Source organism: Vibrio kagoshimensis (assembly GCF_050337535.1).
Classification (GTDB): domain Bacteria; phylum Pseudomonadota; class Gammaproteobacteria; order Enterobacterales; family Vibrionaceae; genus Vibrio; species Vibrio gallaecicus.
Genome location: NZ_JAKJSZ010000020.1, coordinates 57,672 through 103,250, shown reverse-complemented (window position 1 = coordinate 103,250; position 45,579 = coordinate 57,672). Strand labels below are relative to the sequence as shown.

Below are 45,579 nucleotides of genomic sequence, written 5' to 3'. Positions count from 1 at the left end.
AGTAAGACACACCCTGGAGGGGTTCCCGAGTGGCCAAAGGGAGCAGACTGTAAATCTGCCGGCACTGCCTTCGATGGTTCGAATCCGTCTCCCTCCACCATATTCTTCTTACCTCTATTTGAGTTAAGAGAACAACCTAGTTGATGGGCTTATGGGAAAACATCAATTTAGGCTTACTTTGTGAAAAGTAAGACACACCCTGGAGGGGTTCCCGAGTGGCCAAAGGGAGCAGACTGTAAATCTGCCGGCACTGCCTTCGATGGTTCGAATCCGTCTCCCTCCACCATATTATCCTTAATTGGAAAATCGAAAAGCCAACTCATTGAGTTGGCTTTTTTCGTTTCTAGCAGTAAACATTATTTCTATATCATACTTATCTAAGCAATATTCAACTACTAAACCCTACTCTATTCGCGATTACCCAGTTTTAAGCGCTACTTGTTCCAGCTTTGTTTTATTTAAGCTCTATCTTGTTCAGTCTCTACTTCAGAGGATCGTTATCAGGCAATACCTTATGTATCCAAAGTGCTAACCTCTTCTTAATATTCGCTCCATCTAATTTTTCATCAGGAAGAGGAGTGATCTGATTCACCTCAACTAAAAACAAATAAACAGCTTTCGTTTTCAAAGGCTGCGGAGTGGTAGGCAAGTTCAACCCTTGCATTTTTGCCATTTTTAAACCGACTTCCAGAGCTTTTTTTACTAGCTTGTCTTCATTATGTAACTTTGTTGTTTTTGACATACCGTCACCACTCTCTGTATCGATTGAAGAGTAAGTATATCAAACTCAAGTTGTTACACGATTACATTGCTCCCAAACCTTAACTAACTATCGAGAGTCAGGTCTAAAAATAGAATATAGAGACAAATAAAAACGCCTGCCGAATACTCGACAGGCGTTTAATTCAATGACTAAATTGAATGAATTAGTGATTAACCTTGGATACCAACAATCAACCATGGTGCATTTGGAACCGTTAAATCACGCTCTAGGTGCCAAACATCAGTGATGTCTTCTTCTACACCTTCAGCTGTATCACGGTAACGACCACTAAATTGTAAGCTAAGCTGTGCTTTGCTCGCATCATGATCTGCTCGAACGATCTCAGCATCAACATACATTACGTCTGTATTCTGCTCACCTTCTAGCTTATTACGTTCTGCTTTCAAGTCTTCAAATAGACTTGCTGAAACGTATTCTTCAATCGTATTCAATTCGTTGTGATTCCATGCACCTTGCAGTGTACGGTAATGCTCACGAGAACCATTAATGAATGCCGCTTGATCAAAACCAGGTGGGTAATTGTGCGGAACATCACTTTGAGCACCAAACCCAAAACCACCAGCTTGAGTTTGTGACTGAGGTTGAGCTTGTTCAAAGTTATGTACATTAGGCTGTTGCGGTTGCTGTGGCTGCTCAAATTTATTTTGATTCATACCACCGAAAGCAGGTTGGCGACCACCCTGATTCATCGAACCTTGCTTAGCACCAAGCATTTTGCGTAAAAACTTGAATGCCAAGAATGCAATTAGACCCATGATGAGCATATCCATAAATTGGATACCTTCAAATGCGCCCCCAAAAAATGCAGCTAAAAGACCACCAGCAAGAAGTCCACCTAAAATACCGCCCATCAAGCCCTTTTTACTTGAGCTTTTATTGGCAGCAGTTTTACCAGCTTGATTTTGTTGAATCGTGTCCGTATTTTGTTTTTTTTGTGCTGGGGCCGTTTTGAAACTTTTGCCAAATGACTTACCACCACCAAATTTTTTCGCTTCTGCGATTGGTGTCACCGCGACAGTTACAAACATGATCGCGATTAGTGAGAAAAATCGTTTCATTGTTATCCTTTATAGGTTTCTTTTTTTTCGACTCCTTAATCATACTCGTTAACAATGAACAATGAAATGTTCACATCACGCATACATGTATCAGAATATTGCGACTCTTATTGTTTTCTTGAGAATTGAAACAGTTGACGCGTTTTCTGCGCAAGACTAAAATATTGAACAATGTTCATTTATTAGAAATTACCATGGCACGCAGAAACGATCATACTCGCGAACAACTTATTCAGCTTACCTTAGCGACTGTTAAAGGTTTTTTAGATGAGAATTCGTATCATGAACTAAGCCTCAGAAAAGTGGCTAATATGATCGGCTATGTTCCTAGCACGCTTGTCAATGTATTCGGTAATTACAATATATTACTCCTTCATGCCGTCGCTCAAACCCTTGATGAACTTTCAATAGAAGCGGCTAAAGTCGTTGATGAGTCCATAGACCCAAAAGACGCATTATTTAAACTTGCTTATTGCTACCATGATTTCGCTCAAAAACATCCAAATCGCTGGCAACTCATTTTTGAGCATAATATGAATGGTGAAACCTTGCCTGAATGGCAAACTAAGCGTATTGATGGAATGACCGGCATGCTAGAACAACTACTGAGTGTGCTAGCACCGGAACGCAGTGAAGATGAAATATTAAAAGCGAGCCGTGTACTATGGTCTGGTGTTCATGGAATAACACTTTTAAGCGTTGACGATAAATTTTTCTCAGCAGAACCTATTGATGGTAAAGAGTTAATTCATAACTTAATCTCTAGTTACTTAATCAGCTGGTAAACGCGAAGGACAACCAATGAATAGCAACAGCCCCACTTCGCTGTTAACGCAACAAAAGTTCCTCCCTTACTTTATTACTCAATTTCTGGGCGCTTTTAACGATAATATCTTTAAGAATGTATTGTTGCTTTTTGTAGCTTTCGCGAATGTAGAATCCCTACCCATATCTAGCCACTTGTTCATCAATCTAGCGGCTGGATTGTTTATTCTTCCCTTTTTTCTATTCTCAGCTTTAGCTGGAGTGCTGGCTGATAAATACGAAAAATCGTGGTTTATCCGTAAGGTTAAGTTGCTAGAAATTGCAATAATGTCCCTTGGCGCAATCGGCTTTATTTACGAAAGTTACGGGATTTTACTAGGCTTATTATTCCTAATGGGGACACAAAGCGCATTTTTTGGTCCTGTAAAATATGCGTTGTTACCTCAGCAACTTAAACCTGAAGAATTAGTTCCAGGAAATGCCTTAGTTGAAACTGGTACATTTCTCGCGATTTTGATGGGTACGATAGGTGCAGGGCTATTAACCTCTGTTGAATATTCAAAATATTTTGCTGCCGCATGTGTAGTTGCTTTTTCAATTTTAGGCTACGTTTCTAGCCGATTTATCCCAGAGTCACCTGCAAGCGCTCCTGATCTAAAGGTACAGTGGCGCCCGTTAAAGCTGACGCGTAATACTCTGGCGATAGCTAAACGTGATAAAGCCACCTTTCAAGCCCTAATGGCAATTAGCTGGTTTTGGTTCTTGGGCGCGACTTACTTAACTCAATTTCCAAACTTCACAAAAATATATCTCAACGGTACAGAAAGCTCCGTAGCTTTCTTACTGGCTCTATTTTCGGTTGGTATCGCTGCTGGTTCTTTAGCATGCGATAAGCTGTCAAACCATCGAATAGAGATTGGAATAGTTCCTCTGGGAAGTTTAGGTATTTCCATTTTTGGCTTCCTATTAGCAACATCGATTCCTGAGTCTTTGCCTAGTTTTACTTCTTTTTCTGAGTTCATTAGTTACGATAAGCTTTGGCCTTTATTCACCTATCTACTTTTACTGGGTATATCTGGGGGGATTTTTATTGTCCCTCTATACTCTTTAATGCAGCACAGGGCTAAAGTAAACGAACGAGCTCAAGTCATTGCCGCTCTTAATATCTATAACTCTTTATTTATGGTTGGCAGTGCTATTCTAGGCATAATTTGCTTAAGCTTTTTAGAGCTAACTATCCCCCAACTTTTCTTATTACTGGCAATCATTAACTCTTTGATTGTTTGCTACCTTTTTTATCAAGTACCCATTTTCGCGGTTCGCTTCTTGATGTGGGTCGTCACTCACACAATGTACAGAGTAGAGCATAAAAATCTGCAAAATTTGCCAGAGAAAGGCGGAGCGTTGATTGTTTGTAACCATGTTAGCTATATGGACGCTCTATTAGTAAGCGCGGTTTGCCCTCGTTTAATCCGCTTTGTAATGGAAGAAGAGTACGCAAATTTGCCTCCATTAAGACGTTTTTTGAAGCGTGCTGGCGTGATACCAATTTCTGCAACCAATCGAAAATCCATTCGTAATGCATTCAATGAGGTTGAGCAATTATTAGCTGATGGGCACATTGTCTGTATTTTTCCTGAAGGGCGTTTAACGCCTGATGGCGATGTTGGTGAATTCATGCGAGGGATGGAAATTATTATTAGACGCTCACCTGTGCCTGTTATCCCAATGGCGCTTAAAGGACTTTGGGGAAGCTATTTCAGCCGTTACAAGGGCACAGCATGTAAAGGGCTACCGAGCCGTTTTTGGACGAAATTAGAAATAGAAGTAGGCACCTCAATTCCCGCGGAGCAGGCTTCGAGTCAAGGGCTAAGAGAAGCTGTCATTGAACTACGTGGCAACAGACGGTAGTTGCTTGTTCGATTAATCACTTGGTGGCTTAGTTACTTAATTACTTAGCCACTTAATGCTTAATGCTTAATGCTTAATGCTTAATGCTTAATGAAGCTTGAACAGGCGTTTAGTTTTTCTTAACGTTTGTTCAAATCATTTAGACTTACTTATCGAAAGATTAAGCGTATAGTCCCCCCTTAGAAAAACTTACCCAGCCAGCTAACCTGAATACCATGAACCTAAAAAAAACAGCCCCTTTTTATATTGCCGCTCTCTTTTGTTTAACACCTTGGGTTAGTTCTCCCACCGCACTTGTTATTGGCTTTTTACTGGCAAGTCTTGGACTTGTTCCTGCGCACCTGCAAATTGGAAAACTCACCAAAAAATTACTCGCCTACTCTATTGTTGGCTTAGGTTTTGGAATTCAATTTGAACAAGCTTTAGCGGTTACTGGTGATGGCATTGGGCTTATTGTCGTAAGTATTTTGGGTGCATTATCTGTAGGCTGGATACTGGCTAGAAAGATGGGCTTAGAAAAAACCACTGGCTATCTTATCTCTTCAGGTACCGCGATTTGTGGTGGCAGTGCAATTGCGGCAGTCGCACCAGCGATTAAAGCAGACGATGAACAGATCGGGCTGGCTCTGGCGACCGTTTTCGTTCTTAACTCTGTTGCGCTATTTCTCTTTCCTGTTATTGGTCACGCTTTAGAGCTTAGCCAACATACTTTCGGTACTTGGGCAGCAATAGCGATCCATGATACATCTTCAGTTGTAGGGGCGGCTTCAGCCTACGGTGAGGAAGCACTAACTACTGCAACAACCTTGAAACTGGCACGGGCTCTTTGGATCATCCCAATCGCTTTTATCAGCGCTCTTATCTTCAGAAATGACCAGAAGAAAATTACTATTCCATATTTCATTCTGTTTTATTGTGCTGCCATTTTTATCAGCGACGTAATGCCACAATTTGATGCTATCTACCAAGGAATTTTTGATGTATCTAAGCGGGCGCTTGTGGTGTGTTTGTTCTTAATTGGCTGCGGGATTTCAATTGAAAAGTTAAAAGCAGCAGGTCCAAAACCACTTATGTTTGGCGTAAGTTTGTGGGTGATGATATCCACAGGTTCACTTGCTTGGTTAACACTGACTTAATTTGAGATTAACGCGGCTTAATGCTCAGCGGAAAACACTCCATCTAAAGTAACAAGCTTAAAGTAGATCTAAATTATTTAACGAAGGCAGAGCAATTATGTTGCTTTGCCTTTTTTATACTCATAACAAGCGCAATGGTTAGAACAAAAGCTGTTAACTCAGCGAGTGATCGAATCAAACCTTCAGAGACAATTGCTAAAGCAATTTGCAGCAGTATTGCGGATACCAGAACCATTTTCATATTAATACCGTTAATCACTATTCCCTTAGTTATTCAATATTTCCTTGATTTACGGTTTTATTATGATTGAAAGTTATAAATATCTTAAATTCTGTTTCGGACTATTTTATCGCTAAATCAACTAACTCATCCAAGAAAGTTACTCCATGTTGTTTAGATAACTTTTGCTAGTTTAGCTGTTTAGCATGGCTATTTACTCTTGATAGAGTTCGCATCCAGGTAGCCTAATTCAACTGTTCTTCTAACCATCGAATAAAAGTTCTTACCTTGGGTCTTTTTTCTGTTCCTAACGGGCAAATCAAGTCATAGCTTTTTTCGGTATCCATGCTGGGATACGGCGTAATAAGCTCACCTGTTTCAATGTATGGTTTGATGAAGTGGTAGCGCCCCATTGCAACCCCAATGTTATGTAAGGCACTTTGTACTCCCATATCACGGTGACTCACGCAGTAAAATTGCTCGAATAAATTGATATCAAGATCATGATATTTGATCCAACGCTGCCAAACATCTGAACCTAATGCGTGAATAAAGTTGATCCGGTGCAAGGAATCCAAACCGTCATCAAAAATATTATGCTGTGCAGCATAACTAGGAGTGCAAACTGGGATATAGCTTTCACCAAATAACCGTTGACGGTGCATATCAGTCAAATCTTCCGCGCCATAATAAATGGCTATATCTAAGTGGTTTTGATGAAAATCTTGCTCTTCTTGCGAGAAAATATTGAGATTAAATTTTGGGTATCGCTGCTTGAAATCGGCAAGCCTTGGCAATAACCAACTGTTGGCAAAAGCAGGGCTAGTCCCAATATTGATCTGACCGTACAAATCGGTATTGGTAATATCTTCTATCTCTCCAAAAATAGAACTTAGCGATTTAGATAAGGTACGTTGGAACCGCTGCCCTTCTTCCGTTAATTCAAGTTTCCGAGTCCCACGCACAAACAGATTAAACCCCAATTCACCTTCCAGAACTTTGATTCGATGACTCACAGCACCTTGAGTTAAATGCAGTTTCTTTGCTGCTAGCGTAAAGCTCATCTTCTCAGCCGCTACATTGAAAGTATGAAGATTTCTAAGTAAAGACTGGTGGTTTGCCATATTGCCTCATGCATTAAAATTTTTAATCCATCCTACTACTCGTTTCGTTTGTTTGCACCAATAAATAAGTTTCTAATAGTTGCAGTTACTTAAAACCCTGCATTGAACAAAACTGAACATCATTATTTATCTGCAGGATCATTAAAAAAATTAATAACAAGCTTAGGGGCATTTATGAATATACTTGGGTATATGCAGAAGGTAGGTAAAGCACTGATGGTTCCAGTGGCAACATTACCTGCTGCGGCAATTTTGATGGGGATTGGCTACTGGCTAGATCCGGTTGGTTGGGGTTCAGAAAGTATCCTAGCTGCATTTCTCATCAAGTCTGGGGGAGCAATCATCGACAACATGGCGGTACTATTTGCCGTTGGTGTTGCTTTTGGGTTAAGCCGCGACAAAAATGGTTCAGCTGCTCTTTCAGGTTTCGTGATGTTCCTAGTCGTAACAACCTTACTATCACCGGGTTCTGTTGGGCAATTGATGAATGTTGAGCTGAGTGAAGTACCTGCCGCTTTTGGTAAGATCAGTAATCAATTCATCGGTATTATTGTCGGTATTATTTCTGCTGAAATATATAACCGTTATTCAACCGTTGAACTTCCTCAAGCATTAGCTTTTTTTAGTGGTAAACGTTTAGTGCCTATTTTGACCTCAATTGCAGGTATGGCACTTTCATTTGCTCTTTTATACATCTGGCCTGCAATCTACGATGCTTTAATTCTTTTGGGTATTAAGCTTGAAGGTATGGGCGCAATTGGCGCTGGTCTATTTGGTTTCTTTAACCGCTTATTCCTTTCTGTAGGTATGCACCACGCGCTTTACCCTGTTTTCTGGTTTGATGTTGTCGGTATTAACGATATTCCAAACTTCTTAGGTGGCGCTCAATCCATCGCTAACGGAACAGGTATTCCTGGAAAGACAGGCATGTATCAAGCGGGATTCTTCCCAATCATGATGTTTGGCTTACCGGCTGCTGCTCTTGCTATGTACCACTGTTCTGATGCTAAGAATAAAAACCAGGTCTTCGCGATTATGCTAGCGGCAGCAATGGCTTCTTTCTTCACAGGGATTACTGAGCCATTAGAATTTAGCTTTATGTTCTTAGCTCCAGTACTGTTCTTAATTCACGCAGTTTTAACAGGCTTATCGCTGTATATCGCTGCAAGCATGGAATGGATGGCAGGCTTTGGCTTCTCGGCAGGCTTCGTAGATTTAGTGCTTTCTAGCCAGAATCCATTAGCGGTTAACTGGTATATGTTGCTGATTCAAGGCGTTGTGTTCTTCGCGCTTTATTACTGCATATTCCGCTTCGCAATCATTAAGTTCAACTTAAAAACACCTGGTCGTGGCGAAGAAATGGCGGCGGCAGAAGAATCTGAAACCCCAGAGGCTCTTGCTAACTTAACAAACAGTTATATCGAAGCCATTGGTGGTGCAGACAATATTCTAGAAGTAGATAACTGTATTACTCGCTTACGCCTAACCGTAAAAGACTCATCAGTAGCAGACAGCGACAAGTTGAAAAAGTTAGGTGCAGCAGGCGTAGTACCCGTTGGGAAAGGTGGACTGCAAGTCATTATTGGATTAGGAAAAGTCGATAAAGTTGCCGACCAAATGAAGAAAGCTCTAGCGTGACACTATCAACAATAAGTATGTACACAGCTAATGGTTAGCATGAACAATAAATAAAAGTTCTAAGAATTTGTGATGGTTTCACTTCCATCACAACCCCCTGAAGCGCAATTCCGATTAGTCACCGTGATTGCGCTTCGTTTTATATCAATTAGCCACACTCATCAGTTTATTTCAATTCACTGCTTTAATATCACTGGCTTTTTCACGCTCTATTTTAAGCCATTGTGCCAGCTGGGCTCTCGAAACCTTTATGCCTTGCTGCTCTAACTTTGGCATTTGATAGTACCCAACGGGGTGTTTGAAACGTTCAATGACATCATTTAATTGCTTTGTATACCAACTATCACTTTCGAGCTCATTACAATCAATAATCGCTATAGGTCTAAAGCCAAATTCCGTATCTTCAACAGGAACAATAAAGCTCTGCTTTACACCAGCCACCTGATTAAGTGCTCTTTCAATTTCTTCACAATGAATGTTTTCTCCACCAGAAATAAATTGATTATCCGCTCGTCCAATCACTTTCAGTTGGTCATTTACCCAAACACCCAAATCTTTACTGTCAAACCAACCTTCAGAGTCAGTCAAAGGTGAAACGCACCCTTGATGGTAGTAACCACTAGCGAGTGTTTTTCCGCCGATAAAGATTCTTTTATCCACCAGCTTGATTGCTCGGTAATCTAAAATAGAACCAGCCGTGTTTGACTCTTCAGTTTGACTCAATTCTTTATTTTGATTCGTCAGATCACTGGAAATTGCACGAGCAGTCACTGTTGAGGCTGCTTCTGTCATTCCATAACCAAGCCAAGTTTCAATGCCTCGCTCACAAGCTTCTCTGGCTAATGATTCCGGGATATGACTTCCACCTAATAGCACATGAGACAGTTGTAATGGATATTCAGCACTGAGTAAACGCTGTAATTGAGTAGCGACCAAAGAAGCATGTGTGCAACCTTTGATATCTTCTTCTAAATGCCCCACCCCTACTTTCAAGCACCCGCCAGCACTTAACCAGCGAAATACAATGGCTAAGCCAGACACATGATACATAGGCAAACTCAGCAACCAGGTATCCGAGTGTTCGTAAGAAAAGCCATTAAGTAAACCACCTGCAGAAGCAAGGTGCTGATCTGCGGTATGTACCACTGCTTTGGGATTTCCAGTCGAGCCCGACGTAAAAACAATCGTAGATAAATGAGTGGTATTTATAGCTATAGATGAAGAAATAGAAGTAGTTAAACGATGGTGTCTATGAACCTCAATAGACGACTTTAATTCTCTAACGGGATTCAAGGAGATGTCATCTAGCTTTGGAAGTGATACCACGGTGACCTGTGGAGCTAAGTAGGGATTTTTAGAAGAAGTATTCCACACATAGATAGGCTGCTCTTTCGCAAATAGCGTATCGAGCTTTTGCTGAAGTTTAACTTCTGGTTGCGGCATCACAAACGCCGCAATAACCCCCATTTTCAGACACGCTAATAAGGTGATCACTTGTTCGCTTGAGTTCTTCCCGATTATAGTAAGGACATTCCCTTCTTTTAATCCTTGCTGATTTAAACAAGCCACATATTCATTCACCAAGTGCTGAACACCTCCCCAGCTGTATCGCTTATTAGGTGTATCTAAGGCGCAACGTTGCTGTTCACTATGAGACCAATTCTCCCATAGTGAAGAAGTATAAATGAGCGAATGGGAAGCAGAATTCATACTACGAACGCCACACGATCTCTTGCGATTCAAGAGGTGTTACTGGGAGTAAACTTCCAGGCCACGTAACTTCCAGTTGAGCTTTAAATAACCCGATGGTATCTAACCCAGGGACTTCGTTTGGCAAGTGCTGCTGTGCTAAGCGAGCAAGTTGACATAAACCAAGGCTAGATTCGAGACTAGAGCTGATCACCGCTTTCATCCCTAGTTGTTCTGCTCTTTTGATAAGCGAAACGCAGCGATCAACAGAACCAATCAAAGTTGGCTTAATAACAATCGCTTTTGCGCCAGTTAAAGAATCCAGTTCAAAATCGGCTTGTTTCACCAATTCTTGCAACGTCTCATCCCAAGCAATAGCAACGCCATTATCAATAGCAAACGCCAAGCTCGCTTCTGGCTGCATGCAAGGTTCTTCAATGAAACTAATGCGTTGACGCAAAGATGGTGAGATATACTTAATGAATTGCTTTGCTTTCTCAGGCTTCCAAGCGCGATTGGCATCAAGACGCAAAGTCAGATCAGGAATTGATTCAAGAAATAAGCTGACGAGCATTCCATCACGAATGGCTTCATACAACCCGACTTTTACTTTAGCGACTTTCTCGCCTTTCATCTCATTCAGAATGGGGATCAGCTCATCAGGGTCACCTGAACAAAGCGGAGCAGCTTGGTAATTGCCCTCTGTTGGCAATTGCTTATTTAGCTCTAGCTCAGCCATAGACAAACCAAAAGCCACTGAAGGGTGAAGTTCATCTAAATTAGATAATTGCCCCCCTGATACCCAACGCTCTAAAAATTCTTGAGTTTGAATCCCAGCGTCTTCTAAGCTTTCAAGACTAAACCCAGGCAAAGGGGAAACTTCGCCATAGCCAACTAGACCACCTTCTACCAGTTTTATGATGTAACCGGTTCGCTCTGTGAGCTTGCTGTCTCTAAGAATAACACCGCTATCCATAGGCAAACGAAAACGGTACAGAGTAGCTTGACGATCTGAGTTCATAGGAGTTCCTAAAGAGAAATAAAGAAATTAAGAGCGACCGAATAAGTCACTCTTAAGAAAAGCCACCTAAGTGTAGACACTTTGAAGTAAATAGGGATTAAGGGTTACGAGGGAATTTATCGAAATCAGGACGACGTTTTTCGTTGAAGGCATTGCGCCCTTCTTGACCTTCTTCTGTCATGTAGAACATCATGGTCGCGTTACCAGCCAGCTCTTGTAAACCTGCTTGACCATCACAGTCAGCATTTAAAGCGGCTTTTAAGCAACGTAATGCCATTGGGCTGTGTTGTAATACTTCACGGCTCCAACGTACTGCTTCTTTTTCTAAATCTTCTACAGGAACAACAGTATTCACTAAGCCCATATCAACGGCTTCTTGAGCATCATAGAAACGACACAAGAACCAGATCTCACGAGCTTTTTTCTGACCCACTATACGAGCCATGTATGAAGCGCCCCAACCACCATCAAACGAACCCACTTTAGGACCGGTTTGACCAAACTGTGCATTTTCAGCAGCAATCGTTAAGTCACACATCATATGAAGCACATGACCACCACCAACTGCCCAGCCAGAAACAGCGGCAATAACAGGTTTTGGACAAGTTCGAATTTGGCGTTGGAAATCAAGAACGTTTAAGTGATGTGTACCTGTGTCATCTTGGTAACCGCCATAGTCGCCACGGATACTTTGATCACCACCTGAACAGAACGCCTTCTCACCTAACCCCGTTAGGATGATTACGCCGACTTTCTCATCGTAGCGTGCATCTGCAAGAGCATTAATCATCTCTTTCACGGTTTGGGGACGGAATGCATTGTGAACCTGTGGGCGAGCAATAGTGATCTTTGCAATACCATCATCAGATTTATGGTATTGAATATCTTCATACTCACCGCTCGCATCATTCCAATTAACGGCTGCGTAAAGTTCTTCTTCGGTTATGCCTACTGTTTTTGCCATGGTGATTCCCATTGTTCTTTAAAAGACCACAGAAAACCATGGTCTGATTAATTAGTCTTGTTGTGGTGATTAGCAGGCGTTGAGCCGCCTCCACAATACTGTTTGATTAAGTCTGTAAATAGCTCAGGCTGTTCAAAATGAACGTTGTGCCCGGCATGATCCACTTCGCTATAATCAAAACCACTACCCGCAGCTAGTTCAATGAATTTACGATCTTTTTTGCCACAAATGTAATGCAACTTAGGAGTGCACGCTTTCAATGTAGCACGTAAATCAGGTTGCTTAGCAAGTGAAGTAGATAACAACATATTTGCTACGGATACTCCAAGGTTACCACTTCGCTTTATCACTAAAGTTTGTCTTTGCTCATGATTTAGTGAAGAAAAAACACTTTGCTGGTACCAATCGTCTAGAACATGCTCAATTGATTGCTGTGCAAATCTAACCGCCCACTGCGTATCATGCACTAACCTTTGCGCTCTATCTTCATCGTTATCTAAACCGAAGTTACCACCTTCAATAATCACAGTTTTAATATTTAGATGCTTAAAGACCGATTGAGTCATCCCATACATTGCCAGTCGCCCACCTAAAGAATACCCAATCAAGACGATTGGGTATTGTGAAGGCAGACCTTGTTGCTTTATCTGAAATTCGATACTTGTCGCTATCATTTGGCAACAATCATCAAAGCCGATTGAATCAACAAATCGGCTTTGTCCATGACCAGGAAGATCAATACATACCTGTGGGAAATCAGAAAGAAATGGGTGGCATGAACTCCAATCATCCCCACTTCCTAAAAGACCATGTAGATACACAAGCAACGGTTTCTTAGATTCTTCATCTAAAGTGGGGTGATAAGTAGAGTAAAGCATGTCAACTCCTTAGATTAATGCCTCTTTAAGCATTAAATTGAACTGTTTTAACAAGCTAGAAGCTTGTTCTGCAGGTGTCTTTACTTCAAGAATAAGCACGCCGCTGCCATTGGAAAAATGCTCTTCAATCTTATTTTGATAACTAGATAGCGTTTCTGGACTGGCATATTGCAATTGAAATTGATGAGCTGCATGTTCGAAATCATACCCATGAGGCATTTGATAAAGTGCCTGCTTTTGCTGCTCTGGAACAGGTAACAAATCAAAAATAGCACCGCCATCGTTATTATTAACAACAATCACCATTGGCGTTTTTACGTGCGTTAGTAAAGCTAAAGAATTTAAATCATAAAGCAGTGATGTATCGCCAATCAACATCAAAAGTGGCTTATGCGTTGCCGATATGACCCCAGCAGCCGTCGCGACTAAACCATCAATTCCTGACGCACCACGATTAGTAAAAACTTGTGTTTTGTCTAAGCGAGCCAGCATATCGATAAGTCGAACAATTAGGCTATTACCAATAAAAACATCTCTACCATTAACTCTAGCAGACAAATCAGCAGCGACTGACAGCTCCGTCAACTGGTCATTGCTGGTTAGCTGAGCGAGCGTGAGTTCACTTATTGTTCGTGATAGCTGCGTTAACTCATCCCCCCAACCGGCTGAAGGTTTTAATAAGCTAGGTGTACTTTGAGCACTCAGCCATTGTGAGATACCAGAGACAATATGGGTTTGAGGAAGGTGGTCTTGATTAATACGATGAGTTTCGGGAGAGATGACAACATACTGCTCTAAATTAAACTCCGTGGCTTGTTGCTTGATCCACTGGTTCAAACGCTTGGAAACGATTCTCTCACCCAACTGTAAGATAAACTGACAGTCCGCTAAAAGGTGCTGTGCATGCTTGTTCTGCATCCAAAGATCGTAATGTGCCCAATCGCTATTCATACCAGACTGAGGATCACAAAACACAGGCCAACCAAGTGACTTCGCAAAATCCAGAGCCTTTTCCGCTTCCTTAACGTCTACAGAACCTATCACTACTACACCTTTTTGATACGCGTAATCGCTAGCTTGGACGTTAGCTTGAACGGACGTGTTTGAAGCTGAAGTTTTGAAAAAAACCGTGTTTGTGTAGGTTATTAAGCTCTTCTTCCAGTTATGCACCGACTGTAGGTAGTCTTCGTACATGACTTTTTCATTATTTGAATACAAAGGCTCAGGAAATGGGCAGTTGATATGGATCGCCCCGCCAGCAGAGGCTTGTTTATTCACGAGTTGATCTACTGATGTCAGTAACCAGTTGAGAGGAACCTGCAACGATGGGCTGGGTAAATTCAAAGCCGATTCAACGTGAGATGAAAAAATCCCTTGCTGTTGAATCGCCTGATTCGCTCCACAATTGATCAACTCTACTGGTCTATCTGAGGTCAGCAAAATCAACTTTTCACGAGTAAGTCCCGCTTCAGCAACCGCAGGCAAAAGATTCGCAACCGCGGTCCCTGATGTCACAATGACCGCGACAGGTTTTTTACTGGCTTTCGCAAGACCAAGCGCAAAAAAACCTAAACCACGTTCATCAAAATGCGTATGTAAAGTTAGGCCCGAATTAGCTTCTGCTTCCAATGTTAATGGCGTCGAACGAGAACCTGGAGCCACACAAACATCCTCAACTCCACATCGTACAAGTTCTTCTAAAAGCGTGTCACACCAAATTCGATTAACCACGGCTTGATCATAAATCATGAAGCAACCCCCAAAGGTGGGTGATCTGAAATCAAACTCAATAGTGTAGAGACCTTTTTATTTAACTCTTGCCATTCATGCTCCGCGACGGACCCTGGAACGATCCCTGCGCCAGCAAATAATTGGACTTGATCATTAACCACTAGAGCACTTCGGATTGCGACACAAAATTCTGCTCGTTGGTGACTAATAAAACCGACAGAACCGGCGTACCAACCACGTGCAAAGGGTTCGTTTTCTAGAATAAAGTCCATCGCCTCTTTACGAGGTAAGCCAGCAACTGCCGCTGTCGGCTGTAAGGAAGCTAATAGTTGCACCCCATTCACACCACTTTTTAATTGAGCATGAATGTTTCTTTTCAGATGTTGAACTTTACGTAGCCGAACCAATCTTGCTTCTTGCTCCACATCAACAGAGTGAGAATGCTGTGTTAGGCGTTCAATAATGTCATCGACGACATACTGATTTTCATTGAGGTTCTTTGTATCTTGAGATAACCAGTTCGCAAGCTCCATATCTTGAGTAGCGTTATCACCCCGTCCAATCGTTCCTGCAAGTGCTTCAGTATGTAATTCAGTTCCATGACGGTTATATAGGCGCTCTGGTGTCGACCCGATAAAGCTGTGTTTCGAATCCAGTACCAACATGAAATGAAAACTGTGGTGATTCTGCAAATAGCTCGCTTTCAGTAATTGAGCAGCACAAATCGGCTTATCTAAAGTCAGCGTTGTTTTGCGAGCTAGTACTACCTTCTTGTAATCTTCAGCATCAATGCCATTTAGCACCGTGTCTACTAACTTACCCCATTGCGGTTTCTCAGGGATGTGCTCTATGCGATCAATATGTGAAGAAAGAGGCGGAAGTGATGCTGCATCAAGCTGCAATTTGTTCAGAGCCTTGATGGTTTGCTTACGGTCATCAGTAAGATTGACAGCAAGAGACCACTCACTATCAAAACGAGCCAGTTCTATTTCTGGGAGAAAGAAGAATGATCCCATGCAACGACGATTTTTATCGGTATGACCATCAAATGACCGCCCACCCCATATGCGCTGGTCTTCACCAAGAATAGCGTAAGCGGGCGCAGGATCGGAAAAAGTATGAATCTGACCAAGCGCGACGACTTCTTCACGAGTATCACGAGATTGCCAATAAAACTTAGGAAATAAAGGTTGAGCGTGAAGCCACTCAATAAATGCGAACGAAGGTTTATGCGTTAAAACTTCAACGCACCTTACCTCGTTAGGCTGAGAATTTTGTACTCGTTCAATTAAAGAAGCGACTGTTTGCTGGAAATGTGACAAATCGACCTCATTCACATCTAATTTATTATTATATTAGTTGGATACTTTATGGGTAGCCCCTACTCAGATCAAGAATGTATAAAATCTTTTCGACATTCCTGTGATTTAAAACGAACAAAGCTTATCCGTAAAAACCACATTCTGTAGATTTTTATTCTATCAAACTTCATTTTAAGGTACTTTAATAAAGTATTTAAATTATTTTCAGGAAATCGGCAATGCAAAATATCGGGATGTCGTCAAAACTCAACAGTGTATGCTATGAAATAAGGGGACCTGTACTTAAACATGCTAAGCGCATGGAAGAAGAGGGACATAAAATCCTAAAGCTAAACATAGGAAACCCCGCCCCATTTGGTTTTGACGCCCCTGATGAAATCCTTGTTGATGTAATTCGTAACCTTCCGACTTCTCAAGGTTACTGTGACTCAAAGGGTATTTACTCAGCACGTAAAGCGGTAGTGCAGCATTATCAGAAAAAAGGCTTACGCAACCTTGACGTAGAAGATGTATATATCGGAAACGGTGCTTCTGAGCTTATCGTCATGTCTATGCAAGCTTTGCTCGATAGCGGTGATGAGGTTCTTATTCCAGCTCCAGATTATCCACTATGGACAGCTTCTGTCGCACTCTCTGGTGGTACGCCAGTACATTACCTATGTGATGAAGATGCAGATTGGTATCCGGATCTGGATGACATGCGCGCGAAAATTACACCAAAAACTCGCGGTATCGTTTTAATCAACCCAAATAACCCAACAGGTGCGGTTTATAGCCGTGATTTCCTGTTAAAAGTCGTTGATATCGCACGCGAAAATAATCTAATAATTTTTGCCGATGAGATCTACGATAAAGTCTTATATGACGGGGCTGTACATACATCAATCTCTACACTCGCTGAAGATGTACTTATGGTGACTTTCAACGGTTTATCGAAAGCTTACCGAGTATGTGGCTTCCGTGGTGGTTGGATGTTCTTAACAGGACCTAAGCACCTAGCTAAAGGGTATGTTGAGGGCTTGGATATGCTTGCTTCGATGAGACTGTGTGCCAATGTACCGATGCAGCATGCTATTCAGACCGCTTTAGGTGGTTATCAAAGTATCAATGAACTACTACTGCCTGGTGGTCGCCTACTAGAGCAGCGTGACCGCGCATGGGAACTTATTAATAAAATCCCAGGTGTATCATGTGTCAAACCTAAAGGGGCAATGTACTTATTCCCTAAAATTGATACTAAGATGTATAACATCAAAGATGACCAAAAAATGGTGCTCGACTTCCTTAAACAAGAGAAAGTATTGCTTGTACAAGGAACCGGCTTCAACTGGCCAAAACCCGATCACTTCCGAATTGTGACTTTACCTCACATCGAAGATCTTGAAACGGCAATTGGACGCTTAGAACGTTTCTTATCGACTTATCGCCAAGACTAGCTTTAGACTTTGAAGCCATAAGCCAGTATGAACAATTATAATCACTTGTTTTAACAAGGCTTTAAATTGTAATCATTGGCTTCTATGCTTAAAAGGTTCCTATTAATTAGGAACCTTTTTTGTATCTACTACTCAGCATCAAAAGTGCATTGCATTTTAAAGGGATCATTATGACTCAAAGCCATTTTTTTGCTCACCTTGCTCGAATGAAGCTTATTCAACGCTGGCCATTAATGCGCTCCGTATCTACAGAAAACATTTCAGAACACAGCTTGCAGGTCGCATTTGTCGCCCACGCCCTCGCGGTTATTAAGAATAAAAAATTCGGAGGTCAACTTAACCCGGAGCACATTGCATTACTTGGTATGTATCACGATACAAGTGAAGTTCTGACTGGTGATTTGCCAACTCCTGTCAAATACTACAACCCTGATATTGCGCAAGAATACAAAAAAATTGAAGCCGCCGCCGAGCAGCGATTACTTTCCATGGTCCCAGAAGAGTTTCAAGATGACTTTGCGCCATTTCTGATATCTGGCTCTGCAAGTAATGAAGAGCAATCCATAGTTAAACAGGCAGATACTATCTGCGCTTACCTTAAGTGTTTGGAAGAACTCAGCGCAGGTAACCATGAATTCGAGCAAGCCAAACGTCGCTTAGAAGAAACACTAGAACAGCGTAAAAGCCCAGAGTTAACCTATTTTTTAACGACTTTTGCCCCTAGTTTTGAATTATCGCTAGACGAAATCAGCTAGCTGAGTATAAGTTGGAGGTATCAGAGGCAATAGCCTTAATAAAATCAAATTGATAGGTGATGATTTGGACTTTTCAATCAGCCCAGAATGGCAACATCGCAATGACGATGAACATAAAATAAGAAGAGATGACCACCGCAGTCCGTATCAGAGAGATCGCGCCCGCGTTCTTCATTCTGCTGCATTTCGTCGCTTACAAGCCAAAACTCAAGTCCACGGAACCGCGGTTAATGATTTTCACCGTACTCGCCTCACTCATTCACTTGAAGCTGCGCAGTTAGGCACAGGTATTGTGGCTCAGCTTAAAAAGAAGCAGCCAGAGTTTCGAGACCTGCTTCCTTCAGATAGCCTTATTGATTCAATATGCTTGGCGCATGATATTGGTCACCCGCCTTATGGTCATGGTGGTGAAGTCGCTCTAAATTATATGATGCGTGACCATGGCGGTTTTGAAGGTAACGCTCAAACATTTCGAATTGTGACTCGGTTAGAACCCTATACTGAGCATCATGGGATGAATTTATCGCGTCGTACCTTACTTGGGCTTATCAAATATCCAGCCCTGCTAAGTAAAGTTCAAGCTAAACTCAAGCCACAACCAGTTAAGCACCAAAGGCAGCTTAGGGCTAAAGATTGGATGCCCGCTAAAGGCATTTATGACCAAGATAAAAGCTTGTTTGATTGGGTTGTTGCACCATTATCAAACAATGATAAAGCTTTACTCAGCCAAATGCGTGATGTGGAAGTTGAAGACTCTCAGCATAAAAAAACAAAGTACAAGTCACTTGATTGCTCAATCATGGAGTTATCGGATGATATTGCATACGGTGTTCATGATTTAGAAGACGCGATTGTTCTAGGTCTGGTTACGAAATCACAGTGGCTAGAATCTGTCCATAATAGCCTCATGGAAGCAAACGACCCTTGGGTCAACGAGCATTTAGAATCAATCACTAAAATGCTGTTTTCTGGTGAACATTACCGCAGAAAAGATGCTATCGGTGGAATCGTCAATGCACTCTTAACCAGTATTTCAATCAGTCGTGTACCTGAAAAATTTGAAAGTGATCTACTTGCTTATAATGCGTATTTAGAGCCAAGTATGGATCTAGTGCTTAGTACGCTCAAACGCTTTGTTAGCCAATTCGTTATTCAGATCCCACAAGCTCAGATCATTGAATACAAAGGCCAGCAAATCATCATGGACATGTTTGAAGCATTTAGCGCTGATCCTGAACGTCTGCTGCCTTTAACAATAAAAGAGCAATGGTTGAAACAAACCGATGAGTCAGGTCAAATGCGAACCATAGCGGACTATATATCTTCAATGACGGATGACCTTGCTCAGAAAATGCATCAGCAATTGTTTTCAGCTCACACTGGTTTTTAGCCAATACTGCTCTTTAGTTCTAACCGAAAGCTAAGAAGCTAAGAAGCTAAGAAGCTAAGAAGCTAAGAAGCTAAGAAGCTAAGAAGCTAAACGAGCATGCTGTAATCATGGCTAAGAAAGGTAATTCTTTTCAAATACACCGGGAGGCATTTGATCAATTTGAAATTGAATCATTTTATCAAAAGCCACCAGCAGCGAATTAAAGTCATTCTGCGGTTCAAGTTGGTTCAGTAAGTAATAACCGGCTTCAACCGTAGATAAACTATTTTCACTCGGCGCTTTTCTTATCCGATAGTTACCTTTTAAATCTTTAGGTAAATGTACAGTCTTCAAACCTTGTAAGTTCTTAGATACTTGCCAAATTTTGAAGGCTTTCTTCCAAGTGCCATCTAATAAGATAATTCGCGTTCTCTTATTGGCTGAAACTGCTTCTTTTACTTCGATTGAAGAGTCACTTGGATAAAGGATGACATGTTCAACGTCTTGTTCTGCCAGTAATTCATTTAACACATTGTGATCACTAAAATCTTCGCCCACAAATGTCACGCTATTACTTAGCGATAAAGATAAGATCCTCGCTGTGCCCATTGGCCGATGCTCTTCTGAAGGATGCTGAAGAATGATAAGCTCAACATTAGAACGGATTGGCGAGATCCACTCACAAATACAAGCTTTAGTAGCCTTGCTGCATTTTTGGCAATAACGATACATGGAATTGATGTGTACCCTGTTTTAGTTTTTACGACACTTTTATGTGTAATCTTCCAAATAGATATTTTTCAGCAATGGGTTATTTGGGACAAAAGCGCGATCTTTGATGGTGAGTTATGGCGGATCCTAACAGGAAACTTTTCACATACCAACATCTCGCATTTACTAATGAATTTGGCGGCACTTAGCGGAATTTGCTTTTTATTCTCTCCGAATAGAAATCAGCTTATCACGGCATTACTCCTGATCAGTTTGGCAACAGGTATCGCTTTATTAGCGACTGATATTGAACTTTATGTAGGATTATCAGGTGCCTTGCATGGGCTCTTTGCTTTATTTGCTTTAAAGGAAGCGATTGAAGGACGAAAATCTAGCTGGGTACTTGTTGCAGGTGTAATCGTAAAAGTAGGCTGGGAACAGCTATATGGAGCATCAGCTACCACCAGCAGTATGATTGATGCTCGGGTTGCCATTGAGGCTCATCTAGCAGGAACATTAGCCGGAATAGCACTTGCGTTACCTTGTGCCTATAGAAAAGCCCAAAGCATACCAGCGAAAGACTGATGATAGGTCTGCACTGCATTTGCCTAAAATGCTAAATTATTTTCAGAGAGATGGGGAATGTCGACTTCAAATATTAGAACCAACCATTTCAAGTCGACCTTTCAATTATAAACTCGCTTGTAAGATATTTCTGATAGAGCGCAGCGTCGTCTCAGTTGATTGATAGTCCAACTCAACCTCTGTGAAAATCTCATTAACTTCAAGCATAAGGGTTGGATACGAATGAACGCCAATAGCATGCTTAAAGCTTAATTGGTCATCCAGCTCCCCTTCTAACAATTTACTGGATAAATCAGTCGTAAATTGCTGAACATTTAGACCAAGTTCTTCCGCTAGCTGCTTATGAGTTTCTTCAGAATGAGGCAGCATTGAACGTAAGTAATAAGCATGCTGAATCGCCTCTAACATCGCTTCATAATGGTCTTGAAAACCCGCAGCAATAACAGCTCGACATGCAGGGTATGTGCTGCGAACTGGCTGGCATTTAGTCCAAAACTCGTGATTAAACTCGGTGCCTAACTTCGCTTCAATTTGCTTCCAAATAGCTTGTAGCTTTTGCTTCATGTCATCCGACATTGGCTCATCAGAGTCAGGCGCTAACCCACCAACAACATAGTTGAATTCAATACTCGCTGGAATTTGTTGTTTTAGTAGTTCTAATGTTGGCTTATAGCCCCAACACCAACTGCACATAGGGTCGTGCACGTAATGAAGTTTAACAATCATGATCTATACCTGTTGATACTTAACTATTGGAGTATTTTACCAAAGCAATAAAAAAGGAGCCAATCAAAGGCTCCTTTACAATTAACGTGTCACTCAGTTTAACGTTTTTAAGCTTCGTCGCCAGCAACTTTTGCAGCAGCTTCTTTAACGATAGGCTGAAGTTCGCCTTTTTGGAACATCTCTAGAATGATGTCACAACCGCCGATAAGCTCGCCATCTACCCATAGTTGTGGGAATGTCGGCCATTGTGCGTAAGCTGGAAGCTCAGCACGGATATCAGGGTTTTGTAGAATATCTACGTAAGCAAATTTCTCACCACACGCCATAAGTGCTTGAGATGCTTGTGAAGAAAAACCACAACTAGGCAGTTTAGGAGAACCTTTCATGTAAAGTAGAATGGTATTTTCTTCAATTTGCTGTTTGATTTTATCGATAGTTTCCATTGCTTCCTCGTTAATGGATTGACTGCATTCATTGATCTCATTCTACCCCAATGAATGAGAATAAAAAGCACATAAAAGGTATGGTTATTTGTGCAATTCAAATTTTTGCGCAAAATTGATTAATTTCATGCAAAAGTCATTGAATAAGCTTTTAATAAAGTAAAAACTTGCTAAAATAAATCGCAAGTCAGCTTTGACTAAAAAATAATAATCATTGGAAGCAATCGAAAGTTAGCACTTTCACCTAAACGGAGAATCGAGCAATGTCATTTGAATTACCAGCTCTTCCTTATGCTAAAGACGCACTAGAACCACATATCTCAGCAGAAACTCTAGATTTCCACCACGGTAAACACCACAACACTTACGTTGTTAAGCTAAATGGTCTTATCCCTGGTACTGAGTTTGAAGGCAAAACTCTAGAAGAAATCATCAAGACTTCTACTGGCGGCGTTTTCAACAATGCAGCTCAAATCTGGAACCACACGTTCTACTGGCACTGTCTTGCTCCTAAAGCAGGCGGCGAACCAACTGGCGCTGTTGCTGAAGCAATCAATTCTGCATTTGGTTCTTTCGAAGAATTCAAAGCAAAATTCACAGATTCTGCAATCAACAACTTCGGTTCTTCATGGACATGGTTAGTTAAAAAAGCAGATGGCACCCTAGACATCGTTAACACGTCTAACGCTGCAACTCCTCTAACAGAAGAAGGTGTTACTCCACTTCTAACTGTTGACCTATGGGAACACGCTTACTACATCGATTTCCGCAATGTTCGTCCTGACTACATGGCTGCATTCTGGAACCTAGTAAACTGGTCTTTCGTAGAAGAGAACCTAGCTAAGTAATCCAATTCGTCTGGATTAAACGCTGAATTTTTAAGCTCATGCCTTGTGCATGAGCTTTTTTATATCTGCTTACTTTTCAGTAAAATAACTCTAAAGTTCACCTTCTCGTTGCCGTTATAGATGTATCAAACGAGAGGCAACATGCAAATACACACTTTAGATAAAGCCGGAATAATCAACGAACTCAAGTTCGGGACTGGGATCAGCCATGCGGTTGAGCAAGGTCGCCGTGCTGATTTTGCGTTGCTGCTTTCTATGTTTTCTAATGATGTACGAGACCACACTCCCGTTGAAGCCATTGATGAATTAGATACCAGCGAAAATCGTCTACGGCAGCAATTTGGCGTCCCTGAACCACAACAACTTCGTTCAGATCAATCGTCTTACGATATTTCTGCGCAGCAATCTGCTGGTTTTCACCAAGCAAGCATTGCGAGCGCAAAGCTCAGCCACTACTTAAAACCAGAAGTTCTGGCTTACATGCCGGAAGATACTTACGACTTCCCTGAAGAGGTTTACCAAAACTTGTCGGGGCACGATCGCCGTAAATTGGCAAACAAGAAAGCCCCAGATCTACCTAATGCAACTTTATATAACCAGCTTTCAACAGCTCATCGTATGCATCAAATCCAAGTGCAAGCGTGATTAGCTTGTCTTGAGCCTTGCTATCGAGCAATTATCATAATTTGCTGTATGCTGACTTTTGTCTAACTTTCTAATTAAAGAGGAGCCTCCTTCTCTTTTTCCATACATTAAATATGAAACTTTGCTCATTTATTCGCCAATAGTGTGAGTAGTAGCCAAATTCATCAAATCTTCTTTTTCCATCTAATTTAGTTTGAACTAATTCACACCACCCTTACGAAAATTAACCCATTCTTATTCGACGTTTAACATTGCTTAGGTTTTGGGATGGAAATTAAAAGCTCAATCATACTGGTGACATCTGCAGGGTCATTGCTCGGAAGTACAATTGCCAATCATTTTGTGAACTTAGGGGCAACCGTTGTGTTATGCGACAACGACCCAGATAATTTACAAGCAACGTACATTCAATGCTCAAAGTTGTCCGATTCCGTATATAGCTACCCGATTTCTACCTATAGCAATGAAACTATTCAGGCGTTATTTGATTTCATTCAAGAGCAATTTAATACCACGCCAGATGTACTTGTAAATAATTGGACTAGCTCACCTATGCCTAGTTTAATCAGTGAACATCACGATCATTCCTTCATGGAAGATTTATCAACAATGGCTTCCACGCTCTTTTCTTTTGGGCAGATCAGTGCTGCTAGGTTGAGAAAAGCGAATAAAGAAGGTGTCATCGTCAATGTGATATCCCATGACGATTTTCATGATTTCTCTGGGTTAGAAAATGCCAATTCTATGGTCGCAGGGTTTACTCACAGTTGGGCAAAAGAGCTTACTCCATTCAATATTCGTGTGGGAGGAGTGATTCCTGCCATTCATAATTCTGACGCTAAGCTTGATGAATACCATTGGGCCCAAATTCAAGACGAGTTAACCAGAACGACTGAATACATAGTCTCTAATGATTACTTTAGCGGACGGGTGGTTGCTGCCGAGGTGTAAGAGCACGAATTCTAGATAATAAACAGAGACGTTAAAATTCACGTTATAGCCGTTTTGTAAAAATAAAAAAAAGCCCCAACCTTTCGGTTGGGGCTTTGAATTTCCCGATGGATAAGTATCGTGCTAGCGAAGACCTATCTCAAAACTAATGCTTACTTATTATGCGTTAGCTTTTTCTTTTTTAGCTTTTGGTGCTGCTTTTTCTTCAGCTGGCTTTTGGTCAGCTTTCTTCAAAATTACAGTCGTACCTTCAAAAGTTTCACCTTCAACGTATGCTTTACCGAAGTAAGACGTTGTTAGAACTTCTTTAAGCTCAGTGATTAGAGGGTAACGTGGGTTAGCACCTGTACACTGGTCATCGAACGCTTCAACAGCTAGCTCGTCTAGTTTCGAGATGAAGTCAGACTCGTTAACACCCGCCGCTTGAATAGATAGTGGGATGTCTAGGTCAACTTTAAGCTCTTCTAACCAAGTTAGTAGACGTTCAATCTTCTGAGCAGTACGGTCACCAGCTTGGCTTAGACCTAGGTGGTCAGCAACTTCAGCGTAACGACGACGTGCTTGTGGACGGTCGTACTGAGAGAATGCAGTCTGTTTAGTTGGGTTATCGTTCGCGTTGTAACGTACAACGTTTGAGATAAGTAGTGCGTTAGCAAGACCGTGTGGTAGGTGGAACTCAGCACCAATTTTGTGAGCCATTGAGTGACACACACCTAGGAATGCGTTCGCAAAGGCAATACCAGCAATCGTTGCAGCGTTGTGTACTTTCTCACGAGCGATTGGGTCTGCTGAACCATTTTTGTAGCTTGATGGTAAGTATTCTTTAAGCATCTTAAGAGCTTGTAGAGCTTGACCATCTGAGTATTCGTTCGCAAGAACAGATACGTAAGCTTCAAGAGCGTGAGTTACTGCATCGTAACCACCGAATGCTGTTAGAGACTTAGGCATGTTCATTACTAGGTTAGCATCAACAACAGCCATGTTTGGCGTGATTTCGTAATCAGCTAATGGGTACTTAGCACCTGTCTTGTCGTCAGTAACAACCGCGAATGGCGTAACTTCTGAACCCGTACCTGAAGTAGTAGTGATACATACAAGCTCAGCTTTTTTACCCATTTTAGGGAACTTGTAGATACGTTTACGGATATCCATAAAGCGCATTGCAAGTTCTTCGAAGTGAGTTTCTGGGTGCTCGTACATAACCCACATGATCTTAGCAGCATCCATTGGAGAACCGCCACCTAGAGCAAGGATTACGTCAGGTTGGAAGCTCTTCATTGCTTCAGCGCCTTTCTCAACAACAGATAGTGTTGGATCCGCTTCTACATCGAAGAATACTTGAACTTCAATACCTTGAGATTTCAGGATTTGTACTACGTCATCTGCGTAACCGTTGTTGAACAAGAAACGGTCAGTTACTAGGAATGCGCGTTTCTTACCTTCTAGGTCGCTCATAGCGATTGGAAGGCTACCACGACGGAAGTAGATAGACTTAGGTAGTTTGTGCCACAACATGTTTTCAGCTCGCTTCGCTACAGTTTTCTTGTTGATAAGGTGCTTAGGACCTACGTTCTCAGAGATAGAGTTACCACCCCATGAACCACAACCTAGAGTTAGAGAAGGTGCAACGTTGAAGTTGTACAGGTCACCGATACCACCGTGAGTAGTAGGGATGTTGATTAGGATACGAGCCGTCTTCATCTTGTCACCGAAGTAACGGATGCGGTCTGCGTTAGTATCTTGGTTAGTGTAAAGACCAGATGTGTGACCGATACCACCGATTTCAACCATAGTTACCGCTTGAGCAACTGCATCTTCGAAGTCGTCTGCACGGAATAGACCTAGAGTTGGAGATAGTTTCTCATGAGCAAATTCGTCATCGTAAGAAACTTTACCCAGACCTTCACCTACAAGTACTTTTGTATCAGCAGGAACTTTAACACCAGCCATTTCAGCGATTGCTGGAGCAGGTTGACCTACGATTTTAGCGTTTAGGTTGCCGTCGATAAGAAGCACTTTACGTACTTTATCAGCGTCAGCTTTAGATAAAACGTGAGCTTTGTGAGAAGCAAAACGCTCTTTAACTTCTTCATATACGTCGCTAACAACGATTGCAGCTTGCTCAGAAGCACATACAACGCCGTTATCGAATGTTTTAGACATAAGGATAGATGCTACAGCACGTTTGATGTCAGCTGTTTCATCGATAACTACAGGTACGTTACCAGCACCAACACCGATAGCAGGCTTACCAGAAGAGTATGCTGCTTTAACCATGCCTGGACCACCAGTAGCAAGGATAAGTGCAATACCGTCGTGCTTCATAAGCGCGTTAGAAAGCTCTACAGATGGTTGGTCGATCCAACCGATGATGTCTTTTGGAGCACCCGCTGCAACAGCTGCGTCTAGAACCAGTTTCGCAGCATCGTTAGTTGAGTTCTTTGCACGTGGGTGTGGCGAGAAGATGATGCCGTTACGTGTCTTAAGAGAGATTAGAGATTTGAAGATTGCTGTAGAAGTTGGGTTCGTTGTTGGAACGATACCACAGATGATACCTACAGGCTCAGCGATAGTCATTGTGCCTAAGCTTTCATCTTCATCTAGGATGCCACATGTTTTTTCGTCTTTGTATTTGTTGTAGATAAACTCAGAAGCAAAGTGGTTTTTGATTACTTTATCTTCAACAATACCCATTCCAGATTCAGCAACCGCTTGTTGAGCTAGCGGAATACGAGCGTGGTTAGCCGCAAGAGACGCTGCGCGGAAGATTGCATCTACTTGCTCTTGAGAGAAAGTTGCGAACTCTTCTTGTGCTGCTTTAACGCGAGCTACGAGAGCATCTAGTTCAGCTAAGTTAGTTACAGGCATGGTGGATCTCCTAAAATAATAAATATTAAAAACTTTTTATTAAAACTGCTGTGTTGTACTCAACAGCTCTCTTAGTAAATTGCTTTCAGGGCTGAGTATATTATTTCAGGGTATGAAAAAAATTGACCCAGATCAGTTACCAAAAAATAATTAACCAAAAAGTAGTACAACACTCGCAAAACAACACTTAAACCAATGATTTATATAGATTTAAATCACATTTTAATTTTGGATAAAAAACAAGCAAACAAAACATTTTCGTATATACGTTGTAATATTCTGTAAAAAAGTTTCATTTTTAATCAGTTAAGTTACATGTAGATGGGTAAATACGTGCCACTAGGAGTATATCCATCAAATTGCAACGCACCAGATCTTGACATAATTTTTATTAAATTTGTGTATCTCTTAACAATTTCTCGATTAGATCTCATATCCGTAACACATCTAGTCCAATACATAGCTGACTTGATCTCATTTTCCTTCTTTTATCAGCTTTCTTCTCAATGATGCCTATAATTAAAATGAAATAAGTTTCATAAAAATAACTGAGGCTGGAACTATGCGAGAATCACTCACATCAAAAATAAGAAGCTTTCTAAAGCAGCCAATAAACACCCCACCTAAAGATGTGAATATTCAAAACAATATCTTAGACACACTCCCGGATGGTGTTTTAGTTTGTGACGCCATAGAAGATTCGTTAGCTATCCTGTATGCCAATAACGCTTTTCTAAAATTTTTTAACCTAAATAGAATGCAAGTCTTGGGGCAGAGCGTCACAGAAATCTACCGTGAATTTTGTGATTCAAAAATTTTAAATGAAGTGCAAATATCTTTAAGTACTCCAAGCGATAGCCATGTACTCACTCTTTCTACCTTTTCTGGGGCTTATCTAAGCCTTCAAGTAAGCACTATTTGTAACGCAGAAGGAGGAGTCCAGTACTTATTACTGACCCATACTGATATATCGTCGCTACATAACAACTTGTCTGGATTACAAAGTGATAACAATACGCTTAATGATAAAGTTGAAGTACTAATAAAAAAAAATCGAGCGGCTATTGAACAGCTTGAAGCAGAAAAAAAACAGCTAGTGAATGAACTGGATTCAATGAATTCAGGAAAAGTAGTCAATACTTCAGTTACCTCAACTTCTGTTGCTGGCGCAATGTTTGATCAATTTTTTGAATGCCTACTGCTACTTGATGACAACAGCATCATTCTGGATGCCAATCTCACCATGACTCAACTTCTCAACCAAAACACGAGTGATTTAATTGGTCGCCCTATCAGCCAGTTCATCAAGCACAAATCAAACAAAGAGCTCAAAATCCCGGCATCTTTATTCGAACACCGGGATGAACTCGAAGTTGCCGGTCTTTCTGCACAAGTGAATAATCAAACCATCCCTTTGATTGGTACTATCCACAGAGTTCAACTAGACCAAGCGAACCACACTCTTGTTACGCTAAGAGATACTCAACAATTCAAAGTCACTGAAAAGGAACTACAAAGAAGCCAAGATGAGCTTCAAGAAACGGTAAGAAGACTTAACCTGGCAGCTCTCGCCGGAGGGATTGGGATTTGGAATTGGGACTTCGATACGAATATTTTAGAGTGGGATAAGCGCATGTATGACATATACGGAGTTTCCCCAGAATCCTCTACTAATAATTATGATATGTGGAAAGAAAGGGTTCATCCGGAAGATATTGAACATGCTGAACAATCGCTCGCACATGCTAGAGAAACACTTTCTCAGTTTACTTCTGAGTTTCGTATCATTTTACCTAACAATGAAACTCGCTGGATTAAAGCCGCCGCCGATGTGATTTTTGATAGCGATTCCGATACCGCTATTGCAATGGGCGGAGTGAATATCGATATAACTAAAGAAAAAAATGCACAGGATTTTCTGCGCCACGAAAGTGAAATTGCGCAAGCAGCTAATGAAGCAAAATCGATGTTTCTAGCAAACATGAGTCATGAGATTAGAACCCCAATGAATGGCGTGGTGGGTATGCTCAGCCTGCTCAATGAAACTGAGCTTACAAATGACCAGAAAACCATGGTCACCACCATTAGAGATTCATCCCTAACCCTCCTACACATTATTAATGACATTTTAGATTTCTCAAAAATTGAAGCCGGTAAAATGTCATTAGAAAGCGTACCAACCGAACTACAGATGTTGCTAGAACGAACATTGGATGTGCTTTTTCTTCAAGCAGATAAAAAACATATAGACCTATGTTTGTCTTATGACGCAGCCCTCCCGAAATTGTTAATGGGGGACAGCGTACGAATGAGCCAAGTCTTGCTTAACCTAGTGGGTAATGCCGTCAAGTTCACTGAGGGCTATATCGATATTAGAGGGCGCATCAACATTGATGCAAAACTAGTGTCTGATGACATTGCCCCCTATGTCGAGGTGACCATTAAAGATAGCGGCATCGGAATGACACCCAAACAGATCCACAAACTGTTCAACGCTTTTTCACAAGCCGATACCAGTACTACTCGCTTATTTGGTGGCACAGGCTTAGGGCTTTCAATAACGAAAACGTTACTAGAATTAATGGGAGGAGATATCACAGTTGAAAGTGAATTTGGTGTTGGAAGTACTTTCACTATTCGCCTTCCCTATATAGAAGTCACCACTCCACCAATAGATAACGACATAGCTGATCTAAAAGGTTCACGGCTATTATTCATCACCAATGATGAGTGTGTCATTGAATGCTATAAATTAAACTTACAAGGTCACCAATGCTCCAGTACTTTCGTAACTTCAATTGAAAGAGCTAAGTCCGTATTGAATTATGGAGTACAAAACCAAACACCGTACAGTGTCATCGTTTTAGGACCGGATTTTAGCGCCGACAAGTTAAAGTCCACCTTAATCAACTCAGATGATCACAGTAAAGTAATAATTTTGACTAAAGACATTACAGTTGGTAATGGTCTCAACCAAGATCATGACTACATACTAAGTTGCTCCCCATTAAAACCAAGCCAATTGATTCATTCACTCGCCATTATGAATGGCACTCGGTCACCAGATCTGCCTCTGCTTGAAGAACTAGAAACAGGTAATCCACCTCAAGAAATCAAATCTGGAAAAATATTGGTCGTAGATGATCAACCAACCAACTTAGATGTCATATCGCGACAGTTGGAGCATTTAGGCTACCAGTGCGAATTGGCAAGAGACGGGCAAGAGGCCATACAAAAATGGAAAGAACTTGAATTTGATTTAATTCTGACTGATTGCCACATGCCGATCATGGATGGCTATGAGATGTCTGAACATATTCGACAAGTCGAACGAAACAGAGAAGTTAGCCAGCATATTCCGATCATTGCGATTACCGCAAATGCTGTCGCCGATGCGGCGGACCAGTGCTTATCGTCAGGGATGGATGGATATTTGTCTAAACCTGTCGAATTGAAAACTCTCGATACCACAATACAAAAGTGGTTAAAAATATTACCTCAAGAGAACCAGCCTGCCGAGCATGAGGAAACCCAAAACCGCCCCAAAAATCCCCCCCACAACGACCCAGTTTGCCTTGAGACTCTCAGCCAACTGCTAGGAACTTCGGAAGGAAACATTATCGCTCCACTTCTTAAAAACTACTGGGACTCTGTCAATAATGACGTTGGTTTAATAAGCCAAGCTCTTGACAATAAAGATGAAAAACAAATTCAGCAGGTGGCACACGCCGCAAAAGGAGCAGCCAGATCTGCAGGAGCTATTCCTATAGCCAACACCTTTGAACAGCTACAGAATATCGCATTGGAAAAAGATTGGAATGAACTAAACCAGACTATTGACCATGGAAAAGCTGAGTTACATAAGCTAGGAAAATATCTACAAGACAATGCAATCATTAAGTAAGGATACGCTAATGAATACATTCGCAAAGAGTTTACTGTCTATACTCGTCGTTGAAGACCACCCTTTTTCTAGGGAGGCATTTGTCAGCATGCTGAAAAGAACTGGATTTGAAAATGTTAAGGCTGCCGAAGACGGAGAAAGTGCTGTCGCAATACTCAACACAGATCCAATAGATCTTGTGATCACCGATATTAATATGCCCAATCAAAACGGCATTGAGCTTATCAAGAAAATAAGAACAAGCCAGACTAAGAGCTCACAATATACGAGTATTATCGCTGTAACGACTCTCTCTGACGCAGCCACGATTTCTGCTTGTATGACACTGGAAGTCGATGCTTTTTTAGTTAAACCTATATCAGTCAAAGAAGCTCAACAAAAAATCCTGCTTGCCATTTCAGAACCGAAAGAGCTGTATCAGCAACATCTTTACGCCGACATCTCAACGGAGATTAGTTTATCTCCTAAAAACCTACAGCCAGAGACTAAACAACCAAGGATAAAAGAAGTTTCATGCCACTTTTTCATCCCAGCTACACTCTCTGAACTTAAAAGCGAAATGACTATTTTAGACGACATTGAGTTATCAAATGGCTCATGCTTACTAAAGGCTGGCACTTTAATAAATCAGAAGCTACTTCGCCGGTTGTACGAGCTAAGTGAAGTTGTACAATTTGGTCATATCCGTGTAAGAGTCGATCAAAAAGATACAGTGACTTAAGTATTTACTCGCTAGAAATGAATCAGTAGATTCACATTTAACACCTCAGTAACACGTAAATGTAATACTGAAAACAAGCCAGATTCATCTCATCTAAATCTGGCTTCGTTCTATTAGTTTTTCTAAAAAAAACACAAGCTTTCGACTTAGTTTTTTTCATTAGTTGTTTCTTCTTTTCTGCATTACATTACGCCCAATTCACCTAATTTGGTCACTTGGAGGTTCAACAATATGCAAAATTTAGAACTGGCAATATTCCTTCAATTTTTTCTTGGTTTAGTAGCCGCAGTTAATCCTATTGGCATAATGCCTGTGTTTGTTTCCCTGACGGCACACATGCCTGCAGAAGAAAGGAATAAGACAGCTTTACAAGCGAATGTTGCCGTCGCAGTTATTTTGATGGTGTCGTTAGTCGCTGGTCAAATGTTGCTTGATATGTTCAGCATTTCTTTAGACTCTTTTCGTGTTGCTGGCGGGTTACTTCTGCTTAGCATCGCTTTTTCGATGATGAGTGGTAAGTTAGGTGAAGATAAACAGAACAAGCAGGAAAAATCAGAGTACATAAGCAAAGAACAAATTGGAGTAGTTCCACTGGCTATGCCTTTGATGGCTGGTCCTGGTGCAATTAGCTCAACCATTGTTTATGGTTCACGCTATCCCGCAGCAATTGACACATTTGGAATCGCCATCAGTATCGTCACATTTGCTTTATGTTCATGGATGCTATTTCGTTCAGCTCCTGTCATCGTAAGATTTTTAGGGCAAACAGGTATCAATGTGATCACTCGTATCATGGGCTTAATTTTAGGCGCACTTGGGATTGAATTCATAGCGAATGGATTAAGAAACCTATTTCCAGGGCTTGCTTAACTCATTTAGGCTGTTTATCAGGCTATCAAGTGTTTTTCATTCGATTTACACATTGAGTACTGAAACTAAAACGTTGAGGTGAGGAACTTAGAGGTGAGCTCTACACTCGCCTCTTTCGAATGAAAACGGTACTATTAAATTATCATAGTATTTACAGCGTCTACTTATGTCTCGCCATTCACTTAAGCATCATTTATACGTCATTATTTTTGGAACGCACACTCCAGCAGGAAGAGCTTTTGATTTAGGCTTAATCATTGCAATCATTGCTTCTTTGATTGTGCTGGTATTAGATTCCATTCCAGCTTTAAATGAGCAATGGGCAGAGGTTTTTATGTATTTAGAATTCGGTTTCACCGGTCTATTTACTATTGAATACTTACTGAGACTTTACTGCTCACCGAAACCAAAAGCTTATGCGGGTAGCTTTTACGGTGTCATCGATTTACTAGCGATTCTCCCGACTTATCTTGCACTTTTCTTCCCTACAGCAGCTTATATCAGCGTAATCAGAATGTTACGCGTGATGCGAATCTTTCGAATCCTAAAATTAGTTCGATATTTACAAGACTCAAATATCTTGTTGCGTTCTCTGTTGATGGCTAAAAGAAAGATCCTGATTTTCTTCAGCACCGTTGGCATCTTAGTCATCATATTAGGTTCAATAATTTACGTTATTGAAGGACCAAAACACGGCTTTACCTCCATTCCGCAAAGTATATATTGGGCGATTGTGACCATTACAACGGTGGGCTATGGTGATTTGGTTCCCCAAACTAGCATAGGCAAAGCTATCGCCTCTATTACCATGCTGCTGGGCTATTCCATTTTAGCGGTTCCAACAGGGATCATCACAGCTGAACTGAATCAAGAAATGAACTCGCATAAGTCATTAGTTAAATGCCCAAACTGTTCTAAATCAGGGCATGAAAGTGACGCTATGCATTGCAAATATTGTGGCAGTGAACTGGCAGATCCAGATAAAAGAATTACCACACCAGAATAGACATTCAACAAATAAAAGCAGGCTAAGCTAGATAGGTATCTTGTTATATGGTGCCTTGCTATAGAGTTATTTTGTTATAAAGATAACTAGCCTGCTATTTCCAGCTTAACCACATTACTTTTATCACTTTTTACTAACTGCTCCACTAATGCGTCAGCCGTTAATGGTTTAGATAAATAAAAGCCCTGCCCAGTGAGACAACCCATATCAAACAAATCTTGCTGCTGCTGTTTCGTTTCAACACCTTCAGCAACAACTGACACACCCAACTCGTTTCCTAATTGAATAATCGATTTAAGTAAGACCTGTGAGGTATTATTCAATGTGTAGTCCATGACGAAACTTCGGTCAATTTTAAGTGTTTGAAAGTCAAAATCTTTCAGATAAGAAAGCGAAGAAAAACCCGTTCCAAAGTCATCCAACGCAATTCTTACACCTAATTGTTTAAGCTCAGCAAAAATGACTTGTGCAAGTTCAATGTCTTCCACCATCACCGTTTCAGTTATTTCAATTTCAAGCTTACTCGTAGGCACATTTGAATCTACAATAATGTTTTTTAATCGCTCAAAAAACTCTGGGTGCTTAAGGCTTCTTGCTGAAATATTAATTCCTACGATACCAAGATCAACGCCCTGCTCTAACCATCGTTTCTGCTGGTTAAGTGCCTTTTGAGTAACCAATAAATCAAGCAACCTAATTTGTCCGGTAGATTCAGCAACTGGAATAAAATCATTCGGGTTTAACAGCCCCTTAGTTGGATGCTTCCATCGAACTAATGCTTCAACACCTTCTACTTTCTCCGTTGCTAAGTGCCATTTAGGAAGATAATGAAGCTCAAATTCATCGTTTTCGATCGCGATATTGAGCGAAGTCTCCGTGTCCTTCTGAGACATTGCTATACGATTGAGCTCTTTTGAATAAAACTGGAAGTTGTTCTTACCCATTGATTTTGCATGGTACATGGCGTTATCTGCGTACCGAATCAAGCTATCTTGAGTCGCGCTGTCTTCCGGGTAGATAGAAATACCAATACTTGCAGAAACATGAACGCTAGCACTGCCAAGTTGAAATGGAGTCGCTAAGGCAGCATTAACTTGTGACGCGATTTTATTCGCAACACTGATGGCTTTACTGACATCAGCAAGGTGGCCGAGCACCACGACAAACTCATCACCACTGAAACGGGCAGAAAGATCGGTAACACGTATACAGTGATTAATACGTTTTGCCACCAACTTAAGCAACTGATCGCCCACGTCATGTCCATGCTGGTCATTCACATCTTTGAAGTGATCAAGGTCGATAAAAAGCAGAGCAAACGATTTTTTTGAGCGTTCAGCATTAAGGATAGATTGATTAAGCCGGTCTAAAAACAATGAACGATTTGGTAGACCAGTAAGTGGGTCAAAGTACGCTCTGTTATGTAATTGAGTGTTTTTTTCTTCAATGGCACTTTTGGCATCCGTCAAAGACTGTAAAAGAGAGTCTCTATTTTTCTCATACTTATGTTGAATTCGGATTGAATAAGCGGCAATAACAATGACAGCAAGAATCAGAGTAATACTGGTTCGTGTGTAGCTATCAATCCCAAGCTCGTAACTGGCTTTAATCACTCGCTGTATATCATCAGCTTTACTCGCAAACTCTAAAAATTGCTCATCACGTCGAACTGAACTGAACACAACAGCACGATCAGATTGAATATGCTGATAATTCGCTTCAGCTTTAATTCTAAAATCAGCTAACATCTCACGTAAGGCAATCAGTCGTTTACGAATCTCGGGGTCATCAACAGGTTGGTAGCTCCCCATGATACTTTCTCCACCCTCTAGTAATGCAACGACATGCCAATCAGCTATTTCAAGGTAGTACCATACTTCCTGTATTGATTGGGCAGTATCGCCCGACATGATTTCATCAAACCACAAATACGCTAAAGTGCCATTAACCTTTATCTCCGCTGCCGCTTCCGCTAACGGTGATTTCTTAACCAGCAAATGAGTGGATTGAGACACAAGTGCCGAAGTAAATGTGATAACTAACACTGCTAATAGTGATGTAAATAAGTACTTACGTTTCATAAGACGATACGAGTTTGATGACCAAAAATAAGAATAAAAACAGAAGCTTTAAACCATAAGTCAAAATTATTTCAATTTAGTGAATCTCCAAAGTTTTATGACTTTCATGAAAGTTTGATGAACTTTTATTCAATGAGTTGTTTAAACCATTGAGAAGTTTTATATTTTTCACCAATTGTTTTATCGGTCGATCCTTTTTCACTATGCCCAAATGCCATGCTTAACACTTTGTTCAATCTCATCACTCGCCTCTTCTTTAGTGTGGCTTTGCTTTCAGCTCATACAACATGGGCAAAAGATCTAATCCAAATTGAAGGTTCGAGTACTGTGTATCCAATCACTCGTCAACTATCACAACAATTCATGTTAGCGGAAGGAACAAAAACGCAAGTCGTCATTGGCATTACAGGTACTGGCGGGGGGTTTCGCAAATTCTGCCGTGGAAGAACAGATATATCCAACGCATCAAGACCGATTAAAGAAACCGAAAAAGCCCTATGCAAAGCAAACGGAATAGAGTTTTTAGAGTTGCCCGTAGCCTTAGATGCATTAACTGTCGTTGTGAATAAACAAAACAATTGGGTTGATTCACTTTCTTTAGAGCAGCTAAATAGAATTTGGCGTGCACCATCCGAAAACGTATTGAGCACTTGGGAGAAAGTTAATGATCACTACCCCAATCAACCTTTAAACTTACACGGTCCGGGCTCAGATTCTGGTACTTATGATTATTTTGTCGATGTTGTGCTGGATAAAGAAATCAGTCGTCAAGATTACATAGCGAATGAAGATGATAATGCCATGACAGCTGAAGTTGCAGTAGATAGATATGCAATGGCTTTTTTGGGTTTTGCTTACTACTCATCGAATCAAGATAAGTTAAAAGCTATCGCCATTATTGATGAAAATGGAGCAGCCACTCTGCCTAGTGTTGAGAATGTGACAAACGGACTTTACGGAGACTTATCACGACCGCTCTTTGTATACGTAAACAAATCGGCTTTGGATAAACGAGCTTCATTAAAGCGTCTTTTAGAACTCTATTTTCATCAAGACAATATTCATAGAACGGTTACTAAATCCGGTTATATTCCTCTATCAGCCGAGATGTACGATCAAGCACGAAGTATCTTACAGAAAGGCAAGACTGGATCTGTCTTTAACAATGAAGATCTCAGTTCTAACTTTGAGCAGTTCTTACACGGAGAGTAACCGGCTACTGAAGTAATCTAATTTTGTCTCCTAGACTAAACAAAAAAAGCACCTTAAAGGTGCTTTTTAGTTAATTCATCGTTTTTTACAGATTACTTCTCAGCAAGAATGATGCGTAGTGTACGACGAAGTGGCTCTGCAGCACCCCATAGTAATTGGTCACCAACAGTGAATGCGTTCAAGAAGTCATTACCCATCGACATCTTACGAAGACGTCCCACAGGAATAGACATTGTGCCCGTTACTTTTGCTGGAGTCAGTTCTTGTGCAGTAATGTCGCGATCGTTTGGAATCACTTTTACCCAATCATTGTGAGTCGCGATGATTTCTTCAATTTCATCCATTGGCACATCTTGCTTCAGCTTGATAGTTAAAGCTTGAGCATGACAACGCATTGCGCCAATACGAACACATGTGCCATCAATTGGAATTGGCGCACCGTCTAGACCAAGAATTTTATTTGCCTCAACGCCTGCTTTCCACTCTTCTTTGCTCTGACCATTTTCACGCTTCACATCGATCCAAGGAATCAGTGAGCCAGCAAGTGGCGCACCAAATTGATCAGTTGGGAATGATCCTGAACGGATAGTGTCTGCAACCTTTTTATCAATATCCAGAATTGAGCTTGAAGGGTTAGCCAATTCTGAACTTACGCTGTCATTGATCACTCCCATTTGAGAAATCAATTCACGCATGTTCTTAGCACCTGCGCCAGAAGCCGCTTGGTAAGTCATTGCGCTTACCCACTCAACAAGACCTTTTTCATAAAGACCGCCAAGTCCCATAAGCATTAAGCTAACAGTGCAGTTACCACCAACAAAAGTGTTTGTGCCGCTATGAATACCTTGCTGAATTTGAGCCAAGTTTACAGGGTCTAGTGTGATGATAGAGTCTGCATTCATACGAAGTGTAGAAGCAGCATCGATCCAGTAACCTTTCCAACCCGCTTGACGCAATGCTGGGTAAACTTTCTCGGTGTAACCACCACCTTGACAGGTAATGATTGCATCTAATTGTTTGAGGCTTTCAATATCAAAAGCGTCTTGTAGCATGCCCGCGTCTTTACCGCCTAAAACTGGTGCAGGAATACCAATTTGAGATGTGCTGTAATAAACAGGTTCAATAAGATCAAAATCTTTTTCTTCAACCATACGCTGCATTAGTACAGAACCAACCATGCCACGCCAACCGACTAGACCTACTCTCATCTCGAACTCTCCATGTAAAAATTAAATTGCTTATCCCATCTATAAGTTTTTCAGGCAAAGAACTCAAGTGCTTTTTGTCAAAAATTGTAAGTTTTTCGTTTCTTTTAAGTGAACACGGTGAATCATGGAGTTATCCATCTTGAGAAACCAGAGCTTATTGCACTGATTGATCGCCTATTTTTATTCTAACAATCAAAAAGTAGAACAAAAAACACACTAAACATTATCTATATTCATTCCAATTAAACAGAAATTACCACTAACGATTATTAGTTAGGCAGAATAATACTTCACATAACGAAAACAACGTGCGACAGAAATCAACATGTAACAACCATGAATTTAACAAATAATTAGACCATAAAACCACGCATGTGATATTTAATAGTCAAATATCACAACTTATGAGCATTTTTTCGATATAATAAACTAATTAATGTAGTGTCCTTTGCGCACCCCACTCCATAATAAAGCACTACAAATGCTCAAAATAACAAGAGGCTTCTATGCAGCAACGAATAACCCGCCTACCTAGCCTGTTACAGGTAGTCATAGCGTTAGGATTATTTTTATCACTCGCATTCTCTTTCACAGCACAACTTGATCTCCCAATTCAACTCGCCCTTTATATAGGCTGGTTTATTATCATTGGGCTTGGTATTCGACTCGGTCACGAATATAAAGATCTAGAGAAATCAGCATTAAACGGAATATCTAATGGCTTAGGGGCTGTTTTAATACTTTTAGCTGTTGGTGCGCTTGTCGGGACTTGGATCTCAGGCGGCATTGTACCTACCATCATTTACTATGGTCTTAAAGCGATTCACCCTTCTATTTTCCTTCTTGCTACTATGATCATTTGTTCACTTACTGCTCTAGCAACAGGTACCTCTTGGGGAGCGGCTGGTACAGCGGGTATCGCGATGATGGGAATTGGTCAAGGGCTTGGTGTTCCAGCACCAATCACCGCTGGTGCTGTACTTTCTGGCTGTTATTTCGGTGATAAGATGTCGCCGCTTTCTGACTCGGTGATCCTTGCTTCTTCTATGTCGAATGTAGAAGTTGTTGAACACATTAAGGGAATGCTGCCAGTCGCCTTAATTAGCTATGTCATTACGGGGATAATGTTTACTGCATTTGGCTTTCACTACGCAGGTAATGTTGATATGACTCAAGTTGAGTCTGTCATTAAAGCGATGGAAGTTCAGTTCTACATCACACCTTATTCTTTCGTACCTGTTTTGATCGTTCTTGGCTTACTCGCTTTTCGTATGCCTTCATTCCCAGTCATTAGCTTTGGTTCTCTACTCGGGATCATCTGGGCAGTTATGATCCAAGACATTGATTTCTTAACGGCGTTTAATACAGCATGGGCTCCGTTCTCGATTTCATCAGGCGTTGAATTCATTGATTCGATACTCAACCGTGGCGGAATGTCGTCAATGCTGGGTTCTGTTGCTGTTATCGTATTTGGCTTAGGTTTTGGTGGTCTACTAGATAAGGTAGGCGTACTTGAAACGATTGCTAAAATTTTCGAGCGACGCGTTAATAGTGCAGGTTCATTGGCGACAAGTACGATTGGTACCGCATTTATGGGTAACGTGTTCGGTTCAGCTATGTACGTATCTTTGATTCTGACACCAAAGATTTGTGCTAAGAACTATGATCGTCTTGGCTATAAGCGTAAAAATCTTTCACGTAATGCTGAGTTTGGTGGAACATTAACTTCAGGTATGGTGCCTTGGAGTGACAATGGCATTTACATGGCGAGCATCCTTGGTGTCGCGACACTGTCTTATGCGCCTTTCATGTGGCTAAGTTTCATTTGTATTATCGTGACTATTGTGACGTCTTACATGGGTTGGTTTGTCGATAAATGTGAGCCTACCGCACCAGCTGCAGAAGAAAGTGTTCAAGCCGATTTAAGTAAACAGTCAGCTTAAACCTTTAAATTGAGAACCTGTAAATATAAAAGAGCGCCCAATAAGGCGCTCTTTTTTATTTCATCAACCTCATCCTGAAAGCTCAAGTATAATGTCGATATCTATATAAAACTTATATAGATATGTCCCTCAGTGATCAGGGTTTAGAGTCCAACCAAAGATATAAGCATCATTCTAATCCTCTGAAACATACTCCTGAGCAGCTTTAACCGTTGCACAAATGGCATCATCTAACTCTTTTAAAGCGGCTTCTGATACTAAGTTAGATTGCTTTAATGATAATTCAAGGCTGGATGATATCTTTCCTAGCCTGTCGGCTTTTATACTGCCAGCAACACCTTTTAAGCTATGCACAACCCGTAAAGCAGCCACTAAATCTTCCGCTAAGAGTTGCTTAAATTTATCAGCATCCCGAGCATGGTCTTGAATAAATACAGTGAGTAGCAGAACCACAGATTCTTCATCATTATCTAAATTTTCAAGCATCGCGGGTATATCAATAACAACTGCAGAGCCATTAAGTGACTTGAAAGTAGGCTCTGTCTTATTTATGTCTTGGGCGCTTACTACCAGCTCCGTCTTTCCACTTTCTAAATCGTGTCCATCAAAATAATTAGAGCTACCTTGAATTGGTTTTTTATCCGAAATACCACTAAAAGATGAAACATCGCTTTGCTTAATATCGCTTGAGACATTACTTGAGGCATTGTTTAATGTACCTTGCGATTGCTCTTCAGTATGGCTCTGAAGAATACTATCTGTATGTTTATCAGAAGTACTACTAATAGGTGATGACTCATTTCTCTGCGAGTTCACTTTTGCCAAACTGAACAGAGCTATAACAGAGAAAAGTGATACTAAATTAACAAAGGTCATACAGAGTAAAAAATAAAACTGTCCTTCATGGAATTTCGCTTCAACAATGATCATCTGCTCTTGTGCTGAGTTTTGTTTCATTTTCTCAATGATGTAATTGAGTCTTGCGTAGTCCCCCAACACCCCAGAGCCTTCCGCTAACATTTTTTGAATACCTTGTTGTTCAGTTAAACCTAAATCATAAGATGCTTCTAAAATAGAATCGAACGTTCGATAAATTGCCGGAGAAGATTGGCTATCAGAATAAATAGCTTCAAAAACAACGACACCTAACTCGTTAAGCAGTTGTTTAAATGATTCCGATGACTTTTCATTTGAACGTTGTAATTTTATCTCGCTAACCAAACCCTGAAGTTGGCTTTCAAGAGGACTGAATTCATTAAACTTTTCTAAGAACTGGTCCGTTGAATACAATAACTGATTGATATCAGGCAAAAACCAAGAGTCTTTAAATTCAGACTCGATTTGTAAGCGAATTGAATACACTAATTGTGCATCTAAGGCGAGATTATTGACTCTGGTGATTCTTAATGGCTCTTCATGATAGATAGATTGACGTAATTCGATAATCCGAGCGCCCAGCTCCTCTACACTTTCAAGAGACTGATTGTAAGAACTGCTTATATGAAGAAGAGCAAGTGACGGCAATAGCCATATAAAGGCAATGATAAGAAATAGTTTTAGCCGAATGGATGGCTTTTGAGGGATCGCGACTGATAGTTCCATCTAGTTTCCTTTGCGACACTATTTAACGACGTTAGCTAAAAAATGTAAGCCAAATTGCCGAAAAAATGCAAATGTTGAAAGCGATGACATCCTATCATCGCTTGTTTTAAATTATTTACTGCTAGAGCACATTATTTATTGCGAGTCAGTTGATCTCGTAAGTTTGGGGGGGTGCCTTTAATCGTTAAGGTATCTGTTTCCGGGTCATAGAAAATACGCTCACCCAACAACAAACTATCGAAACTAACATTTAAGCCGCCACCAGCTCCTACATATTTAGTCAGCTTACGCATAGTGGCTCTATCAGCAGGGAAGCTATCTTCTAGCTCATATCCTTGCTCATTAGTATAGTCGAAAAAGCTAGTACCATCAGTGCTGGCTGGTAGTTCACCAGATAATTCTCGAACTTGAACTTCACCGCCAGCTTTAAGCTGCTCACTGCAGTAATCAGCCACTTGCTTTTTATAGCTAATTGCTTCTTCTTTTTCTAATTTAGAGTCAGAGACAAAATCTTCAACGGCTTGCATTAGCACTTGGTTTTGTTGCTTAGTATCTAAACCCACTTCAGCTTGTAGAAAATCTAAGAAGAAATCTGCAACTTTACGACCTACGCGTCCTTTAATATAAGCAAGGTAGCGGTTCGACTCTTTGTTTGTCTCATAAGTCGAAAGGTCGACACGAGCTGCAATGTCCATTTTAGAGATATCTAAATAATCTGTTGCGCTGATATCTAGCCCTTCAGTGACTTTCAAGCTTTCATTAGAAGGCAGTAAACCAATAAACAGATAATCAGTAGCAAGTGATTGATACTCGGCTAAAATCAAAGTGCCTTCATCGGCAAATGGGTACTTTGATAGCTCATCTTTTAGACGTAGCGCACTTTGTTGAGAGAAATCGTAAAAGTTTCGTTCGCCTTTACGCAGCTCTTGCAACCATAGCTGAAATTCGCTGTCAGATTTAAAAGATCCGAATCCTTTGCCAGCTTTCGAGTTAAAAACTCGGTGCAGCTCGGCAACAAGGCTTTCAGATGAAGAATCATTGTCTAAAGACTCAGCTCGATAGTTAACAATCAGTTCTTCCTGATCATTCTTTCTTAGCTGATGTAAAATTACGTTGGAAAGGTGAAGGCTCATAATGAAAATATTATCGTTCAGGTTTCAGTTGTCGTGAATAGTAGGTTATCATAAGCCGCTTTTACTATCATTATTAGAGTCCTTATGCCGATTATATCTAAATACACAGATGAACAAGTTGAAAATATCCTAGCTGAAGTAGGTGCTGTACTTTCTAAGCATAAAGCTTCACCAGAACTTTCACTGATGATCGCTGGAAATATCGCAACCAATGTCTTAAATACAAACGTTGCTGCTTCACAACGCAAAGGAATTGCTGAAAAATTTGCAGAGGCTTTAGTCTCTTCACTAGATGACACTAAATCCCACTAAGACTGACAGACGGATAAAAGAATAATAAATGGTAGACAGCGCAAACTCATATAGCGATCGCGTTTCTCGGCTTGTTGGCTGGGGACACTGGTTTGCATTCTTCAACATCATTGCAGCGATGTTGATCGGTACTCGTTATATCACCCAATCGGCTTGGCCTGAAACGTTATTAGGGCAATTTTATTTAGCTGTATCTTGGGTTGGTCACTTCGGTTTCTTGGTTTTCGCTCTCTACCTGTTAGTGCTATTTCCACTTACTTTTCTATTACCCGCAAAAAAATTATTACGGTTAGTTGCTATATGTTTCGCCACAATTGGCTTAACTGTTCTTCTGATTGATACTCAAACTTATCAAACCATTAACCTCCACCTCACTCCTGTAGTGTGGGAGTTACTGTTTAGTGATGAACAAACTGCGATCAGCTCTGATCTTCAGCATTTATTTATTGTTATGCCGCTTATATTCCTACTCCAACTTGGCTTGTCTGAGTGGGTATGGCGTAAGCAGCGTAAACTTGCGCACAAACACGTGGGTCGCCCTTTAGCCGCTGTTTTCTTCCTATGCTTTATGGCAAGCCATGTCATTTACATTTGGGCTGATGCGTATTTCTATAACCCGATCACAAACCAAAAAGCCAACTTCCCGCTTTCTTATCCTATGACAGCAAAAAGCTTCATGGAAAAGCACGGTTTATTGGATAGAGAAGATTACCTTCAACGCTTAAAAGATAGCGAAGGTAATGTTGATCTCGTTCGTTACCCATTAGAAACTATTCAATATAATCGCCGAAGTGATGACTTAAACATTCTAGTGGTAAGTGTAAACAATCTACGCTCAGATACACTGAATGCGGATTCAATGCCGGCTAGCTATGCTTATGCGCAGAACAGCATCAATTTCACAAATCACTACAGTTCAAGTAATGATATGTATGGCGTCTTCGGTCTCTTTTATGGATTACCAAGTAGTTACTCAAGCAGTATTAAAGCTCAAGGCTCAAGCTCTGTTCTACTCGATGTATTGGATCATAACGGTTATCAATTTGCCGCTTTCAGTGGTGACAACTTTGATGACAACTTATACAGCGAAGTTATTTTCCGAAATAAAACACTAAGCGATTATGAATCGACCTTGGATGACGCAAGTGCGGTTTCAGCTTGGTCTTCATGGTTAGAAACATCAGCCACTAATGATCCATGGTTTAATTTCATTGAATTAACGACCTTAGATAATTTCTCGAGTGAAAATCAGCCTCAAGGTAGCCTTCTAAGCCCTAGTGAACGATTTAAACAAGATTACAACCAAGCTGCTTTAGCCGCCGATGCGCATTTATCTAAAATTTATGATGAATTAGAACGCTTGGAGTTAGATCAAAACACCGTTGTGATTATTACTTCAAACCACGGTACTGAATTCAATGAAACCCAGACAAACAGCTGGGGAGCTAACTCCAACTACAGCCGCTATCAATTACAAGTGCCGATGTTAATTAATTGGCCTGGGAAAAAAGCGACGGAATACACCCACCGCTCAAGCCATTTAGATTTATCAGTAACACTACTACAAGACTTGCTAGGCGTGTCTTCTAACCCAACGGACTTCAGCAGTGGGCGTAATATCTTCGATGAAGGTAAGCGAAAGTGGATTTTGGCTGGTGATTCTAGAGAACTCGCTCTCGTCACACCGAAGCAAACCACTGTGCTAGATAAGTTTGGCAACTACAAACTTTATGATGAGAATTACAAACGCTTAAAAGATGCCAATCCCCGCCTCCCTGTATTAATGCAAGGGTTAACGGAATTACAGCGTTTTTATACAAAAACTGACTAAGTGGGCATCCAGTTTTTGATAGATACCTATTTGAATTGATATAAACCACTAGCTAAATTAGAAAAGGAAGCCATTGCTTCCTTTTTTATTATCAGTAATGTTCATAAAACAAACAAACGAACTTAATTATGCAAATTAGGGGTTTACAAGATCTTCGTACCCTTATATTATGCACGCC

The 45,579-nt window shown here is 40.9% G+C and carries 36 protein-coding genes and 2 tRNA genes; 21 read left to right on the top strand and 17 right to left on the bottom strand.

The window, feature by feature from the left end; all coding sequences use genetic code 11:
* The first annotated feature begins 15 nt into the window (after nt 1-15).
* Both L4C37_RS18035 and L4C37_RS18030 read left to right on the top strand, forming a co-directional pair.
* Nucleotides 16-100: transfer RNA gene (locus tag L4C37_RS18035), tRNA-Tyr, on the top strand.
* 101 nt (nt 101-201) lie between these two features.
* Nucleotides 202-286, top strand: a tRNA-Tyr gene (locus L4C37_RS18030).
* A 195-nt stretch (nt 287-481) separates the two neighbouring features.
* On the opposite strand, the gene L4C37_RS18025 is transcribed toward L4C37_RS18030, so the two are convergent.
* Complete coding sequence (locus L4C37_RS18025; protein ID WP_137374627.1) at nt 482-742, bottom strand: DUF5062 family protein; 261 nt, start codon at nt 740-742, stop codon at nt 482-484.
* Nucleotides 743-933: 191 nt separating this feature from the next.
* Nucleotides 934-1,842 carry a Tim44 domain-containing protein gene (locus L4C37_RS18020; RefSeq protein WP_273293727.1) on the bottom strand — a complete coding sequence of 303 codons (909 nt, stop codon included), beginning with the start codon at nt 1,840-1,842 and terminating at the stop codon, nt 934-936.
* Between the two features lie 194 nt (nt 1,843-2,036).
* Between L4C37_RS18020 and L4C37_RS18015 the strand changes: the two genes are divergently transcribed.
* The 3 genes from L4C37_RS18015 (at nt 2,037) to L4C37_RS18005 (ending at nt 5,654) form a co-directional block, all read left to right on the top strand.
* Nucleotides 2,037-2,627: a TetR/AcrR family transcriptional regulator gene (locus L4C37_RS18015; RefSeq protein WP_429769364.1), complete on the top strand. Its 591-nt coding sequence runs from the start codon at nt 2,037-2,039 to the stop codon at nt 2,625-2,627.
* A 16-nt stretch (nt 2,628-2,643) separates the two neighbouring features.
* Nucleotides 2,644-4,518: an MFS transporter gene (locus tag L4C37_RS18010; protein WP_429769363.1), complete on the top strand. Its 1,875-nt coding sequence runs from the start codon at nt 2,644-2,646 to the stop codon at nt 4,516-4,518.
* A 215-nt stretch (nt 4,519-4,733) separates the two neighbouring features.
* Complete coding sequence (locus L4C37_RS18005; RefSeq protein ID WP_429769362.1) at nt 4,734-5,654, top strand: YeiH family protein; 921 nt, start codon at nt 4,734-4,736, stop codon at nt 5,652-5,654.
* A gap of 465 nt (nt 5,655-6,119) precedes the next feature.
* On the opposite strand, the gene L4C37_RS18000 is transcribed toward L4C37_RS18005, so the two are convergent.
* On the bottom strand, nt 6,120-6,998 hold the full coding sequence (locus L4C37_RS18000) for a LysR substrate-binding domain-containing protein (RefSeq protein ID WP_273293730.1): 879 nt from the start codon (nt 6,996-6,998) through the stop codon (nt 6,120-6,122).
* Between the two features lie 192 nt (nt 6,999-7,190).
* Between L4C37_RS18000 and nagE the strand changes: the two genes are divergently transcribed.
* A complete protein-coding gene (gene nagE / locus L4C37_RS17995) occupies nt 7,191-8,636 on the top strand; it encodes an N-acetylglucosamine-specific PTS transporter subunit IIBC (RefSeq protein ID WP_180033743.1) in 1,446 nt (481 codons plus the stop codon).
* 171 nt (nt 8,637-8,807) lie between these two features.
* On the opposite strand, the gene menE is transcribed toward nagE, so the two are convergent.
* The 6 genes from menE to L4C37_RS17965 form a co-directional block, all read right to left on the bottom strand.
* Nucleotides 8,808-10,346 (bottom strand): o-succinylbenzoate--CoA ligase, encoded by a 1,539-nt coding sequence (gene menE, locus L4C37_RS17990; RefSeq protein WP_429769361.1) that lies wholly within the window; start codon nt 10,344-10,346, stop codon nt 8,808-8,810.
* Between the two features lies 1 nt (nt 10,347).
* On the bottom strand, nt 10,348-11,346 hold the full coding sequence (menC, locus tag L4C37_RS17985; RefSeq protein ID WP_273297172.1) for an o-succinylbenzoate synthase: 999 nt from the start codon (nt 11,344-11,346) through the stop codon (nt 10,348-10,350).
* Nucleotides 11,347-11,443: 97 nt separating this feature from the next.
* A complete protein-coding gene (menB, locus tag L4C37_RS17980; protein WP_137374636.1) occupies nt 11,444-12,310 on the bottom strand; it encodes a 1,4-dihydroxy-2-naphthoyl-CoA synthase in 867 nt (288 codons plus the stop codon).
* Nucleotides 12,311-12,357: 47 nt separating this feature from the next.
* Entirely contained in the window at nt 12,358-13,188 is an 831-nt protein-coding gene (menH, locus tag L4C37_RS17975; RefSeq protein ID WP_429769360.1) for a 2-succinyl-6-hydroxy-2,4-cyclohexadiene-1-carboxylate synthase, read from the bottom strand.
* 9 nt (nt 13,189-13,197) lie between these two features.
* Nucleotides 13,198-14,937, bottom strand: a complete 1,740-nt coding sequence (gene menD, locus L4C37_RS17970; RefSeq protein WP_429769359.1) for a 2-succinyl-5-enolpyruvyl-6-hydroxy-3-cyclohexene-1-carboxylic-acid synthase — start codon at nt 14,935-14,937, stop codon at nt 13,198-13,200.
* The gene (locus tag L4C37_RS17965) at nt 14,934-16,241 is read right to left on the bottom strand and encodes an isochorismate synthase (RefSeq protein ID WP_429769358.1); all 1,308 of its coding nucleotides are present in this window, start codon (nt 16,239-16,241) and stop codon (nt 14,934-14,936) included. Before L4C37_RS17965 ends, menD begins: the two co-directional genes overlap by 4 nt.
* Before the next feature lie 218 nt (nt 16,242-16,459).
* Between L4C37_RS17965 and L4C37_RS17960 the strand changes: the two genes are divergently transcribed.
* The 3 genes from L4C37_RS17960 to L4C37_RS17950 all read left to right on the top strand — a co-directional run bounded on the left by L4C37_RS17960 (nt 16,460) and on the right by L4C37_RS17950 (nt 19,822).
* Nucleotides 16,460-17,677 (top strand): pyridoxal phosphate-dependent aminotransferase, encoded by a 1,218-nt coding sequence (locus L4C37_RS17960; RefSeq protein ID WP_137374640.1) that lies wholly within the window; start codon nt 16,460-16,462, stop codon nt 17,675-17,677.
* A 170-nt stretch (nt 17,678-17,847) separates the two neighbouring features.
* On the top strand, nt 17,848-18,432 hold the full coding sequence (gene yfbR / locus L4C37_RS17955; RefSeq protein WP_372268025.1) for a 5'-deoxynucleotidase: 585 nt from the start codon (nt 17,848-17,850) through the stop codon (nt 18,430-18,432).
* A 64-nt stretch (nt 18,433-18,496) separates the two neighbouring features.
* Entirely contained in the window at nt 18,497-19,822 is a 1,326-nt protein-coding gene (locus L4C37_RS17950) for an anti-phage deoxyguanosine triphosphatase (protein ID WP_137374642.1), read from the top strand.
* Nucleotides 19,823-19,933: 111 nt separating this feature from the next.
* Here L4C37_RS17950 and L4C37_RS17945 read toward each other — a convergent pair whose 3' ends face one another.
* A complete protein-coding gene (locus L4C37_RS17945; protein ID WP_372268029.1) occupies nt 19,934-20,533 on the bottom strand; it encodes a tRNA-uridine aminocarboxypropyltransferase in 600 nt (199 codons plus the stop codon).
* Between the two features lie 9 nt (nt 20,534-20,542).
* On the opposite strand from L4C37_RS17945, the gene rrtA reads away from it, so the two are divergent.
* Nucleotides 20,543-21,097, top strand: coding sequence for a rhombosortase (gene rrtA / locus L4C37_RS17940; RefSeq protein WP_429769357.1), 555 nt, complete (start codon nt 20,543-20,545; stop codon nt 21,095-21,097).
* A 105-nt stretch (nt 21,098-21,202) separates the two neighbouring features.
* Here the strand turns inward: rrtA and L4C37_RS17935 are convergent, their stop codons facing one another.
* Both L4C37_RS17935 and L4C37_RS17930 read right to left on the bottom strand, forming a co-directional pair.
* A complete protein-coding gene (locus L4C37_RS17935) occupies nt 21,203-21,823 on the bottom strand; it encodes a DsbA family protein (protein ID WP_429769356.1) in 621 nt (206 codons plus the stop codon).
* Between the two features lie 107 nt (nt 21,824-21,930).
* Nucleotides 21,931-22,266, bottom strand: coding sequence for a Grx4 family monothiol glutaredoxin (locus tag L4C37_RS17930; protein WP_137374646.1), 336 nt, complete (start codon nt 22,264-22,266; stop codon nt 21,931-21,933).
* Nucleotides 22,267-22,529: 263 nt separating this feature from the next.
* On the opposite strand from L4C37_RS17930, the gene sodB reads away from it, so the two are divergent.
* The 3 genes from sodB to L4C37_RS17915 all read left to right on the top strand — a co-directional run bounded on the left by sodB (nt 22,530) and on the right by L4C37_RS17915 (nt 24,710).
* A complete protein-coding gene (sodB, locus tag L4C37_RS17925) occupies nt 22,530-23,114 on the top strand; it encodes a superoxide dismutase [Fe] (RefSeq protein ID WP_137374647.1) in 585 nt (194 codons plus the stop codon).
* Between the two features lie 141 nt (nt 23,115-23,255).
* Entirely contained in the window at nt 23,256-23,759 is a 504-nt protein-coding gene (locus L4C37_RS17920) for a VC2046/SO_2500 family protein (protein ID WP_372268032.1), read from the top strand.
* Between the two features lie 267 nt (nt 23,760-24,026).
* Complete coding sequence (locus tag L4C37_RS17915) at nt 24,027-24,710, top strand: SDR family oxidoreductase (protein ID WP_137374649.1); 684 nt, start codon at nt 24,027-24,029, stop codon at nt 24,708-24,710.
* A 159-nt stretch (nt 24,711-24,869) separates the two neighbouring features.
* Here L4C37_RS17915 and adhE read toward each other — a convergent pair whose 3' ends face one another.
* A complete protein-coding gene (gene adhE, locus L4C37_RS17910) occupies nt 24,870-27,578 on the bottom strand; it encodes a bifunctional acetaldehyde-CoA/alcohol dehydrogenase (RefSeq protein WP_429769355.1) in 2,709 nt (902 codons plus the stop codon).
* A 562-nt stretch (nt 27,579-28,140) separates the two neighbouring features.
* On the opposite strand from adhE, the gene L4C37_RS17905 reads away from it, so the two are divergent.
* The 4 genes from L4C37_RS17905 (at nt 28,141) to L4C37_RS17890 (ending at nt 34,079) form a co-directional block, all read left to right on the top strand.
* On the top strand, nt 28,141-31,482 hold the full coding sequence (locus L4C37_RS17905; RefSeq protein WP_429769354.1) for a response regulator: 3,342 nt from the start codon (nt 28,141-28,143) through the stop codon (nt 31,480-31,482).
* A gap of 10 nt (nt 31,483-31,492) precedes the next feature.
* Nucleotides 31,493-32,203 carry a response regulator gene (locus tag L4C37_RS17900; protein WP_273296502.1) on the top strand — a complete coding sequence of 237 codons (711 nt, stop codon included), beginning with the start codon at nt 31,493-31,495 and terminating at the stop codon, nt 32,201-32,203.
* Between the two features lie 231 nt (nt 32,204-32,434).
* A complete protein-coding gene (locus tag L4C37_RS17895) occupies nt 32,435-33,073 on the top strand; it encodes a YchE family NAAT transporter (RefSeq protein WP_137374653.1) in 639 nt (212 codons plus the stop codon).
* Nucleotides 33,074-33,239: 166 nt separating this feature from the next.
* The gene (locus tag L4C37_RS17890) at nt 33,240-34,079 is read left to right on the top strand and encodes an ion transporter (protein WP_372265977.1); all 840 of its coding nucleotides are present in this window, start codon (nt 33,240-33,242) and stop codon (nt 34,077-34,079) included.
* 86 nt (nt 34,080-34,165) lie between these two features.
* Here the strand turns inward: L4C37_RS17890 and L4C37_RS17885 are convergent, their stop codons facing one another.
* Nucleotides 34,166-36,160: a putative bifunctional diguanylate cyclase/phosphodiesterase gene (locus tag L4C37_RS17885; protein WP_372265978.1), complete on the bottom strand. Its 1,995-nt coding sequence runs from the start codon at nt 36,158-36,160 to the stop codon at nt 34,166-34,168.
* Nucleotides 36,161-36,376: 216 nt separating this feature from the next.
* Here L4C37_RS17885 and L4C37_RS17880 point away from each other — a divergent pair, with 216 nt between their 5' ends.
* Nucleotides 36,377-37,372, top strand: a complete 996-nt coding sequence (locus L4C37_RS17880) for a PstS family phosphate ABC transporter substrate-binding protein (RefSeq protein ID WP_429769353.1) — start codon at nt 36,377-36,379, stop codon at nt 37,370-37,372.
* A 92-nt stretch (nt 37,373-37,464) separates the two neighbouring features.
* Here the strand turns inward: L4C37_RS17880 and asd are convergent, their stop codons facing one another.
* Entirely contained in the window at nt 37,465-38,580 is a 1,116-nt protein-coding gene (gene asd / locus L4C37_RS17875) for an aspartate-semialdehyde dehydrogenase (protein WP_137374657.1), read from the bottom strand.
* Between the two features lie 506 nt (nt 38,581-39,086).
* On the opposite strand from asd, the gene nhaC reads away from it, so the two are divergent.
* Nucleotides 39,087-40,523, top strand: a complete 1,437-nt coding sequence (gene nhaC, locus L4C37_RS17870; RefSeq protein WP_372265980.1) for a Na+/H+ antiporter NhaC — start codon at nt 39,087-39,089, stop codon at nt 40,521-40,523.
* Nucleotides 40,524-40,697: 174 nt separating this feature from the next.
* Here the strand turns inward: nhaC and L4C37_RS17865 are convergent, their stop codons facing one another.
* The gene (locus tag L4C37_RS17865) at nt 40,698-42,125 is read right to left on the bottom strand and encodes an Hpt domain-containing protein (protein WP_429769352.1); all 1,428 of its coding nucleotides are present in this window, start codon (nt 42,123-42,125) and stop codon (nt 40,698-40,700) included.
* Between the two features lie 131 nt (nt 42,126-42,256).
* Complete coding sequence (yejK, locus tag L4C37_RS17860; protein WP_429769351.1) at nt 42,257-43,258, bottom strand: nucleoid-associated protein YejK; 1,002 nt, start codon at nt 43,256-43,258, stop codon at nt 42,257-42,259.
* An 84-nt stretch (nt 43,259-43,342) separates the two neighbouring features.
* Between yejK and L4C37_RS17855 the strand changes: the two genes are divergently transcribed.
* Complete coding sequence (locus tag L4C37_RS17855) at nt 43,343-43,570, top strand: YejL family protein (protein WP_137374661.1); 228 nt, start codon at nt 43,343-43,345, stop codon at nt 43,568-43,570.
* A 28-nt stretch (nt 43,571-43,598) separates the two neighbouring features.
* On the top strand, nt 43,599-45,401 hold the full coding sequence (locus L4C37_RS17850) for a DUF3413 domain-containing protein (RefSeq protein WP_429769350.1): 1,803 nt from the start codon (nt 43,599-43,601) through the stop codon (nt 45,399-45,401).
* Nucleotides 45,402-45,579 lie beyond the last annotated feature (178 nt).

Bases quoted from the DNA above. Each gene is read 5' to 3' on its own strand.
- L4C37_RS18025 (WP_137374627.1), bottom strand. From the start codon at position 742: ATGTCAAAAACAACAAAGTTACATAATGAAGACAAGCTAGTAAAAAAA.
- L4C37_RS18020 (WP_273293727.1), bottom strand. From the start codon at position 1,842: ATGAAACGATTTTTCTCACTAATCGCGATCATGTTTGTAACTGTCGCG.
- L4C37_RS18015 (WP_429769364.1), top strand. From the start codon at position 2,037: ATGGCACGCAGAAACGATCATACTCGCGAACAACTTATTCAGCTTACC.
- L4C37_RS18010 (WP_429769363.1), top strand. From the start codon at position 2,644: ATGAATAGCAACAGCCCCACTTCGCTGTTAACGCAACAAAAGTTCCTC.
- L4C37_RS18005 (WP_429769362.1), top strand. From the start codon at position 4,734: ATGAACCTAAAAAAAACAGCCCCTTTTTATATTGCCGCTCTCTTTTGT.
- L4C37_RS18000 (WP_273293730.1), bottom strand. From the start codon at position 6,998: ATGGCAAACCACCAGTCTTTACTTAGAAATCTTCATACTTTCAATGTA.
- nagE (WP_180033743.1), top strand. From the start codon at position 7,191: ATGCAGAAGGTAGGTAAAGCACTGATGGTTCCAGTGGCAACATTACCT.
- menE (WP_429769361.1), bottom strand. From the start codon at position 10,346: ATGAATTCTGCTTCCCATTCGCTCATTTATACTTCTTCACTATGGGAG.
- menC (WP_273297172.1), bottom strand. From the start codon at position 11,346: ATGAACTCAGATCGTCAAGCTACTCTGTACCGTTTTCGTTTGCCTATG.
- menB (WP_137374636.1), bottom strand. From the start codon at position 12,310: ATGGCAAAAACAGTAGGCATAACCGAAGAAGAACTTTACGCAGCCGTT.
- menH (WP_429769360.1), bottom strand. From the start codon at position 13,188: ATGCTTTACTCTACTTATCACCCCACTTTAGATGAAGAATCTAAGAAA.
- menD (WP_429769359.1), bottom strand. From the start codon at position 14,937: ATGATTTATGATCAAGCCGTGGTTAATCGAATTTGGTGTGACACGCTT.
- L4C37_RS17960 (WP_137374640.1), top strand. From the start codon at position 16,460: ATGCAAAATATCGGGATGTCGTCAAAACTCAACAGTGTATGCTATGAA.
- yfbR (WP_372268025.1), top strand. From the start codon at position 17,848: ATGACTCAAAGCCATTTTTTTGCTCACCTTGCTCGAATGAAGCTTATT.
- L4C37_RS17945 (WP_372268029.1), bottom strand. From the start codon at position 20,533: ATGTATCGTTATTGCCAAAAATGCAGCAAGGCTACTAAAGCTTGTATT.
- L4C37_RS17935 (WP_429769356.1), bottom strand. From the start codon at position 21,823: ATGATTGTTAAACTTCATTACGTGCACGACCCTATGTGCAGTTGGTGT.
- L4C37_RS17930 (WP_137374646.1), bottom strand. From the start codon at position 22,266: ATGGAAACTATCGATAAAATCAAACAGCAAATTGAAGAAAATACCATT.
- sodB (WP_137374647.1), top strand. From the start codon at position 22,530: ATGTCATTTGAATTACCAGCTCTTCCTTATGCTAAAGACGCACTAGAA.
- L4C37_RS17920 (WP_372268032.1), top strand. From the start codon at position 23,256: ATGCAAATACACACTTTAGATAAAGCCGGAATAATCAACGAACTCAAG.
- L4C37_RS17915 (WP_137374649.1), top strand. From the start codon at position 24,027: ATGGAAATTAAAAGCTCAATCATACTGGTGACATCTGCAGGGTCATTG.
- adhE (WP_429769355.1), bottom strand. From the start codon at position 27,578: ATGCCTGTAACTAACTTAGCTGAACTAGATGCTCTCGTAGCTCGCGTT.
- L4C37_RS17905 (WP_429769354.1), top strand. From the start codon at position 28,141: ATGCGAGAATCACTCACATCAAAAATAAGAAGCTTTCTAAAGCAGCCA.
- L4C37_RS17900 (WP_273296502.1), top strand. From the start codon at position 31,493: ATGAATACATTCGCAAAGAGTTTACTGTCTATACTCGTCGTTGAAGAC.
- L4C37_RS17895 (WP_137374653.1), top strand. From the start codon at position 32,435: ATGCAAAATTTAGAACTGGCAATATTCCTTCAATTTTTTCTTGGTTTA.
- L4C37_RS17890 (WP_372265977.1), top strand. From the start codon at position 33,240: ATGTCTCGCCATTCACTTAAGCATCATTTATACGTCATTATTTTTGGA.
- L4C37_RS17885 (WP_372265978.1), bottom strand. From the start codon at position 36,160: ATGAAACGTAAGTACTTATTTACATCACTATTAGCAGTGTTAGTTATC.
- L4C37_RS17880 (WP_429769353.1), top strand. From the start codon at position 36,377: ATGCTTAACACTTTGTTCAATCTCATCACTCGCCTCTTCTTTAGTGTG.
- asd (WP_137374657.1), bottom strand. From the start codon at position 38,580: ATGAGAGTAGGTCTAGTCGGTTGGCGTGGCATGGTTGGTTCTGTACTA.
- nhaC (WP_372265980.1), top strand. From the start codon at position 39,087: ATGCAGCAACGAATAACCCGCCTACCTAGCCTGTTACAGGTAGTCATA.
- L4C37_RS17865 (WP_429769352.1), bottom strand. From the start codon at position 42,125: ATGGAACTATCAGTCGCGATCCCTCAAAAGCCATCCATTCGGCTAAAA.
- yejK (WP_429769351.1), bottom strand. From the start codon at position 43,258: ATGAGCCTTCACCTTTCCAACGTAATTTTACATCAGCTAAGAAAGAAT.
- L4C37_RS17855 (WP_137374661.1), top strand. From the start codon at position 43,343: ATGCCGATTATATCTAAATACACAGATGAACAAGTTGAAAATATCCTA.
- L4C37_RS17850 (WP_429769350.1), top strand. From the start codon at position 43,599: ATGGTAGACAGCGCAAACTCATATAGCGATCGCGTTTCTCGGCTTGTT.